The sequence below is a fragment of the Ligilactobacillus ubinensis genome (assembly GCF_024160875.1).
Classification (GTDB): domain Bacteria; phylum Bacillota; class Bacilli; order Lactobacillales; family Lactobacillaceae; genus Ligilactobacillus; species Ligilactobacillus ubinensis.
Window position 1 is genome coordinate 1 of sequence record NZ_JAIULA010000017.1, and the last position, 57,671, is coordinate 57,671.

General features: G+C 34.4%; 57 protein-coding genes (1 of these 57 running past the window's edge). 13 read left to right on the forward strand and 44 right to left on the reverse strand.

The window, feature by feature from the left end; genetic code table 11:
- Positions 1-437 precede the first annotated feature (437 nt).
- The 7 genes from LB941_RS08555 to LB941_RS08585 all read right to left on the reverse strand — a co-directional run bounded on the left by LB941_RS08555 (position 438) and on the right by LB941_RS08585 (position 9,333).
- Positions 438-818, reverse strand: a complete 381-nt coding sequence (locus tag LB941_RS08555) for a DUF956 family protein (RefSeq protein WP_253361188.1) — start codon at positions 816-818, stop codon at positions 438-440.
- Positions 819-967: 149 nt separating this feature from the next.
- Positions 968-1,879 carry a PTS system mannose/fructose/sorbose family transporter subunit IID gene (locus tag LB941_RS08560; RefSeq protein WP_253361190.1) on the reverse strand — a complete coding sequence of 304 codons (912 nt, stop codon included), beginning with the start codon at positions 1,877-1,879 and terminating at the stop codon, positions 968-970.
- A 21-nt stretch (positions 1,880-1,900) separates the two neighbouring features.
- Positions 1,901-2,707 carry a PTS mannose/fructose/sorbose transporter subunit IIC gene (locus LB941_RS08565; protein ID WP_253361192.1) on the reverse strand — a complete coding sequence of 269 codons (807 nt, stop codon included), beginning with the start codon at positions 2,705-2,707 and terminating at the stop codon, positions 1,901-1,903.
- A gap of 32 nt (positions 2,708-2,739) precedes the next feature.
- Complete coding sequence (locus LB941_RS08570; protein ID WP_253361194.1) at positions 2,740-3,723, reverse strand: PTS sugar transporter subunit IIB; 984 nt, start codon at positions 3,721-3,723, stop codon at positions 2,740-2,742.
- A 90-nt stretch (positions 3,724-3,813) separates the two neighbouring features.
- Positions 3,814-4,317: a PTS sugar transporter subunit IIB gene (locus LB941_RS08575; RefSeq protein WP_253361296.1), complete on the reverse strand. Its 504-nt coding sequence runs from the start codon at positions 4,315-4,317 to the stop codon at positions 3,814-3,816.
- 367 nt (positions 4,318-4,684) lie between these two features.
- Positions 4,685-7,498: a sigma-54-dependent transcriptional regulator gene (locus LB941_RS08580; protein WP_253361196.1), complete on the reverse strand. Its 2,814-nt coding sequence runs from the start codon at positions 7,496-7,498 to the stop codon at positions 4,685-4,687.
- Positions 7,499-7,695: 197 nt separating this feature from the next.
- Positions 7,696-9,333, reverse strand: a complete 1,638-nt coding sequence (locus tag LB941_RS08585; protein ID WP_253361198.1) for a peptide ABC transporter substrate-binding protein — start codon at positions 9,331-9,333, stop codon at positions 7,696-7,698.
- Positions 9,334-9,764: 431 nt separating this feature from the next.
- On the opposite strand from LB941_RS08585, the gene LB941_RS08590 reads away from it, so the two are divergent.
- From LB941_RS08590 to LB941_RS08600, 3 genes are all read left to right on the forward strand, one after another.
- Complete coding sequence (locus tag LB941_RS08590; RefSeq protein WP_253361200.1) at positions 9,765-11,528, forward strand: ABC1 kinase family protein; 1,764 nt, start codon at positions 9,765-9,767, stop codon at positions 11,526-11,528.
- Between the two features lie 244 nt (positions 11,529-11,772).
- Complete coding sequence (locus LB941_RS08595) at positions 11,773-12,204, forward strand: Hsp20/alpha crystallin family protein (protein ID WP_253361202.1); 432 nt, start codon at positions 11,773-11,775, stop codon at positions 12,202-12,204.
- 261 nt (positions 12,205-12,465) lie between these two features.
- Entirely contained in the window at positions 12,466-13,005 is a 540-nt protein-coding gene (locus LB941_RS08600; protein WP_253361204.1) for a hypothetical protein, read from the forward strand.
- 660 nt (positions 13,006-13,665) lie between these two features.
- Here the strand turns inward: LB941_RS08600 and LB941_RS08605 are convergent.
- The 10 genes from LB941_RS08605 to LB941_RS08650 form a co-directional block, all read right to left on the reverse strand.
- Positions 13,666-14,160, reverse strand: coding sequence for a hypothetical protein (locus tag LB941_RS08605; protein ID WP_253361206.1), 495 nt, complete (start codon positions 14,158-14,160; stop codon positions 13,666-13,668).
- Positions 14,161-14,365: 205 nt separating this feature from the next.
- Positions 14,366-14,665 (reverse strand): hypothetical protein, encoded by a 300-nt coding sequence (locus tag LB941_RS08610; protein WP_253361208.1) that lies wholly within the window; start codon positions 14,663-14,665, stop codon positions 14,366-14,368.
- A 54-nt stretch (positions 14,666-14,719) separates the two neighbouring features.
- A complete protein-coding gene (locus tag LB941_RS08615; protein ID WP_253361210.1) occupies positions 14,720-15,982 on the reverse strand; it encodes an NAD(P)H-dependent oxidoreductase in 1,263 nt (420 codons plus the stop codon).
- 6 nt (positions 15,983-15,988) lie between these two features.
- Positions 15,989-16,609 carry an NADPH-dependent FMN reductase gene (locus LB941_RS08620; protein ID WP_253361212.1) on the reverse strand — a complete coding sequence of 207 codons (621 nt, stop codon included), beginning with the start codon at positions 16,607-16,609 and terminating at the stop codon, positions 15,989-15,991.
- 251 nt (positions 16,610-16,860) lie between these two features.
- Positions 16,861-17,124 (reverse strand): PspC domain-containing protein, encoded by a 264-nt coding sequence (locus tag LB941_RS08625; protein WP_253361214.1) that lies wholly within the window; start codon positions 17,122-17,124, stop codon positions 16,861-16,863.
- Positions 17,125-17,142: 18 nt separating this feature from the next.
- The gene (locus LB941_RS08630) at positions 17,143-18,102 is read right to left on the reverse strand and encodes a DUF4097 family beta strand repeat-containing protein (RefSeq protein ID WP_253361216.1); all 960 of its coding nucleotides are present in this window, start codon (positions 18,100-18,102) and stop codon (positions 17,143-17,145) included.
- Positions 18,099-18,704, reverse strand: coding sequence for a DUF1700 domain-containing protein (locus tag LB941_RS08635; protein ID WP_253361218.1), 606 nt, complete (start codon positions 18,702-18,704; stop codon positions 18,099-18,101). Before LB941_RS08635 ends, LB941_RS08630 begins: the two co-directional genes overlap by 4 nt.
- Positions 18,697-19,026 carry a PadR family transcriptional regulator gene (locus LB941_RS08640; RefSeq protein ID WP_253361220.1) on the reverse strand — a complete coding sequence of 110 codons (330 nt, stop codon included), beginning with the start codon at positions 19,024-19,026 and terminating at the stop codon, positions 18,697-18,699. The genes LB941_RS08635 and LB941_RS08640 overlap by 8 nt, the downstream gene beginning before the upstream one ends.
- A 182-nt stretch (positions 19,027-19,208) precedes the next feature.
- Entirely contained in the window at positions 19,209-19,598 is a 390-nt protein-coding gene (gene gloA2 / locus LB941_RS08645) for an SMU1112c/YaeR family gloxylase I-like metalloprotein (protein ID WP_253361222.1), read from the reverse strand.
- Complete coding sequence (locus LB941_RS08650) at positions 19,598-20,035, reverse strand: MerR family transcriptional regulator (RefSeq protein ID WP_253361224.1); 438 nt, start codon at positions 20,033-20,035, stop codon at positions 19,598-19,600. The genes gloA2 and LB941_RS08650 overlap by 1 nt, the downstream gene beginning before the upstream one ends.
- A 178-nt stretch (positions 20,036-20,213) precedes the next feature.
- Between LB941_RS08650 and LB941_RS08655 the strand changes: the two genes are divergently transcribed.
- The 3 genes from LB941_RS08655 to LB941_RS08665 all read left to right on the forward strand — a co-directional run bounded on the left by LB941_RS08655 (position 20,214) and on the right by LB941_RS08665 (position 22,848).
- On the forward strand, positions 20,214-21,698 hold the full coding sequence (locus LB941_RS08655) for an MDR family MFS transporter (protein ID WP_253361226.1): 1,485 nt from the start codon (positions 20,214-20,216) through the stop codon (positions 21,696-21,698).
- Entirely contained in the window at positions 21,698-22,399 is a 702-nt protein-coding gene (locus LB941_RS08660) for a DUF4811 domain-containing protein (RefSeq protein ID WP_253361228.1), read from the forward strand. The genes LB941_RS08655 and LB941_RS08660 overlap by 1 nt, the downstream gene beginning before the upstream one ends.
- A gap of 194 nt (positions 22,400-22,593) precedes the next feature.
- Positions 22,594-22,848, forward strand: a complete 255-nt coding sequence (locus LB941_RS08665) for a hypothetical protein (RefSeq protein ID WP_253361230.1) — start codon at positions 22,594-22,596, stop codon at positions 22,846-22,848.
- Positions 22,849-22,963: 115 nt separating this feature from the next.
- Here LB941_RS08665 and LB941_RS08670 read toward each other — a convergent pair whose 3' ends face one another.
- Both LB941_RS08670 and jag read right to left on the reverse strand, forming a co-directional pair.
- Positions 22,964-23,446: a MarR family winged helix-turn-helix transcriptional regulator gene (locus LB941_RS08670; RefSeq protein WP_253361232.1), complete on the reverse strand. Its 483-nt coding sequence runs from the start codon at positions 23,444-23,446 to the stop codon at positions 22,964-22,966.
- A gap of 29 nt (positions 23,447-23,475) precedes the next feature.
- A complete protein-coding gene (jag, locus tag LB941_RS08675; protein WP_275980023.1) occupies positions 23,476-24,186 on the reverse strand; it encodes an RNA-binding cell elongation regulator Jag/EloR in 711 nt (236 codons plus the stop codon).
- Positions 24,187-24,390: 204 nt separating this feature from the next.
- Between jag and LB941_RS08680 the strand changes: the two genes are divergently transcribed.
- The 3 genes from LB941_RS08680 (at position 24,391) to LB941_RS08690 (ending at position 27,828) form a co-directional block, all read left to right on the forward strand.
- Entirely contained in the window at positions 24,391-25,242 is an 852-nt protein-coding gene (locus LB941_RS08680) for an aldo/keto reductase (protein ID WP_253361236.1), read from the forward strand.
- A 160-nt stretch (positions 25,243-25,402) separates the two neighbouring features.
- Entirely contained in the window at positions 25,403-27,316 is a 1,914-nt protein-coding gene (locus LB941_RS08685) for a M13 family metallopeptidase (RefSeq protein WP_253361238.1), read from the forward strand.
- Positions 27,317-27,351: 35 nt separating this feature from the next.
- Complete coding sequence (locus LB941_RS08690; protein ID WP_253361240.1) at positions 27,352-27,828, forward strand: RpiB/LacA/LacB family sugar-phosphate isomerase; 477 nt, start codon at positions 27,352-27,354, stop codon at positions 27,826-27,828.
- Positions 27,829-27,933: 105 nt separating this feature from the next.
- Here the strand turns inward: LB941_RS08690 and LB941_RS08695 are convergent, their stop codons facing one another.
- The 6 genes from LB941_RS08695 to LB941_RS08720 form a co-directional block, all read right to left on the reverse strand.
- A complete protein-coding gene (locus tag LB941_RS08695) occupies positions 27,934-29,052 on the reverse strand; it encodes an NAD(P)-dependent alcohol dehydrogenase (RefSeq protein WP_253361242.1) in 1,119 nt (372 codons plus the stop codon).
- Between the two features lie 408 nt (positions 29,053-29,460).
- Positions 29,461-30,279 carry a rhamnulose-1-phosphate aldolase gene (gene rhaD, locus LB941_RS08700; protein WP_253361244.1) on the reverse strand — a complete coding sequence of 273 codons (819 nt, stop codon included), beginning with the start codon at positions 30,277-30,279 and terminating at the stop codon, positions 29,461-29,463.
- Between the two features lie 27 nt (positions 30,280-30,306).
- A complete protein-coding gene (locus LB941_RS08705; protein WP_253361246.1) occupies positions 30,307-31,572 on the reverse strand; it encodes an L-rhamnose isomerase in 1,266 nt (421 codons plus the stop codon).
- A gap of 16 nt (positions 31,573-31,588) precedes the next feature.
- Positions 31,589-31,906: an L-rhamnose mutarotase gene (gene rhaM / locus LB941_RS08710; RefSeq protein ID WP_253361248.1), complete on the reverse strand. Its 318-nt coding sequence runs from the start codon at positions 31,904-31,906 to the stop codon at positions 31,589-31,591.
- Positions 31,907-31,919: 13 nt separating this feature from the next.
- A complete protein-coding gene (gene rhaB / locus LB941_RS08715) occupies positions 31,920-33,380 on the reverse strand; it encodes a rhamnulokinase (protein ID WP_253361250.1) in 1,461 nt (486 codons plus the stop codon).
- Positions 33,381-33,407: 27 nt separating this feature from the next.
- Positions 33,408-34,670: an MFS transporter gene (locus LB941_RS08720; RefSeq protein ID WP_253361252.1), complete on the reverse strand. Its 1,263-nt coding sequence runs from the start codon at positions 34,668-34,670 to the stop codon at positions 33,408-33,410.
- A 286-nt stretch (positions 34,671-34,956) separates the two neighbouring features.
- On the opposite strand from LB941_RS08720, the gene LB941_RS08725 reads away from it, so the two are divergent.
- Positions 34,957-35,961 (forward strand): AraC family transcriptional regulator, encoded by a 1,005-nt coding sequence (locus tag LB941_RS08725; RefSeq protein ID WP_341869234.1) that lies wholly within the window; start codon positions 34,957-34,959, stop codon positions 35,959-35,961.
- A gap of 94 nt (positions 35,962-36,055) precedes the next feature.
- Here LB941_RS08725 and mmuM read toward each other — a convergent pair whose 3' ends face one another.
- Positions 36,056-36,982, reverse strand: coding sequence for a homocysteine S-methyltransferase (mmuM, locus tag LB941_RS08730; protein WP_253361254.1), 927 nt, complete (start codon positions 36,980-36,982; stop codon positions 36,056-36,058).
- 91 nt (positions 36,983-37,073) lie between these two features.
- On the opposite strand from mmuM, the gene LB941_RS08735 reads away from it, so the two are divergent.
- Positions 37,074-38,456 (forward strand): amino acid permease, encoded by a 1,383-nt coding sequence (locus LB941_RS08735; RefSeq protein WP_253361256.1) that lies wholly within the window; start codon positions 37,074-37,076, stop codon positions 38,454-38,456.
- 121 nt (positions 38,457-38,577) lie between these two features.
- Positions 38,578-40,395: a DUF2207 domain-containing protein gene (locus LB941_RS08740; protein ID WP_253361258.1), complete on the forward strand. Its 1,818-nt coding sequence runs from the start codon at positions 38,578-38,580 to the stop codon at positions 40,393-40,395.
- A 112-nt stretch (positions 40,396-40,507) separates the two neighbouring features.
- Here LB941_RS08740 and LB941_RS08745 read toward each other — a convergent pair whose 3' ends face one another.
- The 16 genes from LB941_RS08745 to mnmE all read right to left on the reverse strand — a co-directional run bounded on the left by LB941_RS08745 (position 40,508) and on the right by mnmE (position 55,486).
- Positions 40,508-41,338, reverse strand: a complete 831-nt coding sequence (locus LB941_RS08745) for a PTS system mannose/fructose/sorbose family transporter subunit IID (protein ID WP_425270531.1) — start codon at positions 41,336-41,338, stop codon at positions 40,508-40,510.
- Positions 41,339-41,352: 14 nt separating this feature from the next.
- On the reverse strand, positions 41,353-42,141 hold the full coding sequence (locus tag LB941_RS08750) for a PTS mannose/fructose/sorbose transporter subunit IIC (RefSeq protein ID WP_253361260.1): 789 nt from the start codon (positions 42,139-42,141) through the stop codon (positions 41,353-41,355).
- 22 nt (positions 42,142-42,163) lie between these two features.
- Positions 42,164-42,649 (reverse strand): PTS sugar transporter subunit IIB, encoded by a 486-nt coding sequence (locus LB941_RS08755; protein WP_275980021.1) that lies wholly within the window; start codon positions 42,647-42,649, stop codon positions 42,164-42,166.
- On the reverse strand, positions 42,646-43,095 hold the full coding sequence (locus LB941_RS08760; RefSeq protein WP_253361262.1) for a PTS sugar transporter subunit IIA: 450 nt from the start codon (positions 43,093-43,095) through the stop codon (positions 42,646-42,648). The genes LB941_RS08755 and LB941_RS08760 overlap by 4 nt, the downstream gene beginning before the upstream one ends.
- Positions 43,096-43,118: 23 nt before the next feature.
- Positions 43,119-45,905, reverse strand: a complete 2,787-nt coding sequence (locus LB941_RS08765; RefSeq protein ID WP_253361265.1) for a sigma-54-dependent transcriptional regulator — start codon at positions 45,903-45,905, stop codon at positions 43,119-43,121.
- A gap of 103 nt (positions 45,906-46,008) precedes the next feature.
- Positions 46,009-46,716, reverse strand: a complete 708-nt coding sequence (gene deoC / locus LB941_RS08770; RefSeq protein WP_253361267.1) for a deoxyribose-phosphate aldolase — start codon at positions 46,714-46,716, stop codon at positions 46,009-46,011.
- Between the two features lie 213 nt (positions 46,717-46,929).
- Positions 46,930-47,592: a response regulator transcription factor gene (locus LB941_RS08775; protein WP_253361269.1), complete on the reverse strand. Its 663-nt coding sequence runs from the start codon at positions 47,590-47,592 to the stop codon at positions 46,930-46,932.
- 185 nt (positions 47,593-47,777) lie between these two features.
- Complete coding sequence (locus tag LB941_RS08780; RefSeq protein WP_253361271.1) at positions 47,778-48,575, reverse strand: Cof-type HAD-IIB family hydrolase; 798 nt, start codon at positions 48,573-48,575, stop codon at positions 47,778-47,780.
- Positions 48,575-48,886, reverse strand: a complete 312-nt coding sequence (locus LB941_RS08785) for a DUF202 domain-containing protein (RefSeq protein WP_253361273.1) — start codon at positions 48,884-48,886, stop codon at positions 48,575-48,577. The genes LB941_RS08780 and LB941_RS08785 overlap by 1 nt, the downstream gene beginning before the upstream one ends.
- Positions 48,887-48,903: 17 nt before the next feature.
- A complete protein-coding gene (locus LB941_RS08790; protein WP_253361275.1) occupies positions 48,904-49,740 on the reverse strand; it encodes a PTS system mannose/fructose/sorbose family transporter subunit IID in 837 nt (278 codons plus the stop codon).
- A gap of 1 nt (position 49,741) precedes the next feature.
- Positions 49,742-50,596, reverse strand: coding sequence for a PTS mannose/fructose/sorbose/N-acetylgalactosamine transporter subunit IIC (locus LB941_RS08795; RefSeq protein ID WP_253361277.1), 855 nt, complete (start codon positions 50,594-50,596; stop codon positions 49,742-49,744).
- Between the two features lie 30 nt (positions 50,597-50,626).
- On the reverse strand, positions 50,627-51,121 hold the full coding sequence (locus tag LB941_RS08800) for a PTS sugar transporter subunit IIB (protein WP_253361279.1): 495 nt from the start codon (positions 51,119-51,121) through the stop codon (positions 50,627-50,629).
- A 17-nt stretch (positions 51,122-51,138) separates the two neighbouring features.
- The gene (locus LB941_RS08805; RefSeq protein WP_253361282.1) at positions 51,139-51,573 is read right to left on the reverse strand and encodes a PTS sugar transporter subunit IIA; all 435 of its coding nucleotides are present in this window, start codon (positions 51,571-51,573) and stop codon (positions 51,139-51,141) included.
- A gap of 173 nt (positions 51,574-51,746) precedes the next feature.
- Positions 51,747-52,145, reverse strand: a complete 399-nt coding sequence (locus LB941_RS08810) for a hypothetical protein (protein ID WP_253361284.1) — start codon at positions 52,143-52,145, stop codon at positions 51,747-51,749.
- A gap of 21 nt (positions 52,146-52,166) precedes the next feature.
- Positions 52,167-54,074, reverse strand: coding sequence for a tRNA uridine-5-carboxymethylaminomethyl(34) synthesis enzyme MnmG (gene mnmG / locus LB941_RS08815; protein WP_253361286.1), 1,908 nt, complete (start codon positions 54,072-54,074; stop codon positions 52,167-52,169).
- 17 nt (positions 54,075-54,091) lie between these two features.
- Positions 54,092-55,486, reverse strand: coding sequence for a tRNA uridine-5-carboxymethylaminomethyl(34) synthesis GTPase MnmE (gene mnmE, locus LB941_RS08820; RefSeq protein ID WP_253361288.1), 1,395 nt, complete (start codon positions 55,484-55,486; stop codon positions 54,092-54,094).
- Between the two features lie 232 nt (positions 55,487-55,718).
- Here mnmE and LB941_RS08825 point away from each other — a divergent pair, with 232 nt between their 5' ends.
- Positions 55,719-56,171 carry a hypothetical protein gene (locus tag LB941_RS08825; RefSeq protein WP_253361290.1) on the forward strand — a complete coding sequence of 151 codons (453 nt, stop codon included), beginning with the start codon at positions 55,719-55,721 and terminating at the stop codon, positions 56,169-56,171.
- Positions 56,172-56,514: 343 nt separating this feature from the next.
- On the opposite strand, the gene LB941_RS08830 is transcribed toward LB941_RS08825, so the two are convergent.
- Both LB941_RS08830 and LB941_RS08835 read right to left on the reverse strand, forming a co-directional pair.
- Entirely contained in the window at positions 56,515-57,225 is a 711-nt protein-coding gene (locus LB941_RS08830; RefSeq protein ID WP_253361304.1) for a M57 family metalloprotease, read from the reverse strand.
- 113 nt (positions 57,226-57,338) lie between these two features.
- Positions 57,339-57,671: the final stretch of an ABC transporter ATP-binding protein gene (locus LB941_RS08835; protein ID WP_253361292.1), read on the reverse strand. 1,437 nt of this gene lie beyond the right edge of the window; the window shows 333 of its 1,770 coding nt (coding positions 1,438-1,770); its start codon lies off the right edge, out of view; it ends in the stop codon at positions 57,339-57,341.

The window sequence follows — 57,671 nt, forward strand, 5'->3', positions numbered from 1 at the left end:
ACCTATTCTTTCGAATAGATAGCCCTACACATTTGATTTGTCTAAAAACTTTGTTCAGTTTTCAAAGATCTACTTTTAGTTGCTTTTTAAACAACTTTTAAATCATATCAATTACTGCTTCAATTGTCAATATCTTTTTGAATAAAAATACATTTTTCATCTTTCGATGCGACAACTTTATAAGTATATCCCAGGATCAAAACAATGTCAATACCTTTTTCAAGCAATAAATTTAAATAAGCAACGTTATCAATAATAACTACTTTTTCAGTAAACGTCAATATCTTTTTTATGTTTCGACTTTCTAAACAAATTACGCAACTCTCCTCGTCTGGAAACGATTAAAAACTGAATATTTTTCATAAAACTGAAAAAATATTCGTTAATTACATGCATAAAAAAAACTGGGCTTGCTTCCCAGTTTAAATTATAGCAGCTTACTTCTTATTTTTTTTAAATCTTCGTGCAATTCCTCTTCTAATAATTTGAAAAAATGTCATCGAACGAACCATATGATCTGGACTAATATAGTTGCGAATTGCACGTAAAACTTTTTTGGGTTTCTTGGAAGAAAAAGTAAATATTCCATTGCGCTTTGTCTGAATAGCATAACGAGGTATCCATTTCCCTTTAAACATCACAGATGCAATTACTAAATCTACTTCCTCCCACGGAATTTGGATATACTTATTTGAATCCCGATCATCATAAAATTCAAAACCAGCATTTCCAACTAAAATTTTTCCATACTGAGCTATTCCCATATATGAAGTTGCATCAATCGTAAGATCAACTTTTGAATTAATTGATTCTATCATTTTTCCTCCTAGTTTCTAAAGGCAAAAGCAATAATATATACCGTCTCTTTAATTTTTTCCAAACTAATACAATACATATTGTAACATCTAATTATAAAACAAGCACGCCGATTAAAATCACGTGCTTGTAAATAGATATAAGTTAATTATTACATAAGACCAATTACGTGGAATACAATACCTACAACAAAAATCCCTAAAATAATAACAATTGGTGAAACTTTCTTCTTCAATAACCACATACATAAGAAAGTTAATCCTAACCCAGCTAATCCTGGTATTAATTGATCTAAGTTATTTTGCAATGTTGTTGTTTTAATCTTCGTCAATGCTAAACCTGAAGCTTGTTGTTCCAACGCAGATTGAATACCTTTAGCGCCTTTTGGAAGTTTACTCCAAACAATGTATGCACCTGAACTATATGTTGTCTTTGATACAACTGGTGTGAATTTAATCGATACCCAACGTTCAATTAAAGCACCTAAAACAAACATACCCATCATAGAAGCACCACGAGTAACTAATTGCAGCAAGCCACCTGACAAATCTTCTGTGATTTTATTACCTGCACGATATCCAAATTCCTGTGTATACCACATAAATGACCAACGAATAATGTTCCAAGCAACAAAGAAAATAATTGGGCCTAAAATACTTCCACCTAAAGCTAAAGAAGCACCTAAAGCGCCTAGCATTGGACGTACAGTATACCAGAACACAGGATCACCAACACCAGCTAGTGGTCCCATCATGCCGACTTTAACACCTGAAATAGCAACATCATCAACTTGCGCACCATTTGCACGATCCTCTTCCAACGCTAAGGTAACACCAATAATTGGTGAAGCTAAATATGGATGAGTATTAAAAAATTCCAAATGGCGTTGCAAAGCTGCAGAGCGATCTTCTTTTGTTTTATACAACTTCTTGATAGCTGGTATCATCGCATAGCACCAACCACCATTTTGCATACGTTCGTAATTCCATGAACCTTGAATGAAGGTAGAACGCCATGCAACGGCTAAACGATCCTTTTTTGTTAATGAGATCTTTCTTTCCATTATCATTTTCCTCCTTCAATTCTAGTAATCATCTAAAATATCGCCTAACGGATCACCCGTATTGGAGTTGCCCTCATTACCGCCTTTACCTGAGCCACCCTTATCTAATTCTAAGTACATTAAGGCCAATGCAACACCTAAAGCACCAATAGCAATCAATGTCAAATCACTAATAGCAGCAATCACAAAACCAATAATAAAGAATGGCCATACTTCACGAGTAGCCATCATATTAATGACCAAAGCGTAACCTACGGCAACAACCATGCCACCGCCTATTGACATACCATCAGTTAACCAAGATGGCATTGACTCCAAGAAGTTACGAACTAATGATGATGGAATAAATAATAGCGCTGTTGCAGGAATAGCAATTCGTAATCCTTGCATTGCAATACCAATAATTTGCCACATTTCAATTGCACGATAATTTCCCTTTTCAGCCGCTCTATCCATTGCATGAATAATTGGCACAGCAAGCGTACGCGCAATTATAGTTAAGAACAAACCTGCCACAGCAAGTGGAATAGCAATTGCTATCGCAGAAGAAACTCCTTTTGTACCTTGACCACCTAATACTAAAATAATTGTTGAAGCAACAGCTGCTAACGCTGCATCTGGCGCCACAGCAGCACCGATATTTGCCCAACCTAAAGCGATCATCTGTAATGAACCACCTAAAATAATTCCAGCTTGTAAATTACCTGTTACTAATCCAATTAGTGTACATGCTACCAATGGTTGATGGAACTGAAATTCATCTAAGATTCCTTCCATTCCAGCAAAGAAAGCAACAATAACAACTAATATCATTGATATAGCTGACATATGATAATCCTCTCTTCCTTTAAAATCTGATTTTACATTTCTAACTCTTTACGAGCTTTATTAACAATTTCGTCCATATCCGCTTGTGAATCCGTTGGTACTTTTCGTACGTCAAACTTAATTCCTAATTCCTTAAGTTCATCAAACGTTTTAACATCCTCAGCTCCTAATGAAAGCACTTTATTTACAGCGACTTTACCTTTAGAATGTGCCATTGAACCAATGTTTAATTCCTTAATATCAACACCACCGCTTATTGTACGCAATGCATCTTGCGGCGTTTCAAACAAAACTAATGCTTTTGTACCGCCAAAACGTGGGTCTTTTGCAATTTGAATCATTTTGTCAACTGGAATAACATTTGCATGTACTCCAGGAGGAGCTGCCTCAACAATCATACTCTTACGTAATTTATCTTTAGATACATTATCAGAAACAACAATAATTCTTGAAGGTTGCGTTGTCTTTGTCCATGCAGTTGCTACTTGTCCATGTAATAAACGTGTATCTACACGAGCTAAAACATATTTTATTTTACCATCTCCAACAACTGTTCCTTCTGGAATAGCTTGCTTAGGTTGATTGTCAACAACTTGACTGTTACTTTCCTTAGGTTGTAACCCTTCTGGTTTAACTTTAACTCCATCTTTTGCCGTCCCAATAATTTGTTCCGCAATTTCATGAGCAGAGTTCATAGATAGTCTAGATGCATAAGCTTCAATAACCATGGGCAAATTCATACCAGCAACAATTGCCCACTTATCCTTATGTTGTTCATATAAGTTATTAGCTTGATTAAAAGGTGTTCCGCCCCAAAGATCAACTAAAAATAACACTTCATCAGAATTGTCGAATTCTGAAATTGCTTTTTCCATTTTAGCGCGGATATCATCTGGTCCTTCACTCGGCTTTAAGATAACCGGAGTAACATTTTCTTGTTTACCGAAAATCATTTCACCAGATTGGAAAATACCTTCTGCAAAGCCACCATGACTCGCTAGGATAATACCTACCATTGTGTGTGCCTCCTATAATTAATTTTTACTAATTTGTACAAATGAATCAATGAAAATATATTTAACAAGTTAAAACAAATTACGAACTTTTTATACCGTCTTTTTAACAAGACCATTTTCTCGCAAGGCTTTCCACAAATCACGCTTAGAGTCAGTCGAAACTTTTCTTGTTTCTAATTGAATGCCCCTGTTGTGCAACCACGTGAAAGCTTCAACATCCGTTTGATTTACAGCTATTGTATCAGTCACCATTCTGCGACCCATACTAAAACTAAGTGATCCTATATTAATCGAATTTATCCTTATCCCACTTTCAATTAAACGTTGGGCATCTAAGGGACACTCAACTAACACCATCACTTTCAAACCAGCAAAACGTACATCCTGATAAACTCTAAGCATTTTGTTTATCGGAATCACATTTACCTTTGTACCAGGAGGAGTTGCTTGCCTAATCAATACCTTTCGCAACTCGTCTTTCGCAACACCATCAGAAACAACTAAAATGCGATCAACTTTAGCTGCTTTAACCCAATTAGTAGCTACTTGCCCATGTAATAAACGACTATCTATTCTTAGTAAACGTACATCCATTGCCATGAACAAAACCTCCAATTCACAAATGCCATATGCTAAATAACGAACAAAAACCCTGAGTAATAACTCGTCTAACACCATCTCCAATTCTTATAAAAATATATTTACTAAAACACATAATTAACAGTTGCAAATTCATTTTATATTAAAAACCAAAATTAAAATAATAATTTCTTGAATCAAAATTTCCACTTGAAAAATATGCTTTTATTTTCATATACTTCTAAAAATTCACTGTACACTTTATATATAGCAAATATCGTGCCAACTTTTGTGTATCGCTTACTTTTAGCTAATTTAAAGAGTTTACGAAAACTTAAAAAAGGCAGTGATACACTAATCATAGTGTATCACCGCCTTTGTATCAAGCGTTTGCAATTTGTGTATCAAATAATTTAATGATATAAAAGTTCTCAGCTTCTGATAATTTTATATTAAGTGTATTTTCTATTATTTCGTTAGCTTGTTTAATAAGTTTATAATTGCTATTCTTTTCAACCGTCGTACCCTCTTCATCTGATATTGACAAAGTCGAGCCTAATAGTTCACGTTCAATTGCACCACCCAAATGCATTATGACGCTAATTCGCATTGAATTAGTAAAATCAAAATCACTATGTCGATCAATGAAATTGCAATAATCCCATAATATCTTGATAATCTTATGCGGATTCAAAAACGTAAAATATTGATCTAAATACTGCTGTGCGGTTTCTTCAGTTAAAGTATCGGATTTTTCCAAGGCTTCTGCTTCTTTAAGCGCTGGGAAACCAACATTTTCAATCATCTGGATAAATTTCTCGCCTCCACCTTGTAATAAATCTTCAAGCGAAATAAAGGGGACTTTAATATTAGGTTTGGCAATCCCCGTTGCTGCAATAATTTGATACTGAGTATTTAATTTTCGCACTTCTTTTTCCATTCCTACAACAGAAAGCGGAACCACACCAATATCATCAATTAAGTTATCTACTAATATTTGATCCAGAATTCCTTTAATTCTTTCAGCCGTTCCTTTTCCAGTTGAACAAATAGCGATAATAATTTTTTTGCGTTTATCGCCTAAAACTATTTTATCAGGCTCTACCACCTTTTTTTCCGGAATTTGTATTTGGCGAGAATATCCATTAAATTCACGCAATTCTTTATAGATTGTTGTCAAATCACTGTCTATTAAAGAAGTTTTTCTTGCTGCTTCTAAAACCATTGCAGTCGTTACCATATCAAGTGATTTCACCTGTATGCCCGTACTAGCAGTCAGACGATCACTAAACGTACTTAGCGATCCCATATCTACCAATAATAAAACTCCATTTCCATGATCAATTTCTTTCACTTCTTGACAAATCCCCTGAAATGCTATTTGCGGACTCATATCTAAAGACATATCAAAAGCTTTTAAATTATCAACTGAAAGTAATTGTTCTACTACCTTCACCATTGACGAAGCCGTACTTTTCCCATGTGCTGCAACGACAATACCCACTTTTCCACTAGTTGGTGCTGTCTTTAATGAAACTAATAAAATTGCTAGATAATACATCTCTGATTCTGGAACTGGAAAATGATAATGTTCTTCTAACAACGCTTTTATATGCTCAGCAATTTTTTGTTCTAGCTGATACTCTTTTACCATTTCTACAATATCACTAGAAACGGCTCGTAACGGTTGTCCTGACTGCAATCTTTTTATAAAAGAACTAATATGCAAACTCATCGCGTAAATAAAATTACTACCTATAGAATACTCATATTTTGTTTCTAATTCCTGCATAATATTTCTTGTGATATCAATAATTTCTTGATCAACAATCTCATTTAAATTATTTTCTGTCTGAACCTTTTTTGCACCTTGATAAAAAGTTTTAAGGTGTACATTTATATCAGTAAGAATAAAGTTATTAATTGCAGACTGGTCTAATCCTTCACTTTTTAAAACAGCCGCCTTATCTCCAATAATTTCATACAAATTATATGGCAATTCATAGTCTCCTGATTCATCAATTACATGCATATCATTATCTGGTCGAACTATCATTGCAGGTTCTAACATTTTTGTAAGTTCGCCCAGTTCCTTACGATTGTTAGCTAAAAGAGATAATCCTTCTTTAATATTAGGTGGTAACTGCGCAAAGGTTATTAGAATTTCCGTTTTGTTTTGGATACTATTTAAAAATCCTTGGGCACACACTAACTGAATGTTTGACTTTAATTGGCCAACATTACCATATGTAACGCTTCCCAAAAGAGCTTGTACGACATCTTCATTCAACCGGATATTCTTTTTAATCCTATTGGCTTCAATCACTAATAAATGTTTTAATAATTGCAGCCTTTCTCGCATTGTTCTTTGCTTAAAACTAGGCATCTGAATTGTAATTGGTATCCGTCGCACAAAGGTTTGTAGTAATGCACTCTCTGGATCTTCAGTTGTTGCACATACTAACCGCACGTTAGCGTGATGTGTTTTAACCGTTTCGCCTAAACGGTTATATGTTCCATGATCCATAAAATAAAAAATCATTTCTTGTCCTTCTGGTGGCAAGCGATGAACTTCATCTAAAAAAAGCATCCCCCCATCAGCTTCTTGAATCAATCCATCTTTATCCTCTGCTGCACCTGTAAAGGAACCTCGAACATAGCCAAAAAGATGTGACATCAGTAGTTGCGGATTATGTGCATAATCGGCACAATTAAAGGTTGTAAATGGTTTATCAGCTGCTATTATTTGGTTATTACGTGCAAAATAATACATTGCATTAGCAAAATAGGTCTTGCCAGAACCGGTCGGTCCCGTAATTAAAGTATTCAAACCGTGTGGTGGGTACAAAAGAGCTGCTTTCGCTTGATCAACTTGATTTTTCAAGCTGCCTTTCCAGCCAATAATTTTTTCAAAAACATCAGCTTCACTCTGTTTTGATTCTCCTATTTCTGGGGCTAATTCTTTCATACTGCCTTTTTTCACCTGTATCGCCGAATTTTTTTCATCTAATAAATAGCGTACTGGCCGACCACTTGTTTTAACTAATAAATTTTCACGTACTAACTCATTTAACTCCTTACTAACATTTGATCGTACTAGCCCTAATACTTGTACTAATTCCGAAGTTGTAAATCCTTCTGGTTTATTCGAAGTGTTTTCTTGGATATATTCCCATATTTTCTGCTTCCGAGTCATATTTTTCCTCCTTTCTAAAAACTTATTCCTATTATTAGTTAGTGTATCATTGTACTTAGTGTATCGTCAATTTTCTAACTTTATTTCCAAACCAATCTCTAAAAAATAATGCCTTTTATGTTTACTTCATAAAACAAAAAACCGAAGTGAAAACTCACTTCGGAAAATTATTTTATTAATTCACTTTTATAACTCGTCTATTTAGAAATATACGTATCTTTCCAGTTATAAGTTACACCAGCTGTATTTTGGATAACACCCTTAACTGATGAGCGTAGCATATATGCTTGGTTCAATTGGAATAACGGTGCAACACCTTGTTCATTGCTCAAAATCTTAGATGCTTTAACCATATCACTCCAACGTTTTGTTGTATTACCTGCATCTGTTGTCTTAGATGCATTAATCAAGGAATCATATTCAGAATTTGACCATTTACCATCATTATATGAATTATCTGATGTAAATAGATCTAAGAATGAAATAGGATCTGAGAAATCAGCGCCCCATGAAGAAAGAACTACATCAAAATCACCACTTTGAGCACGTGATAAGCGCGTTTTAAACGGAACACTTTGAACTGACACTGTAACGTCTGGTAATGTTTCTTCAATCTGGCTTTGCAAGTATGCTGCAACTGACTTCGTTGTATCTGTATCATCACTTAATAAATTAAAGCTTAACTTAGTTTCGCCTAATTCCTTCAAACCTTCTTTAAGTAGCTTCTGTGCCTTAGCTTTATTGTATGTTACACCAGCTGTTGTTTCTGCTGCTGTAGCAAAATCTTTCCCATTATTAGAAGCTAAGCCCTTAGAAACAATACTTACTGAAGGTAATGTCCCTGAACCTAAAACTTTATTAGCTAGAGTCTTACGGTTAATAGCGTAAGACAACGCTTGCCGTATCTTCTTGTTAGCAAATTCTTTTTTCGTTTGATTAAATTCTAAGTAGCTTGTACGTGCTTGTTTCAAAATATTGTAACCAGTCGTTCCCTTAAGCTGTTTGGATTGTTCTGTACTCAACAATGTATAATCCAACTTCTTAGATTGATATAAGTTATATGATGTTGTTGTTGATTTGTTAACACTAAAGTTAATTGTCGTTAACTTAACATCTTTTTTATCCCAATAAGAATTATTTTTGACTAACTTCCAGCTTAAATTAGAACCGGTCCAGCCTTCCATCTTAAATGGGCCATTGTATACCATATATTTAGAAGCTGTACCATATTTTTTACCATATTTTTCAACAGCTTTTTGACTTTGTGGGAAGAACACTGGGAAGCCCATTAATAACTTGAAGTATGGTAATTTCTTTTCAAGTGTAACTACCAATTTATACTTTCCAACTGCTTTAATACCCAAAGTGTTTACATCTTTCTTACCAGCTACAATTGCATCTGCATTTTTAATACCATCAAATAAGTATGAATATTCAGATGCTGTTTTAGGATTAACCGTCCGCCGCCACGAGTAAACGAAATCTTTAGCAGTTACAGTATCACCATTTGACCATTTATCATTTTTGCGTAAAGTAAAGGTATATTTAAGACCATCCTTAGAAACCTTAGTCTTGGTAGCAATTCCTGGTTCAATCTTGCTATTCTTACCAATACGATAAAGACCTTCCATTGTATTGTTCAACTGATCAAAACTAATTGTATCCGTTGCTGTTGATAAATCCATTGTTGGTAATTCTGAAGAATAACTCCAATTTAAAACTTGTTTATCCGCAAGACTTGAAGACTTGCTGCTACTGCTTGAGCCACATGCCGTTAGGGCCAAAGCCACTGCAACAAGCGATGCCCCTGCGGCAATCACTTTTTTAAGTTTCATAACATATTTCCTCCCTTAGAAATATTAATCCAATAAAAAATTAACTAACAATGAGTAAATTATAGTTTGTTTTATTTCAAAAAGCAATAAAATAATTATACAAATTTTATTTTCTGCTCATTTTAAAAAAATAACACATTAAAAATATAGCTTTTTTTGCATCCATTCTCTTCGATGATTAGCGGTTACATTGCAATAAAGAAAGGTATATAGATGAAATTTGATATAGTTAAAATGAAAGATACACTATAAAAAATCGTCTTATTTTATTCTAATGTTATATACCGTGGCTATGTAATAAGTCTCATAAAATATTAATTATTAATTAGAAAAAAATATTTCTTACCTCTATATGTAGATAAGATGCTTATCAAGTAGCATCATGGTAAAATATACCCTAGAAACACTATATAGAAAGAGTGGTAGCTACTATGAAACGGGAGTCGTCCTATGAATATACCCATGGAAGTCGAAGAACACGTTTACTAGAAATAGTTCGTACCATGCGCAATCACAATGTATTGACTAACCTTATGAATCAACGCAACCCCAAAGAAGTTCGCCTAGCCTTTGAAGAGCTTGGTCCAACTTTTATTAAAGCAGGTCAACTACTATCAACACGTCCTGATTTAATTTCGCCAATTTTTATCGCTGAATTCCGCCAACTACAAGACAATGTTCAAATTGACGACTTCAGTACTGTCTCACAAACGTTTGAACAGCAAACCGGTAAAAAAATTACTTCTGTTTTTGAATCGTTTGAAAAAGAACCATTTGCTTCGGCATCTATTGGCCAAACACACCATGCCGTTTTATTAGATGGCACTAAAGTCGTTGTCAAAGTTCAACACCCCGATATTGCAACTACAATCGCTACTGATTTGGCTTTATTTAGGCTTGCATTACGTGTTTTCAAATTTGTCCCTGAAATTGGAGCAATTAATCCGCGAGAAATATTTAATGAAATTCGGATTTCTTTGTTAAATGAGTTAAATACAGAAATTGAAATAAAAAATGGTTTAGAATTCTACCAACTAAATAATGGTGACGGTATTATCGAGGTTCCATGCGTTTACAAGAAATTATCAACACAAAAAATTCTTGTCAATAGTGCAATGCAAGGACAAAGTATTAAGAAACTGGTCACACAGCCTCTAAGTGATAATCCTGATGAAGCTCAAAAGCAAAAAGACGAGCGTAAATATATTGCAAAATCATTAGTTGAAAACTTTATTAAACAAGTTTTCGTCGATAACTTTTTCCATGCTGATCCTCATCCTGGAAATATTTTATTCTATCGTCTAGATAAAAGTAGTTCCCAACATAAAACGAGCGTATCACGTGAGCACTTTACATATGAACTTCACGGTAACAAATTTGTCTGGTCCCAACGTGAAGCATTGCCTAACTTCCGTCTTGTATATTTAGACTTTGGCATGATGGGGCATTTAACACCTTCTTTAGTTGATGGAATTGCTAAAATTGTATGGGCTTTAAATACTAAAGACATTCGTGAAATTGGACAAGCTATTGTCTCTGTTTGCAACCAACTCGGTCCCGTTGATACAGAAGACTTTTATTCCGAATTAAACTTGTTTTTAACACCATTCATGAACATGGGGTTAGATCAAATTGATTTTCCTTCAATGCTTTACAGTATTATTGGCTTATGTCGCAAAAATAATCTTCAGATGAAATCAGAAGTTACTTTGTTGGTTAAAGCATTCGGATTACTAGAAGGTTTAGTCGCTCAATTGGATCCCAACTTATCCTTAATGGATGTTGCTCGTTCCTTTGGGAAAGCCTATTTACAACGTAAACTCAATTTTAAAACTATTCTAGAAGACACAAGCCTTGATACTATTCAATCTCTACGCACTCTACCCAAACTTCCGCTTAAATTCAGTCGTATGCTAGACGTCATTGCATCAGGACAAGCGAGATTTTCTATTCGCTACAAAGGGCAAGATAAGTTACTTGAACGCATTGACCACATTGTTAATAGAATTATTGTGGCAATCGTGCTATCAGCCATTATCCTGAGTTCCTCTTTATTAGTTGAAGGTAGCGCTAGACATCCTGCTATTTATAATGTTGGTGTTACTGGATACTTTATTGCCATCTTTCTAATTGTTTTATTAATCATAGATGATTTACACAAACGTTGGCGTAAATGGAAAGGAAAAGACAAATAAGCTAGTCTAAATTACATGCTCAAGAGTAACTGACTGTCTTTTAACACCCAATAGCTAAAACTAAAAAGAGTCTAGGGCAAAAACCCTAGACTCTTACACCGTATAATTAGAATCTTAAGTATAACAGTAATATAAAAATCTGTCAAACAAAAAATTAACCATTATTAGTTCGTTTCTTTGGCATTTTTTGCCAACTTGTACTACTATATAGTTGTACAAAAAGAAGAAAGGATGTCTTTATATTATGGCTAATGAACTAAACAATCGTTTTAATAATTTGATGCGAGGTAGCGATGAATTCTTCAGTAATCTAGGGCGCTCCTTTTTTAACGGCTTAGATGACTTCAAGCAAATGAAAACTGATGTCACCGAAAAAGATACATCTTATGTTGTTGCAGTTGATCTACCTGGAGTTGATAAGAAAGATATTGCTATCGATTTTAAAGATAATGAACTAATTATCTCAGCTAAACGAGACTCATTTAGCGATGAAAGTGATTCCGAAGGTAATATTCTTTCAAGTGAACGTAATTATGGTGAATTTTCTCGGCAGTATTCATTTCCTAACGTTGATGAAACTAAAATTAATGCTAAATATGAAAATGGTGTCTTGATTGTTACACTACCTAAAACAGCAGACGAAATTTCTAATAAGCACCATATTGAAATTGATTAAACCTTGATTTATCGCAATTTAAACTTAACTCATTACCAATCAGGATTATGTAGCTAGTTATTACAGTTACATGGTCCTGATTTTTTCTATATGTATTCATTTTTACAGACATTTGCTTTACAAACTTAAAAACCTCTTTAATTCCCCACATATTCAAGTTTCACATGAAACACAAGTTATTTCGATTGCTTTTTTAATCCTCTTATTGATATAATGCAATTAAAATTTAATCTTAAATTAATTTTAATTGGAGCTATTTATATGAAAAAAGATAAATCGATAATTCAGCTAGATTATTGGACATCCCGCTCATGGGCTGCCTTTGTTTTCGGATGCCTGTTAATCATGCAAACGGCCACAATTACACTTCATTCATTGTTTTCTATCAACACGAAGAATGAACAACAAATTTTACCATTAGATTTTATCCTTCTTATTACTATCCGAATTTCATGGTTTCTGATTTCTATTGTTATCTTACTTACTTTAGCGTACTTATTTATGCATCTACTTGATGTCCCACTAAAATTTAGTTCTATCTTTCGCCTCTACTTTATTTCACGCACCCCTGCTTTATTATTTACACTCTTAGACTTAGGCTACTTATTAATTACTCATTCTTCTTTACCCAAAGAACTTAGTATTTTTTTCGATGTACTTAACGTCTTATTGACTGCACTTATATTATATTTTGTTAATAAAAGCGAAAATGATCTTCTCCCTGGAGAAAACATTTTTTTAACTAGCACCATAGCACTCCTACAATTGTTAATCCTAATTCCAGGTTTTCTAAAATTTTGATTATCGTTCGTACCTAAAATGGAATAAAGTCTTTTTAAATCAACCGTTAGAAATTAATTTTTTTATTCGAGAAAACGCTTGCAAAAGATAGAATAATATGTTATAAAATAGGTGTAAGGAGTCCAAGGATTCCCGCAATTAAATGTTAGTATCATTCAGCTTTCTCCGTTGTCTAACGAACCCGCTTTTAGAAGTCAATAGTACTAACCAACAGTAAATCTTAAAATACCAAATAGATAATATTTTAAATTCAACTTATCTGCTGTTACTAATAATAAACCATCAGAAAACAGCATACCCAATTTATTTAAGATAAGTTAATACTGTATAAAGAAGGTGTCGGAGCCAACATAGAAATGCATTTTCTCAGAATTGTATCACAGTTTGTTTGTGCAACATTCAGAAGTGAATGACTAAACTTAATTGCAAAGAACCTAGGATAGTAAATTTAAAGGATGTGGGAAAAATCGTTACTCCTTATTATAATTCAATAATCTTGTGCTCATAAATATTTTGTGGAGTCCACATAAGAACCTCCAAAATGATATGTATGAATGAATGCGAGCACAAGGTTATTTTTTTGTTCAAAAAAAGCAACTGCCTATGCGCTCTGACAGTTACCTTATACAATACAAATAAGAAGATATTTTTATATACAGCTTATTTTATTCTTTCATACTCAGTTACTAAAGCACCTTTATTACCTTGATGTCCAAAGTTTTTTAACTCATTATCTTGAGTGTTACTCCAATCCAAAAAATCAGCTTCATCTTCCCATATATTTATCATTACGTGCTCAAAGTTTTTATTTTCCGAACGTAGTACAACCACTTCATTCAGTCCAAAAGGTCGGCGATCCTTTTTTTCCCATTTATCCATAATTGCTGTAAAAACCTTCTGTTCATCGTTATCTAAAGTTAGATAACGGAATTCAAAAAAACCATCCCAGTTTTCTTCAAATTCTATTTTTCGAACTAATGTATAGCTTAGTCCAGCTGTAAAAATGTTTTCCTGTCCTGAATAGTCAAATAGCATATACCGATTGCGATCTGTTACTGAACGAAATAAAACTAAATTTCTCTTGGGATACTTTTCTTGGAGTCCCTCTAAAACATCTTTTGGTCCAAATGTAAAATTAATTTCACGCACTGTCATAACAATCCCTCCATCTTCGGCATTTGTTTCTATGATAATTATATCACATTGTTTTTCCAAGCATACTCTTGAATAAAAATAAATTAATTTATCTGTCTTTACTTTACACTACTAAAAATTATGCTTAATTAATACCCTAAAAATACAAAAAAAGAGTGGCTAAACCCACTCTATAAAAATCCTTAGTGTTACTCCATTTTTATTTCTAACGTTTTTTATTTTTACATAATTCTTTAGCTTCAAGAGGCAACAATATTGACTTATGCTGTTGCAACTCAGCTTCTGGAAGGTTCAATACTTCTGTAACTAATACAGGAACAACTTTATTTCGATTATCCAAAACTTGTACTCGAGCATTAACTGCTAATTTTTCCGGATAATTTGTCGGTACTGTAAAAACATAAGCTTTTTTCAAAAAGCCTTTAAATTGATGGCTGACTACTTTTCCATTGGCATCTTTAACTTTTTTAAATTTAAAAAACTTTACCTTAACTGCATTGGCCATAAACGTTGCACCTCTTTTAATTTTTGCAAGACCCACGTTTATTATACCACATTCTTATTCAGATGCTCCCGTAACACTATCAATTCCTTCATCTAGCCTTGGCTCTTCAGAAGTATTTACTTTGGTTTCTATGTTTTCTTCTACCTTTGCTTCTTCATGTTTTGAAGCACTTGCGATTACATCTTGTGCATTTTCATCTTTAACTAGCTTCTGTCCTGTTTGTTCCAAATATGCCTTAACAATTGGCCACATATCCAAAACCCACTCATTTACACCACGGTAATTTCCTTCTTCATCATGCATCGCTTTATAATAATGCATCAAATATCTCTCATTAATTTGATTACCTGGAACTGGCATTTTTACTAAATCTGTTTCACCTGTTCTTAAGGCATGGATCGTTTTTTTCACACCGTCCCTAGCACGGTCTGGATGGACTTTTGAAATAGGACTTCCTGTTTGTTCAGGTTCACGTGGTGCTAACATCTCTTTACCCGGTTTTGTATGATTGTAGTAAATAAATTGGTTATTATCATCGGCATATGTCAATTCCATTGGCATCGAATTCAAAAACCAATTTAATTGATCTACTGTTAGTAGACCGCTATTTAATTTTACATATTCCTTTTTCTGTGCAGCTTTTGTTTTTTGTGCAGCTAATTCTACCCAATCATCCGCATCTGGATCAACTCCTCTAACGGTTGTGTCTACTGCACCTGCAGCTGTTAAATCTTCATCTTCCCACGATGTTTCTTCTTTTTCTTTAGTATTTAATGCTTTTAACACTTCTACCCACTTAGCAAATTTTTCTAATACACTGCCCAAAAAACCTGCCGTTCTTTCATCCTTCAATTCCCCATTATCATCAAATGCTTCTTTGACATTTCCTAACAGGAACTCATTTCCTGGCATAACAAGAGCATTAACCCCTGGCGAATCTAAGATTTGACGTAAACTTAATTGTGCTCGCGAAGAGCCTTGACTAAAGTACGATGCACCTACTATCAATACAGGTTTGTTTTCAAATGGATGTACATTAAATGATAACCATTCAAGAACACTCTTCATGGCTGCAGTCGTTGTATGGTTATGTTCTGGTGTTACCAAAATAACTCCATCTGCAGCTAAAATTTTATTGTTTAAGTTTTGAATAACCTCACTATTTGTTTGATCCTTACTTGCATTGAACATTGGAACATCTTTGATATCTAACATTTCGATTTCAGCAATCTCCGTATAATGTTTAACAATATATTCAAGTAATTTACGGTTATAAGATTTTTCTGCAATTGTACCAACAATTCCGACAAATTTCATCACTAATTACTTCCCTTCTTCGTCATCTTCCCATGTATAGTTTTCTGCCAGTTCTTTATTAGCCTTGATTGTATTATTCAAATTCTTTGAAATTTCAACAAACGTTTCAAAGTCCTTAAATAATTCATTTAACCGAGTTATTTTTTCATCATTATTTAGATTCCCATTTTCGTCAAATATCCCTAAAGAATGATCTACTAAAAATTCCGAACTTGGCATAATGCGTGCTTGTAATTCTGGCGAATCTAAGATTTGGCGTACATGCGCCTGTGCCCGTGAAGCTCCTAAAGTTCCATACGAAGCTCCCACAACCATTACAGGCTTTCCAACAAAAGGATGGCTGCCATATGATAACCATTCTAAAGCATTCATTAACACTGCTGGTGCCGAGTGATCATACTCTGGTGTTGAAATAATCACTCCGTCTGACTCCGCAATCTTTTTACTTATAACACTAACTCGTTCAGGCAAAACTCTCCCTGGAACTTTATAAAAAACAGGTAATTCCGCAATACTTATTATTTCAATTTCAGCTTCATTTGCAAAATGTCTTTGAATATATTCAACTAACTTTTTATTTGTTGAACTTGGAGAGTTTGTTCCTGCGATTCCAATATATTTATTCATAGTGTCAAAATCCTCTCTACCATATTAGTTTCATTATGTTATCGCTTTAATCTTAACATTTATACCTTATTAAATAAACAATCAAATTGCTATAACAAACTATTATCAGCTTGATTTCAATCTTTTTTTCATTCATAAAATTTACCATCGCATTGATAGATTCTGTTTATAAATAAAACCAATTTCAGTCTATATAGTCAAGTCCACTATATAAACTAAAATTGGTTAGCTAGTCTATTGCATTTTTGCTTTTACTTTTCATGAAACTCGCCTTCGATTACCGAATCATCATCTTCAGAATCATCACGCTTAGATGTGTGGCTGGGTTTTTCTGGGATTACTGCTGCCGCAATAAAATATATTATCACTCCGAGAAGTATTTGACCTGGGAAAATAATTAGGATCGCCCCTATTAAACGAACCCAACTTTTATCCCACTCAAAATACTCTGCTATTCCGCCTAATACACCTGAAATAACTTTTTCATTTGATTTATATAATGTTCTTTTTGCCATATTAATTACCCCTTTTCTTTATCTAATATGAATATCTCCATCTTCTGTTGTTGCAGTAAAAATATTATCCTGTTCACTATTTAACTTCAAAAGACGACCTGTACTACTTTTTTTGGTGTAAAGTCGATTATCTCCATCTGTCGACCTTGTTTTATACCCTGCAGCTTGCATCCCCGAAACCGTAATATCCCCATCTTCTGTTGTTGCTTGATATCCGTTGGTGATTTTTACTTTCTTAAAAGTCATATCACCGTCTGCGCTACGGCTCGAACTACTATTAAGCTCTGCTTTACTAATATCTATGTCGCCATCTTGATTTTTTAACTTAACATCGGTCAAAGTTGCATCACTAATCGTCGCATCACCATCACCCGATGCTATCGTACCTGCAACAATAGATGTATGCTTCACTGATATATCACCGTCTTCAGTCTTAATTTTTTGATTTACTGCAATCTTTGCATTGCTAATATTAATATCTGCATCTTCAGATTGCAATAATAATGATTCAATTTTTGTTTCCTGTAACTTTATACTATCTCCTTGCGCAACTATCTGTACATTTGTTAATGTTTTATTTCGCGGTACAGTAATTATCAGTTCATTGTTTTTCTGATTTCTACCAAAGTCAAACCCAACACTTACAGAGACAGCTGACGTTTCCGTTTTAGTACTTGTTATTTTCAAAACACCCTTAGTTACATTAACTTTAGGCTGAATTTCTTTTTTTCCAATATATTTTACTGCATATTCTTTTCCAGCAATCACCTTAACATTTATATCTTTTACATTAATCTGTATATTACTAAAATTACTAACTTGTTTGTTTTTTGTAATAACTTTCTTATTATTAACTATTTTAGGTAACATTCCGTCAAACCAAACTGTGCGCATCCCACCTTTTGAAATAGCAAAAACAAGCAATATACTGCCGATTCCTAATAGGATTAAGCCATATTTTATCAGCTTTTTCATCATGCTTGCACCTTCCTTTTGCGTGAAAACTTACCATATAAAAAGCGCGCAAGATTGGCTATTGCTTGCACAAACCAGCTTAAAATCAAAAATGACACTGCAAATAAAATAAATAAGCCACCTAGACACATAAACGCTACTGCAATATAGAATGCAGCTACAATAAGATTAGTAAATATTAAGCCAATTCCTATATATGCAGAACTTAAAAACAAAACAATCAAAGCAATAAAAAACGCAATTAGCACAGCTGCTGCCGAAAAAGTAATAGCAAACATTATCAATAAAATCATCCCTGCTATCCCCAACGTTAATGGAGACGTGATTAAAACTAAAATGATTAACCAAATCATCTTAATGTTCAAATGTGTTTTAGTTGCTACGTTTTTACCTAAACTTTCTTCAGTCTCTTTAATAGAAAAATCAGCTAAAATCTTGCGTCCTAATTGATGTGCAGTACCTAGACTTTTTTCAATTTCTTCGTGAGTTGTTAAATTAGCATCATCAATATATTCAGAGTAAAAGTTTAATACATCCGCTCGTTCACTATCTGTAAGTGCAGTAAGGTAGCCTTCTAACTCTACTAAATACTGTGATTTATCCACGTACATTCTCCCCCTTTTTACCGTAAAACAATTCATCTAACCCCGTTTTATAATCAGACCACATCTTGCGTACACGAGCTAATCGTTCTTCCCCATCTTCTGTTATCTGATAATAACGTCTATTTCTCCCTTGATAAGGTTTATCATATGTTGTCAAAAAGCCATTAGTTTTCAAGCGCCTTAATACAGGGTACATTGTCGACTCTGAGATAGAAATCACTTGCTGAATATCTTGTGTCAATGAATATCCATAATAATCTTTACGCTCTAATAGAGCTAAAACCAATCCGTCTAACAAATCGGCTGTTATTTGTATTTTCACAGCATCTGCTCCTTTTTTATTTTAAACAATATTATATAACATATAGTATCATTGTGCAAATAGCTTAGGAGTCCCTATCTCTTTTTAGCTCTATGTATTTGGGGCTAAAAACAGCTAATTACGCTTAGCCTCGTAATCCCAGCACCAGATTATCCAGTTAATGCTCTCTAACCAACTATTTTTTATGCTTCATGAATTTCTAAAGGCAGACCATCTGGATCAAAGAAAAATGCCATTTTTTTCTGATTAAAATCATCATACCGTAATGGTTCATGTTCAATATGTAAACGATCAAATTCTTCTAAACATAATTCCACATTTTTTACTGCAAAAGCAAGATGTCGTAATCCTTGATTTTCTCTTTGTGGTAATTTAGGCCTACTAGGTGACTTAGGTTTTATGAATATTTCTAATACTAGATTGCCCTGCCTTACATTGAATAAAATATCCTCTTTTTCTGGCCGAATATGCTTATCAAGTAGCTTAAATCCCAATTTATCAACATAAAATTCCTTTGTTTTTGCATAATTACTGCCAATTATAGCTATGTGGTGTATCTGACCTAGCTCCATTACCTATCACCTACTTCTCTGATTTCAAGATGTGCCCCATTTGCATCAATAACACCAACAACTTTTTTAGTCTGCTCCTCATCTAAATAGCCATAGTCTATCTGTCCCCATAGTTTATCTACATCCGAGATTTTCACATCTGTTATTGTTTCATGTTCAAATTTGCGAATAAGTGAAATTTTAGTTTTTAAAAATTCACTTTTTTCTACCGCTTTAGCTAACGTATACCCCTCATCTAAAAAAGACCGAATGGCTGCCACTCGGTAACAAGTTTCCAAACTAAACTTGCGTGGTACACCATTGTCATTCCCAATTGATTCAATATATCCTTTTTTCTCCCAATAACGTAATTGTCTAGTAGAAACGCCTACCATATCACTAAGATCCCCTATTCCTACTTGAAAATCTTTTATTACATGTAGTTTAAACATCGACATTATCTGAGTTGTCCCTTTCCATCTTTAAAAATTTAACATTTTATCACATCAATATTATATCATTTATTGTAACTTTTTTTACTTAGTTGTCAACAAGATTGACAAGTCAAAAGCTTAGGAGTATAGTTTTTATCGTTGACAAAATATAAGAAAAAATCTAATAAAGGAGGAAATATTTTTGACAGAAGAAATTAAACCCGTTGATATCAACGGTAAACCCTATAATAGGAGCTTGCTCGTCTTAGTCTTGATGGTTGGATCCTTTTGTACTGTTCTTAACGGTACCATCCTTGCCACCGCTTTACCTGCAATTATGAAAACTTTTGATATAAATACATCTACCGTTCAATGGCTAACTACTGGCTTTATGTTAGTCAATGGTGTAATGATTCCTGTCAGTGCTTGGATGATCAACAAATTTAGCACTCGCTTTATGTATATTGGCGCAATGTCTGTTTTCTTATTAGGAACAATTATTGCCTATATATCTCCTAATTTTCAATTTCTATTAGCCGGCCGCCTTATTCAAGGATTAGGTGTAGGTGTTACTATGCCTTTATTACAAACAATTATGCTATCAATTTTTCCTCCTGAAAAACGTGGCGCTGCCATGGGAACTGTTGGCCTCGTCATTGGTTTAGCTCCCGCATTAGGCCCCACTTTATCTGGTTGGATTGTTGATAATTATACGTGGCGTGATTTATTCGGCATGATTATCCCAATTGTTTTTGTTGTACTACTATTAGCTCTCTTTCTAATGCGTAATGTTATTCCTAATAAAAATCAAAAACTAGATATTATTTCAGCAATTACCTCTACTATTGGCTTTGGAAGCTTGTTATATGGATTCTCAAATGCCGGCACAGATGGATGGACTGACAAATTTGTTTTACTTGAACTTTTAATCGGAGTTATTTTTGTATTCCTATTTGCCCGTCGTCAATTGCATATGGATGATCCATTCTTAGATGTAGCCGTTTTTAAATATCGTGATTTTAGCATTGCTGCTATTTTAAGTGGTGTCTCTAATCTAGCTATGTTTGGGATTGAGATGTTGTTACCCTTATACATCCAAGATGTTCGAGGTGAATCTGCCTTTCATTCTGGTTTAATGCTACTTCCTGGGGCTCTTGCAATGGGGATTATGTCTCCTATCACTGGCCGGATCTTCGATCGTTTTGGTGCTAAGTACATGGCGATGACTGGTATGACACTACTAACCCTAGGCACAATTCCATTCTTCTTCATTACAGCACATACTTCTATTGTTTATATCATTGTTTTTTATGCTGTTAGAATGTTTGGTATTGCTATGACGATGATGCCAGTTACTACCTCTGGTATGAACGCCTTGCCTTTTAACTCTATCTCACATGGAACTGCCGTAAACAATACTTTCCGACAGGTCATGAGTTCTATAGGTACAGCTGTTTTAACCTCTGTATTAACTAATGTATCAACTAATGCAACGCCCGCTAAATCAGTTTTAAAAGCTACTCCTTTAAAATATAAAGATGAAGCCATTAACGCTGTTTTAAGTGGTTATCATGCTGCTTTTTTCGTAGCTGCTCTATTTTCAGCTGTTGCCTTAATTATGAGTTTCTTCTTAAAAAAGGGAAATTCTGTACGTCGTATTAAAGTTAAAGGAGGTGTCGCTAAATAATGATTATCTTAATATTAATCTTATTTGCTATCTTCCTTTTCGTCTTCAATGTACTACCTGTGGTTAAAAATAACCATTTTTGGGCAGTGCTTTGCTTGATTGGTTTCATTGCTTCTGGTTTTTTCATTGTTCTTAATGATGTAAATCATTTTGGAATGAGCATTGAGAAAAAAACAAAAACGTACACATTGACATCTAGTTCTAAAAAGATGAATGTTTTACTTTACCAAGGCCTTGGTAATGGTTCGGAAAAAATTTATATCTACAAAACTAATGCCAGTCAAAAAAAGCCACTTACAACCAAAACAACAAAGTACTCTACTAAATTAACAAAAACTAATAAAAATTCAACTTTAAAAGTTACTACTGAACGCTATATCTATAAAAATAGTTTAAACAAGCTGTTATTTGGCATCTTTGGTAATAATAATGATCTCAAACATCGTTACTACCACTTTAGAATCAATAAAAATTGGTATATTCTAAGCACTAGTCAAGCAAAACAGCTTGCCAAACTTATTAGCGCTAATAAAACGACTATGCAACAAGAAATCAGTACTAGTGTTAAAAGCTATCTTGCCAGAGAATTGGCTAAAAACCCAACATTATCACAATCTCAGCAAAAACTATTAATGCAACAGGCAGAAATAAAAGCAACTAAAAACATTTTGGACCGATATGTAGCAGAAATTAAAGAATAACTAACAGTTTTTAAAAAAATAGTTTATAAAGCATTGAATTAAAAAATTATTTAATCTTTTATATTACTTTTTCAAGATTATCGCTTTGTTTGTTAACAATATATTCATATTCTTCCGTTATAGTAATTAGTATAGAAAAGGTTCCATGTATCCTAATATTCGAACTAATGGTTTTAAAGAAAGAGTGACCTTTTATGAACACTACTAAAAATACAGATATTGTATCTGCTCAAATTGTACAACTAGGCAGTCAAATTATTACCTTAAAAACAGAAAATAATGAAGTTATTACTGTTAGTCGTCCTGCAAGTACTCGCAAAGACAAATTATTCATGAAAACAATGCATGATATTCTAAAAAGTGGTTTATGGATTCCCGTTAATAAAAAGCTGAAGCAAATTTTGCGCTATGACTGGTTTGACACTCCTGTTGAGAGCTATAGTTTTTAAACATCAACTAAATATCTATTAATAAATAGCACCCTACCAAAAATCTAATTTTAGTAGGGTGCTATTTATTATATAAACATATAATCTACAAATATTTTAATTAAGCATCAGTAACTCATAATTTGGGGAATCTATCAAACTTTTCTTCTAGGCGCTCATTATTTGTTGCTAAACGATTAGAAATACTCTTCAAGCGATTCACATTCATATCATATTCTTCTTTTGTCATATCCATATAAGAAAAGCATGACTGAACAGCATCTTTTACAGCTTTCTCGTTTTCAATCGCTTTTGTCGTCAACGTAATATATACTCTTCGTCCGTCTTCACGGATATGTTCACGCGTTACCCACTCATCTTTTTCCATACGTTTTAAAAGTGGAGTTAAAGTCCCTGTATCAAGGCCCAAGCGCTCACCTAGTTCCTTAATCATCATAGGCTTTTTTTCTTCCCACAATACTAATAACGTAATATATTGCGAATAAGTTAATTTGAATTTTTTTAACGATTCAGAGTAAAACTTATTATAATTTTTTTGTGCCGAGTAAATTGCAAAACACAGTTCATCTTCTAACCGATATGGTTTATGATCTATCATCTAGCACATACCTACTTTCTTAATCTCATTCACTTCTCTATTGGTTCAATAACCACATAACGTTTGGGCTCGCTGCCTTGTGAATAGGTTTTTATATTTTTTTCTTTTGCTAAAGCAGAATGAATGATTTTCCGTTCATATGCTGGCATAGGATCCAACCGCATAACTCTATGTTCCAGTAAAGCATCTTGCGCAACATTTTGGGCTAAATATTCCAATGTCTCTTGGCGACGTTGGCGGTAATCAGCAACGTCTAATACCACTCGTACTCTATGATGAGTTTTTTTGTCCAAATAATCTTGAGCTATTAATTGTAACGCATTAAGCGTTTTCCCTCTTCTGCCAATCAAAAGACCTTCTTGCTTCGTTTGAAACTCATAATACGCAACATGTTTACTAGGTGTTAAATCAATTGTAACTTGAATTCCCATTTTTTGAGTTATTGAAGCTAAATATTCTCCTAAATCAAGCAAGGCTTTTTCTAATTCTTGCTTTTTTTGAACACGTGTATCTTTTTTTTCAGCTGTTAAAACATCCTGTTGTTTCTGTGGTGTAGGTGTAGTAGTCGCTAATTTTTTGGGGGTTAAATTAACAACTGCCATTTTCTTACCAAAACCTAGAAAACCGCGCTTACCTTTTTCAACGATAGAAACTTCAACTTCATCTCGTTGAAGTCCCAAAGCCAAAAGACCAGCTTCGATTGCTGTTTCAACAGTATCTCCCTCATATTTCGTTTCAATTTCCTCCTAACTTACGCAGAATACCTAATTTTAATTAATTATATCACATGAAATTCATTATCGACAATAACCCTTTACCCTTACTCGAATAAAATTGCAAATACTTCTTAAATTTGTTTTTTTATAATCTTTTTCTTTTTTCATTTTAGAAAAACACTGATATAATGCAAGTATACAAATATTTAAAAAGCGAGGTCCTTTTACATGAGTCTCATCGATACGTACCAACTAAGTAATGATGTTACGATTCCGGTTGTAGGATTCGGCACGTGGCAAACACCTAATGGTGCCGTAGCTAACTTTGCCATTAAGGCTGCATTAGCTTCAGGTTACCGTCACATTGATACAGCTGAAATGTATGGCAATGAACAAAGCATTGGAAAAGCTATAAAAGAAACTGGCATTAGACGCAATTCATTGTTCATAACCAGTAAACTTAATAATCACGCGCATAACTATGCTGCTGCCACTGCTGCTATCGATCAATCTTTGCAAGACTTACAAACAGATTACTTGGATTTATTTTTAATTCACTGGCCTAACCCTAAACCAGCTCGTGATGAGAACTGGAAAAAATCTTTACAAGATACTTGGCGTGCTTTAGAAGATGCTTATAAAGCGGGTAAGTTGCGTGCAATTGGTGTTTCTAATTTTAAACCACATCATTTTGCAATACTTGAACAGACTCAAACAATTGTACCTATGGTTAACCAAATTCGCATTTGTCCAGGTGATTGGGATACAGAAACCATTGAATATTGTCGAAACCATAATATTTTATTAGAAGCATATAGCCCACTTGGAACAGGGAAAATTTTTACTGATCCTACAATGAAGGAAATAGCTGCTGCTAAAAAACGCACTGTCGCTCAAATTTGTATCAGATGGTCCTTGCAACATAATTTCTTGCCATTACCTAAATCAGTTCATGAAGACCGGATAGAAAATAATACTCATGTCTTTGATTTCGAACTAACAGATACTGAAATGGCAAAAATTGATGCTTTAGATGGCATTGTTGGTTACGCATCAGATCCTGATAAAGTTGATTTTTAACTAAATTTTCCAATGGAATAACAACTTTGTATGCTTTAAACATACTATCTTAGAAGAGGAGCCTAAAATTTATTTTCTAAGGCTGCTCTTTTTATTGCAACACTGTTCCAAGTCTATTTACTGACACGTACAATTAGTTAATATACCAAGGAGGCTCTTTATGACACAATATCCCGTAAATGAAAAAATACTAAAAGATGATTTATATATGGCTGTAAATGGCGAATGGTTAAAAACTGCCAAAATTCCAGCTGATAAACCTGCAACTGGTGGCTTTTTTGATTTAGCTGATAATATTGAAAAAACGTTAATGCATGATTTTGAAAAAATGGCTGCTACTGACACCAGTATTCCAGATCCTTACTTAACCGAAGCCGTTAAGTACTATCGTTTAGCTTCTGATTTTGAAAAAAGAAATGCCACTGGCTATGCTCCTGCACAACAATTTCTTAAAACCATTACAGATTTAAAAGATCTCGCAGATTGGCAAGCAAAATTAAAAGATTTGACGTTTGCTGGCTATCCAACTCCATTTCCTTTGAGTGTTGAACCTGATATGAAAAATACCAAAGTATATGCCCTTTATGCTGATGTTCCAAATCTGATTTTACCAGATAAAACATATTATGCACCTGAGAATAAACAAGCCCCGGCCTTACTTGATATTTATCGTAAAATGGTGAAAAAGCTCTTCAAATTAGCTAACTATCCAGATGATTTTGCTGAAAAAACGATTGAAATGGCGGTAGCTTTTGATGCTAGTTTAGCTCCTTATCAAAAAGACAGCACTGAACGAGCAGATTATACTAAACAATATAATCCATACTCATTTGCTGATTTTAAAGCTTTTAGTACAGAAGTCGACTTAGGTGCTTATGCAACAGCTATCACTGCTTCTAAAGTCGATAAAGTTATCGTAACTGAGCCTAAATACTATGCAGCATTAAATAAACTGATTAATAAAGAAACCTTTGCTAACTTTAAGAGTTGGTTACTAGTCAAGGGCTTGCTTGCCGTATCACACTACTTATCCGATGATGCCCGCGTTATTGCCGGTGAATACTCACGTGCACTTTCTGGCTCAAAAGAAGCTATGAAACCACAAAAAGCTGCATTCTATCTAGCTACAAGTCAATTTGATCAAGTAGTTGGTTTATATTATGCCCATAAATACTTTGGCGAAAAAGCCAAAAATGATGTCCATCACATGGTTGAAAAGATGGTCGCAGTTTATAAAAATCGTCTCAAGAATAATACTTGGTTAAGCCAACAAACTCGTGAGAAGGCTATCGTCAAGCTTGATACATTAGGTATCAACGTTGGCTATCCAGATGAATTAACTCCTATCTATAAAAAATTTAAAGTTGATGAGACTAAAGACTTGTTGACAAATGATTTAGCATTTACTAAAATTGCGTTGGCTGATCACTATGGGCGTTGGAATAAGGAAGTTGATCGTTCACGTTGGGAAATGCCTGCCCATATGGTGAATGCTTACTACAATCCTTCGTTTAATATTATTGTCTTCCCAGCCGCAATCTTACAAGCACCTTTTTATTCTTTAGATCAAAGTGCTAGTGAGAATTATGGTGGTATTGGGGCTGTAATTGCACATGAAATCTCTCATGCATTTGATAATAATGGTGCTAAGTTTGATGAATACGGGAATCTAAAAAACTGGTGGACTGATGCTGATTTGCAGCACTTTGAAAAATTAGCTCAAGCAATGATTGACCAATTTGATGGCTTAGATACTGAAGCCGGCAAGGTCAACGGTAAATTAGTTGTTTCCGAAAATATTGCTGATGCAGGTGGACTAAGTTGTGCTTTAGAAGCTGCTAAAGCAGATTCTGATGTCAATTTACGTGCTTTCTTCATTAACTGGGCTCGTATCTGGGGAGTAAAAGCATCAATCGAACGGCAACAATTATTATTATCCATCGATGTTCATGCACCACATGTCTTACGTGCCAATGTTCAACCGAAAAATTTGGACGACTTTTATACAACCTTTAACATCCAACCAGATGATAAAATGTGGCTTCCTGCTGCTAAACGTGTTAATATCTGGTAAAACTTTAAATATCGAAAAGAAAGAAGTAATTAACTGTGAAAATTGTCTTAGCTAGCGACCATGCTGGAGTAGCTTTAAAAGCTGAAATTATTGATTTACTAAAAGAAATGGGGCATGAAGTAAATGACCTAGGCCCTTATAACACAGATTCTGTCGATTTAAGCGACTATGTCTACCCAGCAACACTTGAAGTTGCTAAAAAACATGCTGATCGTGGTATTTTCATTGATGGTGTTGGGTATGGCTCAGCAATGATTGCTAATCGTGTCTATGGTATTGATGCTGTTGTCTGCCAAGATCCTTTCTGTGCAAAACTTGCTCGTCAACATAACGACAGTAATGTCTTATGTTTAGGTGGCAAGATTATTGGTTCTGCTATTGCACTTGAAATTGTTAGAACTTGGATGACTACTGAACCATTAACCGAAGAAAAGTATCAACGTAGAATCAAAAAAGTTAAGGCTATCTCTGAAAAACACTTACGCAAATTAGATGAAATTAAAGATATCTAGTTGTATCTGCTACTTTTAATTTTAATGCAATCAAAAAGCCAGCAATTTGAACTACCTGCATCCCCGCAAGTAGTACTAACTGCTGGCTTTTTAGTCACTTCCTATTTATTCTGGTTGATAGCTTTGATCAATTACTAGGACTGGTTTAATTGTTTTTCCTGTAACTGAGTCATTATTAGCTTGGTTAATTTCAGAAAAAGCATAAAACTTTTCTGTCTTATCAAATGGGAACAAACCTAGTTTATAAAATTCAATTAAACGAGGAACATCAATTTGCGGAATCGCATCACCCATGTTAACCCCGACCACTTTGCGGTCTGATGTACACAAATCATTCCATGAACTAAATGTAATATTTTGAGCAGTAACTGCAATTAAAGCTGCCGTCCCGCCTTGTGCTAGCGCGTTGATAGCTTGTAGCATAACTGGTTCAATTCCAGTTGTATCAACGGTATAATCGACACCGTACCCATTTGTTAAAGCTTTAATGGCTTCTACTGGATCTTCTGTCTTACTATTAATCGTCTGCGTTGCACCAAGTTCTTTAGCTAACGCAAGGCGTTTCTCAACCACATCAATTGCAATAACTTTTGTACAACCAGAAATTTTACCTGCCATCATTGCAGCTAACCCAACAGCACCAGTTCCAAAAACAGCTATTGTCTGCCCTGGTTTAGGTTGTAAAGTATTAAAAACAGTGCCACTGCCTGTAACATAACCACAACCTAATGGACCTAGTTTGCGTAAATCTAAGCTTTTATCCACTTTGACGGCATTTCGTTGATTCACAACAGTATGTGTTGTGAATGAAGATTGGTTGAACATGTCACTAACATGTTTCCCATTATCCTTAAAATGATCGGTACCATTAGCCCGAACACCACTTAAATTATATTTGGCATAACTGCGACATTGTGTTGGGACACCTTTTAGACAATTATCACAAGTTCCATCTGAATAAAATGACAAAACGACATGATCGCCAATTTTAAAATCAGTTACTTGAGGTCCGATTTTTTCGACAATACCTGAACCTTCATGGCCTAAGATTACTGGATAACCTAGTGAAGCATCTCCCTTACGAATCGCTTCATCAGAATGACAAATTCCACTAGCAACCATTTTTATTTGTAAATCCGCTGGGCCCATTTCAGCTAAATCTATATTATCTTTAATAACAAATGGATCACCCATTTTTTCTACAACTGCTGCGCTAATTTTCATAGTAAGTTCCTCCTCTAAGTTAGTGAATCTTTTAACAATTGCATTATCTCACTTATAAGTAAGCGTATACAATGACTTTTAGTTGTCTATAAAATATCATATTTACAGATTTTTAAATCATTTTTCTATCATTCTTTATATCTAATACCAACTCTCCCTTAAATAACAGCAATTTTTATATACTAATTAGCCTCTAACGCATATCATATTGAAAAAAATAAATGATTTACATACTAGTCATTAGTTATTGGCTTTTTATCTTAAATATAGGCTGTTTTCCCTGCTAAGTAACATAAATACTGTCTAGAAATCCCAATGAATTCCTAGACAGTATTTAAAAAATGTATTTAATTATTTTAACATTTCATCTCTACATAACTAAGTATCTTGTTTAGTGCTAGTTAGCCCTTATTTTAAAAACGCTGGATTGGCTTCAACCTTAAATGCTTTGGCTAAAGCTTTTAACTGTTCATCCGTAATTGCTTGCTTAATTTTTCCACCTTGTGCGCCAATTTGGGAATAAATTGTTGCAGCCTTTTCGACTGTTTCGATTAAACCAAACGTTTCGTCTAAATCTGACCCAACCCCAAAGATACCATGATGTGGCCACATTACAACTCGATAGTCTTTCATCTTTGCTGCTGTCGCTTTCCCAATATCATTTGTTCCTGGTGTCATATACGGAATCAATCCAATTCCTTCTGGGAAAACAACTAGCGATTCAGCTTGCATTTTCCATAATAAACGCGAAATATGCGCTTCATCTAAATCTTGCGTAAAGGAAAGAGCAATCACATTAGTTGGATGGCAATGCATCACAACGTGCTGAGTTTCATCAAATTTCAAACGTTCAATATGTGTCATCAGATGACTTGGAAATTCTGAGGTTGGTAACCCACCATCTTCGAATCCCCACAATAAATCTGCTTTTTGACCGTCACTTGTAATTTGAACTAGACCTAAGTCTAATGTAGGTTGATTAATCACATTCCGAAAATATCTGCCTGTTCCTGTTACCAAGAAATATTGTTTAGCTAATGGGGTTGCATCAAAGCCTAGATCAAGTGTTTTTTTAACTTCTGTAATATCTGAAAACCCTGCTAAATCTGCTTTATCAATGCGTAAGGAAACATTCCCACCATTTCTTTCATCCCAGCCATGTTCGTATGATTCTCGTGTAATTTCACTAATCTTCTTTACAAATTTTGAATCTAAAAATTTTGTCAATTCCATTTCCTCCTTATGTCTTGTTGATTAATTACGTTTAAATAAAACGTCTTTTTCATATTGATGAATATCATTTAACCAATCTGTACCTACCGGAACATCATTTTGCAAACAGAACTCATCCCAAACTGCACCAAATGGATATGATTTTAATTCTTCTGTAACTGCTAACCGAGTTGTAAAATCATAGTTAAGTTCTGCTTGTTTTAGTTGTTCGATTGGTGCTAACATTGCTTGCAATAATGCCTTTTGTGTTGCTCTTGCACCTATTACCCAAGCGGCTATTCGATTAATTGTTGCATCAAAAAAGTCTAAGCCAATATTAGTTCTGTCTAGTTGATTATCGCGAACTAATGAACGGGTAATTCTTAATAACGCATCATCCATGATAACAACATGATCACTATCCCAACGAACTGGACGCGAAACATGTAACATTAAGCCCTTGCCAAATGGCATGAAAGCTGAAAATTTATCTGATACATCTTCTGTTGGATGCCAGTGACCTGCATCAATTGTCCATAATTTGCCCCGGCTAATAGCATAATTGTTATAAAATAGATGCGAACCAACTGTATAAGATTCAATTCCCGTTCCAAATAGTTTACCTTCAACTGCTTCAATCGTATTTTTTTCATCATACTTTTTAGCAAATATTTCATCCAATGATTCAATCAATCGTTCACGTGGCCCCTGTTTATCAATTGGATTATCTTTAAAGCCATCTGGAATCCAAAAGTTATTAACTGCTTGCTGACCTAATTCTTTTCCAAAGTAATTAGCAATTTCACGTGATTTTTTACCGACCTCAATCCAATAGTCACGAATTTCTTTTTCTGGGCTGGCTAATGTAAAATTATGTTTTACGTTAGGATGTGAAAAGAAAGTCGTATTCATGTCTAGTCCAACACCTTGTTTTTTAGCCCAGTCTACCCAATACTCAAAGTCTTCTGGTCCAACTTCATTAAAATCCTTTTTTTGTTTTGTTACCGCATAAAGTGTATGCAACTGCACTTTATGTTTCCCTGGAATCAACGCCAATGCCTTATCTAAATCCGCCGTTAATTGCTCTGGTGTTTTGGCAATTCCTGGATAATCGCCACTAACACCTATCCCGCCAGTAAGTTCTTGTTCTGGATTTAAAAAACCATGAATATCATCACCTTGCCAACAATGCATTGACAATTTTATTTTCTTTAACTGTTCCATTGCAGCATCAGTATCAACGCCTAATTGTGCATAACGCTCTTTTGCTACTTGATATGCTTTTTCAATATTTTCTGTTTTTACCATTATTAAATCCTCCTCATTAATCTAAATGGAATACTTCATGTAAATCAAAAGACACTGGGCTTTTATCTGGATTCGTATCCATAATGGATTCCATATATGCCCACCATTTTTTACAAGCTTCCGAATTAGCAATATCATTGTATTTTTCTACATTATCAACTTCTAAGTAAGCAAATAAATTGCCTGTCTTTTTATCAAGAAAAATAGAGTAATTATGTGCTCCTGCTTCCTTCAAAGCCCTTTTCATTTCAGGAAAAAGGTTATTATGTCTACGTTCATATTCAGCATATTGGTCTGCGTAAACATGCATTAATTGTCCCATTCTAACTGTCATTTTTTTGCTCCTTTCATCCTTTGTGATCTTTTAAAAAACTCTGATATTTTTGTAGTACCTGCGGATATTTCCCATTTTCAGGTTTAAACTCTTTAATTTCAAATGAATTAGTAATTATTCTTCTTGCGAGATAAATATTTAAAATATCTCCTTTAGTAATCATCTGAACAATAATATTGCCAATTGCAGTAGCTTCACTTGGGCCTGCATAAACATTTACTCCACTTATAGTTGCTGTTAATTGATTCATTAATGCAACATTTGCCCCACCACCGACTATGTTTAAACTGTCAATATGATACTCTAAAATATCATCTAAAATAGCTAGTTCATTCGCATAGTATAATGATAGATTTGAATATACCGCCATAGCTAATTGGCCTGGCGTTTCAGGCACTTTTTGTTGTGTTTCACGGCAGTATGCTTGAATTTGTACAATCATATTATCTGGATTTTGAAAACGTTCATCGTTAACATCAATTAACTGTTGAAATGGTGGCTCTTTTTTTGCCAATTCTGCTAATTGCGCAAAACTATATTTGTCATCAAGATTATGTTTAATATTTTGGATAATCCATAATCCCATAATGTTTTTCAAAAAGCGATAGGTTCCATAAGCACCCCACTCATTCGTATAGTTTTGTTTGAAAGCTTTTGTTCCATTCTCAGGTGTATTTAACTCTGTTCCGATTAGCGACCAAGTACCTGAACTTAAATATGCCCACCTTTGACCAATACCTGGTGTTCCAACAACAGCAGATGCAGTATCATGTGTGGTCACTGTAATAACCTCTGTTTTAGGAAGATTATATTTTTTAATTAATTTTTGTTTCAAGTCTCCTAAAACCGTTCCAGCTTCAACTAACTTAGGAAATTGCGATTGCTTTACATTGACCTTTTCTAATAAATGGTTATCAAACAATCCTTCACGCAAACTCAACATTTGTGTAGTCGAAGCATTTGTAACTTCTGTAACAGAATTTCCTGTTAAAACGTAGCCAATATAATCTGGAATCATCATTATTTTATCTGTTTTAGCTAATAAATCACGATCCTCTTCAAATAGTTGATATAATGTATTAAAATCAAGAAATTGTATTCCAGTCTTTTTATAAATATATTCTTTAGAAAGATCAGATGTTAATTTTTCTATGCTTCCTTGAGTTCTAGTATCACGATATGCAATTGGATCCTGCAGTTTTTTACCTTTACCATCCACTAATACATAATCAACCGCCCAAGTATCAATTCCAAGAGAAACAGAATGGTATCCTGCTTCCTTAATTTTATTTAATCCAATTAATATTTCTTCAATCAATTTATCAATATTCCAACGATCATGTCCTTGATAATGAACAAATCCATTCTTAAATCGGTGAACTTCCTCTATTACTAATCTGTTATCTACTAGCTTTGATAACATTAAGCGACCACTTGAAGCACCTATATCAACAGCTACATAAACGTCAGCCATATAAACTCAACCCCTTCAATTTCGTTTCTAATTTTGGTCATTACCATATCTTTCCTTAGTAATTTGAGATAATGTCTTGCCTCGAGTTTTAGGTGTCCATGTAATTCCGACAAGTAACGATATAATCAATAGAATAATCATCACTGTTCCGGCAGTCTTAAATCCTAATCCAGACAAAATCATTGGGAAAATAATGGACCAAACACCAGCTGTACCACGAACTATAAAGAACATAAAGCCTTGCGAACCAGCTCTATACTTTGTTGGAAAAAGTTCAACTGCCCACAATGCATACCAAGCTTGCGCTCCAATACCTGCTGAAATCCCCCAAATAGTTACAAAGACCAATAATGCAGCCCAACCAAATCCAATAAATGTTAAAATAATCCATGAAATAACAGCCATAGCTGCACCCACAAAAAAGAATAATCGATGATTAACTTTGTCACCTAACAAAGCAAAGCCAAAGTAGCCTGCTAAAGCCGTAAAAATCCATAAAACTGCTTGCAACATATTTGCTTGTGAATTGCTTAATCCACCTACTGTTTCATATACAAACGGCATAAAGAACCCCATTGCTCCTGCTACTAAATTCCAAAACACGTAAACTCCACAAAGAAATAAAATACTTTTAACTGAAATTGCATTTGAAAAAAGTTCTCTATATGGATGTGATTTAATCGGTGACGCTTTTTCTTTTTCCTTTTGATCAAGCCAGTCTTGTGATTCTGGTAATTTTCTTTGCAAATTCCATGCAATAAATGCAACAATTGTTAAAAATCCAAATAAAATGCGACTGCCATTCAGTCCTAAAGGAGCTAACAATGTTCCTGCAATAAAAATAATAACTGGTCCCATTGACCATGCAAACTGCGAAATTCCAATATTATGAGCCCGATTAGTATCACCTGATGTTTCTCCAATATATGTCCATGATGCGGGGACTCCTGCTCCAACAGCTATCCCCGTGATCAAAAAGCCTAGTAATAATGTAATAAAATTAGCTGAAAACACTACAATTAAAGTACCTAACATATAAACCAACATATCATACGTATAAATTGCTTTGCGTCCAAATTTGTCTGAAAGTCTCCCACCAATAATTGCTCCCAATGCTGATCCAAAAGCATTAGCACTTAATGCACCTAACAATCCCACATCAAAATCAGATAATCCAAAAGACTTTTGCCATAATGTTAAACCTGAAGCGCCCGCAACAATTGATCCAGAATCTAAAAAATTCGTTAGTGAAACTGCCCATGTCGAACTATTTGAGTTCTTACTTGACATTTTGCTACCTCTTTTCATTTCTCGGATATCCTTTTTGTATACGCTTATATTACACTATAAATTGTATGCGTTTTCAATATCTAGTTGTTATATTTTTTGTATCATATGTACATATTTTGTTTTAACCTTACTACTTCTATTTGTTGGTTTTATAAAACACTCTCTACGTTAGAATATCAATATATAAGAATTTTAATATTATATTCCATATTTATTTGAAATAAAAAATATCTATCAAGTGTGTTATGCTATCTCTAGATATTATTTTAATTAGGAGGTTTTTAAATTGTTGAATCCTCGTGTTTTGAATATGTTAAGTACGTTAAACTCTTTAGAAATAGAACAACAACAAAATCATAACTATATTGAAGAGATGCCTGATAATGCTATTAATAAAAAGCTTTCTAAAGAAAATCGAATAAAGGTTTTAAACAATTACTTTTTCAGAAATAAGGACATTTATATTAGTCGCCATAATCGCTTTGCTCCTTATCCTAATCACTCACACACATTTTTAGAATTTAATTATATGCTTCAAGGAAGTGCACAACAAATTGTTGATGGACAAACTATTACCCTTACCCAAGGAGATCTCTTATTACTTGATATAGGAGCAACACACTCAATTGCTGCATTAGGTAAAAATGACTTGCTAATAAATATTCTTTTCAGAAATAACAATATAAATATTGAGTTCCTAAAAGATCTGCGTAGAAGTCGAAGTGTTTTGTATGATTTCTTATTAAAAAGTTCTATTAACTTACAACAAAAAAGTAGACAACAGACTCATTTATTATTCAAAACTGCTAATAACGTCAAGATTTCACAAATAATAGATTCCATAATAGAAGAATATTTCCTAAAAAGAGAGTATTCCAATACAATTATTAAAGCATACTTACAAATTCTCATTACTAATTTAGTCCGTGACTATCATCTACCTGAAAATAAACAGAAAAGCAAAAAGGATAAATTAATTATAGCAATGCTAAGTGAGGTAGATAAGAATTATCAATCAATTTCTTTAAAAGATTTAGCCAAAAAATATAGTTATAATCGAAATTATTTAAGTAATCTTTTTAAAAAAGAGGTTGGAAAATCATTTACTGATGTTGTTATGCAAAAAAAAATAACTCAAGCACATATCTTAATCACTTCAACAACTCTACCAGTAAATAATATAATTGAAACCGTGGGCTTCTCTAACAAAAACTCATTCTACAAAAAGTACTATGCTTTTTATAAAGAAAAACCTTTGGCCAGTCGACAAAATCAAAACGAATTATTTTAATCGAATAACTTTTTCTTGTACATAGACAAAAAGGCGTTACTTATTACAACTAATGAGATGCAATAAGTAACGCCTTTTATGTTAGACATATATATCATTTTTCAATACTTCCTAAATAATCCGCTATTTCCTGAATATCTTTGGCAACTGTAGTACAACAACCACCAATTAAACGAGCCCCTGCTGCATACCAAGTCGCCGCACATTGCCCAAAACTAGGCACTTTTTCGGGTGCTTGCCATGTTTTAGTCACTGGATTATAAACTGCACCTGAATTGGGATATACAACAATCGGCTTATCCGTCACACGAGCAACTACTGTAATTGCAGTTTGTGCTAACGAAATATCGATACAGTTTATTCCAACCGCAATTACTTGTGAGTATTTTTCTATAGCTTTAACTGCTGTTTCTAATGAAGTTCCATCACTAATTGTATGTGCATCCTTTAACGAAAAAGAAACATATGCTTTTTGATTAGAAAACTCTGTCTGAAATAAATCCAACAACGCTAATACTTCACTAAGTTTAGGCTGCGTTTCAATTGCTAAAACATCTACTCCAGCAGCAACTAATTCTTCTAAACGGGGTAAATGAAATTCTTGAAACTCAGCCTTACTAAGTTCATAATCTCCGCGATACTCACTGCCATTAGCCAAATATGCACCATAAGGTCCAATACTACCTGCGATATAGTTATGTATCCCTGTCTTTTCTTCAAAATCATCTCGAGCTTTTTTAGCAATCTCTGCTGCTTGACGAATAATAGCTCGCGCTTCTTGCTTAGAATAGCCATGCTTTTCAAAAGCTGCTACATTTGTCTGATAGGTATCTGTTATCGTTACACGAGCTCCAGCCTTAAAATAGTCATAATGGACCCGATAGACATCTGCTTGATTAGTTACTAAGGCCGCTGCTGTCCATAGATCCGTATTAGTTTTAACACCTAAAGCCTCCAAAGCTGTTGACATAGAGCCATCTAGTGTTAAAGCATGTTGTTTAAGTTCATTTTCTAAATTCATTGTCTACACCTACCTTAAATATGTTATTATAAATATATTATTTTTTAATATTATCTTAATGTTTACATAAGTGCAAGAAAGGATGTTTCTTATGTCTCAAAAAACCAAGGTTGAACATTTAGAACGCAAAATGGAAGCCCGCCACATTCGCATGATTTCACTGGGTGGAGTTATTGGAACTGGTTTGTTTCTTAGTTCAGGTTATACCATTCATGAAGCTGGACCTATTGGAACCATTTTAGCTTACTTCATTGGAGCTATTTTAGTCTATGCAGTTATGCTTTGTCTAGGTGAACTTTCTGTTGCAATGCCATATACAGGTGCTTTTCATGTTTATGCTAAAAAATTCATTGGTCCTGCAACTGGTTTTACTGTCGCTATTCTCTATTGGCTGACCTGGACAATCGCGCTTGGTTCCGAATTTACTGCTGCTGGTTTGATTATGAAAAATTGGTTCCCGCAGACTCCCGTTTGGATATGGAGTCTTGCTTTTATGATTTTGATTTTTCTTTCAAATGCCTTTTCAGTCCGTGTTTTTGCCGAAAGTGAATTTTGGTTCGCTGCGATTAAAGTTTTTGCTATTATTGCTTTTATTATTTTAGGCGGGTTAGCTATCTTGGGTATCTTACCCATGAGTGGCTACTCACATGCACCTTTACTAACCAATCTCTTCAAAAATGGAGCATTTCCTAATGGACTTGGCGGTGTCTTTACCACTATGCTAACTGTTAACTTTGCCTTTTCTGGCACTGAATTAATCGGAATTACTGCCGGTGAAGCTAAAGATCCTGAAAAAACAATTCCTAAAGCTATCCACACTACTTTGTGGCGCTTAGTTATCTTCTTTATTGGGAGTATCTTTGTCATGGCCTGCTTGATTCCATATAAACAAGCTGGTGTTACACAAAGTCCTTTTGTTTACGTCTTTAAATTAATGGGAATTCCTTTTGCTGCTAATATTATGAACTTTGTCGTTCTTACAGCAATCATGTCAGCTGCTAATTCTGGCTTATATGCTTCAACTCGGATGTTATGGTCTTTAGGTAACGAAGGTACAATTCCTGCTTGGTTTTCTAAAACCACTAAAAAAGGTGTTCCTTTTATTGCTTTATGCTTCAGTATGTTAGGCGGTATCTTAGCCTTGTTGTCAAGCGTGATTGCTGCTGGAACTGTTTATCTTGTCTTAGTCTCTGTTTCTGGCTTAGCTGTTGTTATTGTTTGGATGGCAATTGCTTTTTCAGAAATAAAGTTTAGACAACATTTTATCGCTAGTGGTCATGATATTAGCGAATTAAAATTCAAAACACCGTGGTTTCCAGTTGTTCCATGGTTTGCTTTTATAGCTAGCTTACTGTCATGCTTACTTATCTGGTTTGATCCCAATCAACGAATTGCACTTTATTGTACAATTCCCTTTGTCATTGTGTGCTATATTCTACATTATTTTTATGCTAAAAAAACACATCATAGTTAATTACTTAAAATCACCTATTAAAGTTTCTCCCTAGTAACCTTTAAATCAATTTTACTTTCGTATATACTTGGTTAAATGGAAGCCATTACTTACAGGAAAACTCTAAAGGGGATTTTTTATTATGAAAAAATTGGTACGCTCGCTATTATTAATCATTGCAATGGTTCTTTGTTATCTATTTATAGGAGAGACTTCTGCCCATGCTGTCAGTTATGATATCACTAACTATAGCGTTAATATTAATGTACATTCAGATGGATCTGCCAATATAGTTCAAGCCATTACTTATGATTTTGACGGCACAGCTCATGGTGTTTTTTATACTCAAGCTTTACGCAATAATCAACAAACCTTAACAGATCCCAAAGTTTATTTAAATTCAAAAAACAGTTTAGTTGAAGCTGTTCCTTCCACTAGTCAGGCTAAAAATACATATACTTTAAACAAAAAGAATAATGACTATACTTTTAAAGTCTACCATCCCGTTAATTCGTCTACTTTAACTGTTACTTACTCTTACAAACTATCACAAGTTGTTAAAAACTATGCTGATACTGCCGATCTTAACTGGAAAATCATCGGCTCTAATTGGGATACAGCGCTGCACAATGTTCATATTGCAATTCAACTACCTGAAAAAAATGTTTCTTCTCTGCAAGCATGGAGTCATGGTTCTTTGAATGGTACCACAAAAGTTAATCGTAAATCGGGGCAAGTTATTTTAAAGTTGAAGCGAAATCCTGCAAATACTTATGTTGAAGCCCACTTACTATTTGCTAAAAGTGTTACCTCTCAAAATACCTATGTCAGTTCAAAAAAACATAAAGTTCAAGCACAAAAAAAAGAAGCAGCCTTAGCTAAAAAAGCAATTGCAGAAAAAAATGAAAATAAACTGCTCTCTAAAATCATCGGAACTATTCTCTTTATTAGTGGTCTCTTCCTTGCTTTATTAGTTTTATTTAGGAATGCTCGTAAACCTTACAATACGCTTTTCCCGTTTTCTTTGCATAAGGCACCGCATTCGTTTGAAATGCCGCCTTTCTCAGCACCAATTGCACAAGTCTTATGTTTTAATAGATATCCAGATAATCAGGCTTTCAGTGCTTATCTTCTAGAATTAGCTGCACAAAAAAGGATAGCTATCACGCAACTTGAACCTAAAAAGAGTATCAGAAAGCCTAATCATCCTGATTATCAAATCACTTTGCTTGATAAGTCATTACTTGTTGGTAAGGATAATCAATTTTTAAAACTACTATTTTCAACCGGAACCAACGATAGTTTTACTTTTTCAAAACTAAAAAAGGTAAGTAACAGGACTAGCGAAAAACTCGAAGCAGCATTTTCTTCATGGACCAAAGCACAATATGATGCAGCCCAAAAGTTACATTACCTTAATTCGAGTGTCTCTTCTATCAAAGGTTCTTTAATCGCAAGCTTTATTTTTGCAACAATCTTTATGCTTGGTGGTGCCTTTTTAGTTAAACTATTATGGCTGAACATACTAAGTGGTCTTTTTATCCTAGGTTTTCTAATTGCATATTTTTATCTCTGGCGGACACGCTCACCTTTTACAGTTGGTGGTGTAACAAAAATTAATGACATCCGTGGCTTTTACACTATGCTAGATGATATTGGTCGGTTTAATCTACGTGAACTTAATGACCGTATCTTATGGGAAGATATCATGCCATATGCTGTTGCGTTTGGCTTAGCTTCAAAAGTTGTTAAAGCATTGGCCACTACTTTTTCAAAAGATGAACTTCAAACAAATTTTGGCTTCTACTATCTACTCACCTACAACCAAGCTTTTTACTTCGACAGTAGTTTTACAACTAATTTTCAAGGCAGTATTGCCAGCGTTTCTGGTGGCTCTGGTGGGTTTAGCGGGGGTTCTTCTGGTGGTTTTGGCGGTGGCTCCGGTGGTGGAGCGTTCTAACTTATTAGAAAGCCGCTACTAACAAACTTTAAAAATTTTTTCAACAAAATAAAAGCGAATTGCTTCAGAAAATAAATCTGGACAATTCGCTTTTTTATTACAAAAAAGGCAATTACTTTAAAAAACCCCACCACTTGCCTAAAATACCAATTCCAAAAATAAAAATAATAATAAGTAATGGGTTAACTCCCTTTTTCAATAGCCATGAAACAAATAATGTCAAAACCAAAGCTAACATGCCTGGCATCACTGAATCCAAAATATTTTGTACCGTCGTTGTTTTCCCTTTAATTTTTGTGACAACGATTGGGACATCAATTGTCGTCCATTTAGAAACTAAAGCTCCCATTGTAAATAAACCTGTAATTGCAGCACCTCGAGTTAGTTTTTTAATCCGATCGCCAGCCATATCTTGGATAATTTCATTGCCCTTTAAATATCCATACCTAAGTAAATACCACTTACAGGCTAATCTAATTATGTTAATTGATATGAAGAATATTAATGGCCCTAAAACACTTCCTGTCATTGCAATTCCAGCACCCAATGCAGCTAACACAGGTCTAACCGTCCCCCAGAATAATGGGTCTCCAATTCCTGCTAAAGGTCCCATTAACCCAATTTTCATCGCTGCAATAGCTGTTCCATCCACATCGCCGCCATTGGCCTTCTCTTCTTCCATCGCCGTTGCAACTCCCAAAATAGGCGCTGTTAGCCACGGATGCGTATTAAACCACTCCATATGTCGTTCAAGAGCCTCGTTTCGCTCTTTTCCAGCTGCATAAAGCTTTCTTATTGCAGGAATCATCACAAAGCAAAAGCCCATATTTTGAACTCTTTCAAAATTAAATGAGCCCAATAAAAACCAAGAACGAATATACATATTAGTTAGTTCTTTATTTGTTATGGTCTTTTTTCGCTTATTAATTTCTTGCTTACTCAACACCAAACACCTCCTCAATCGTCTAAATCATCATCATCTAGGTCATCTGAGTTTGATATTTTAATTTTTTTCTTTGGTTCACGATACTCTAATTGTAAATACAGAATTGCAAAAATTAATCCCAAACCACCTATACCAACTAAATTGAATTTTGTAAAAGCAGCAAATAAAAAACCTAAGTAGAAGAAAGGTTTTAGCTCAGGTACATCCATAATATTAATGACCATTGCATAACCCACAACCACAATGATGCCACCACCAATCTGCAATCCATCACTAATAACTTTGGGAATTTCACTTAACAGCTGCTCTACTACTTTTGTATTTAAAAACATTACCCCTGCAGTGGGTATCATTACTCGTAATGCTTGAAGAAACATTGCAAAAATGTGCATCGACTCTAACACTCTATATTGTCCCTTTTTTGCAAAAATATCTCCTCGATGAATTAAAAAAACAACTATTGTTCTGACAAAAATTGTTAAAACTTGACCTGCTGCCGCTAATGGCACAGCAAGAGCAATACCGTCACCAATAGATGAATGTGTATTAATCACCACGATTGTTGAAATTACAGCAGCTAACGCCGTATCTGGCGCCATCGCTAAGCCAACATTCATCCAGCCTAATGCCATCATTTCTAAATTTCCACCTAAAATAATACCCATTTTTAAGTTACCCAGCACTAATCCAATTAGAGGACAAACAACTAGAGGTCGATGCATTTGACCTTCATCAAGAACTGAACCAATTCCAGCTACCCCAGCAATTAGCAATATCAAAAACATTTGTCCTGTATTCATTATCATCCCTCCATCACTAGAGTTATTGCTTGCTATGTAATATTTTGATAAAATCATGCCGTGTATCACTAGGCAATTGACGTAATTCTAATTTGATTCCTAGTGTATGCAGTTTTTCAAATGCTACAATATCTTCTTGTGTTACACTAACAGATTCAGTTAAGTGTAATTTATCCTTATCAAAACGCATCCCACCTACATTTATCTCTTTAATTGGAATTCCGTTTTCAATTAATTCTAATACTTCACTAGGTTTACCAAATAATAACATTGCCGTTGTTTTATTATATTTGGGATTATTAAATACTTTACTCATCTTATTTGGTGTAACGACACTTGTCTTAATATTTGCTGGTGCAACTGATAAAGTTAAAATTTTACGCATTGGATCATTAGCAATTTCCTCACTAACCACGATTAACCGCTCAGCAGGAAAGGCCTTAACCCATTTAGTTAAAACCTGACCATGAATAAAGCGATCATCAATTCTTGCAATTGTTATTCTCATGATAAATCATCCTCTGTTTGACTTAGTCTCTTTATCTCTGTTTTTTTTACCTCTTCTGAAAAAATTTTAAAACTTTTTTGACTGTATATTTTTAGATGCTCTGCTAATTGCTTTACTTTCAATGCTGGATTACTTTGCATACTTAATGCCTCCAATAAAAGTGGCAAATTAACCCCCGTCAACACTTCAATATTAGGTTTTCCATAAGCCAATTGAATTGCCGCATTATAGGGGCTTCCGCCAAAGATATCAATTAAAAATAAAACTTCTGTCCCTGGTTTAAGTTCATCAAGTACAACATAATAATGTTTTTTTAAATCCTCAATTCCTTCTTTATTCTCAAAGGTAATGGCTGTTAACTTAAGATTACCGCCATAAATCATTTTTGCAGCTTCCACCATTCCTTCTGCAATATGACCATGACCAGCAACAATAATTGCAATCATTTCTTTTCACCCTCATTTTCAACTTAATAATTCAATACACATTCAGAGATAAAATAAAGTTCATCATCTGTAATTTCAACTTCTATTGAAGTTATACTGGCCAATAATGACTCCTTGACTGTTGGCATAATCTGTTGCACTTTGGCTGAAGGCTCCTCTGTATACGCCATTGGATTGTTACGCAAACAACGCTCGATTGCAAAAGCTGTATGTATGATACATTTTATTTGCTGACTATTAGAGAAATCACTATTTAGCTGTAACTGCAACTGTTGTATCCAATTTTGCAGTAAGCTACAAATAACATCAGGGTTCAAATAAACTAGGTGCTTACGTAAAACATCTTCACACATACTAGTTACAACTATGTTTTGCTCTTGCGTTAGTTGTTTGGGCTCTGGTTGCTGCGTAATAATTGAAATTAGTCTCTTTTCCCCGCTATCTGCAATCAACTCTTCTAATGACACATAAGGAACTGCTATGCTTGGCCGCTTAGTCCCAACAGCAGCAATAATCTCGTATTCTTTAGCAATTTTAGGTATTATCTCCGTCATTTTCAAAATAGACACTGTTTTAACTTCAATTACTTCTTCACTAACTATTTGTGCAATAATTTTCTGAATTATTTTTTTCAATCGTTGTGCAGTCCCACTACCACTCATACAAATTGACAATATCACTTTTGTACCCTTAGCTGTCCTAACCTGATTATTAACTAATTGGGCTAAATCTTGTTGCACTGAATTATATATAGAATCTAAGTCCATATCGACATAACTAATTTTCCTTAGTACATCTAACACAACTGCTGTCGTAACGTTAGCTAATGTTTTTAATTTAACGCCTGTTAATTTCCGTAGTTGCTGCGTCATCATGCCTAACGAACCCATGTCAACTAGCAACAATACCCCTTTACCTTGATTTAGCTTTGCAATCATCTCTGCCATTTGCCGTAAAATTTCATTAGGCGAAACGGTAAGAGGCATGTCTAACGCACCTATGTTGGCATTTCCCAGTAAATCAGTAGCTACCTTAACCATCGAACTAGCGGTAGAATTTCCGTGAGCAACTACCAAAACACCAACTTGCTTTTTTTCTGATAAGGTTCTAATTGAACTAAGCAGCATTGTCAAATAGATTACTTCAATATCTGGAACCTTTACTGAAAAAGTTGAAATTATTTGCTGCTGAAATATCAATGCAACTTGGTACTCAGCGTGATGTGTGTTCTTTATTTTTTCAACTTCATTTTTTAACAATATATCTGTATGATTTCCTCTTTTAAAGAACGCATCAATATGCATACTCAAATAATAAATAAAGCGTTGATCTAACTGGACTTTTAGCTCTTGCTCTGCTATTTTCTTTAAATGTTCGACAAATTTTGAAACTTTTCGATCAACAAACTTATTAAGATTCACATCAGGCAATGACTGCTTGAAAAAATTTTTAATATGTAAATGTATATCTGTCATAATATACTGATGAATATCTTCTACCGAAATACCTTGACGCTGCAAATGACGCACCTTATTTTCAATAAGCTCGTAAATATTGTCTTTATCATCATCTTGTGGTGTTTTTCCAACGTAGAAAAGCGTATTAGTATCTAAATAACGAGAAAACTCAGCTTCATGTCGTGTTCTAGCCGCATTGTTCAACCAAACTTGACGCAAATTTTCGGGCAAGTCATTCAAAATAACAGTAACTTTTTTTGAACTTATATTATTTAAAAAAGCTTGGGCGCATGTTAATTGGATTTGTGACTTCAATTCACCTACATTTCCATAGCTTTCGTCAATTAGCAAAGCCGTAAAAACATCAATTCTAACACTCAAATCTTTTTTTATTCGTTGCGCCTCTTTTGTAAATAAAAATTTAGCCAATTCTATCTTTTCACTTAAAGGTCGTTCTGCCAAGGGCGGTATCTCAATTGTCATTGGTATCCGTCGTAAAAATGTTTTCAGCAACGTTGAAGATGGGTCTTCTGTTGTTGCACAAATTATCAGAACATTTGCTTTTCTTTGCTTTTTGCTTTCTCCCAATCGTTTAAAAATACCATTATCTATAAAATAAAAGAGCATCTCTTGTCCTTCAGGTGGTAACCGATGAACTTCATCTAATAACAATACACCTCCATCAGCTTGCTCTACTAAACCGGATTGATCACTCGTAGCTCCTGTAAATGCCCCTTTAGCATAACCAAAGAGAGTTGCTAATAACAATTGCGGGTTATTATAATAATCTGCACAATTAAATGATATAAAAGGGACTTGATTTGAAAAAACGCCACGATATTGTGCATATGCAAAAATCCGATTAGCAAAATATGTTTTCCCAACCCCTGTTTGTCCTACTAGCATCATATGTAACCCATGTGGTGGATACATAATGGCCGCCTTTGCTTGTGTCGTGGCCTTTTTTAAACTCCCACTATATCCAATCATCTCAGTTAACGGATCTATTTTTTCTTTGACACTTCTTATAGCATTTGTAGCAACTACTCTTTTTTCAGTCGAATCAGTAACTAACTCTTCTAAGTTAGCAACTTCAAAATATAGTAATTGCTGCACCTTAAGTTTTTTTAATACACACTCAACTGGTAAATATCTAATCGGAAAACTTTTAACTTTTAAAACTCTTTCCGTTCTAACTAATTTATTTAAATCACTCGAAACATTAGTTCTGGCTAATTTTAACGCACTTGCGATAGCCGTTGTTGTTGTTCCCTGAGTTTTTAGCATCTCAGCTTGACTTTTGTTCTTCCAAGTTTGAAATAGGTATTGATAAATTCTTTCAATTCTCTTCAAAATTAACCTCCTCAGTAAATAGCAACTAACTATTAAAAAATTAAAGCAATCTCCTCTATAATAATAACATCTAGCCTCATATTTTGTGTATTTCTTAACAAAACTATATTTCTAACTCACTAATCGCAGCTAATCTCATTTTTTGCTGTAGTTCTTCAATAATTTTAATCCCTGAACTTGTTCCTATTCGCGTAGCTCCCGCCTGAATCATTTTTATAAAGGTCGCAGCATCACGAATCCCTCCAGCCGCTTTGACATTTACTTCATGCCCAACTACTTGTTTCATTAATTTAACATCCTCTATTGTTGCACCACTTATACCAAATCCAGTTGAAGTTTTAATAAAATCAGGTTTCACATTCTTCGCAATTTTAGCAAGAGTGCTAATCTCTTCTTTTTTTAAATAACAGTTTTCAAATATTACTTTACAAATCGCTTGTTGGTGGTGACAAAGCTTAACCATTTGCTGCATCTCATCAGCTACATATGCATAGTCCTTGTTTTTAACAGCTGACAAGTTAACCACGTAATCAATTTCATCAGCACCTGCATTAAGCGCTTGTTGCGCTGAAAAAAGCTTAGATTTCAAATCCGTTTGTCCTAATGGAAAACTAATAGCCGCCCCTACATGTACTTTGCTTTGTGCTAGTTTCATTGCACAAAGATGTGTCTGATATTCATTAATAGCTACCATCTTAAATTGATATTTTACAGCCTCATCACATAGCTTCTCGATGTCTTGTTTACTTGCAGCGGCATATAAATTTGTATGATCAATTAATTGCGCTAATTGTTGTATAGTATAATGCATTTTTTCTCCTTTGTAATCGCTTTCTATTTATTCTATAAATATCCATAGTGGGACAAAAGACTGTTAGCCAACGAGCATTAACTGTACCCCAAATAATCTAGGCTTGGATTATCTAATTTGCAAGGTTACCCGCAACTATTTGCCTTTTTGCACACATTTCGTCACCCAACATTTGAAAATCCATAGCGCTTAGGCCTGCCATTTCAAATGCTTTTAAGCATTGTTTTTCATCAAGTTTTGTTGATAATCACCTATTTGCAATGCCCAAATTGCTAATTGTGTCCGATCACGTAAATTCAACTTTGCTAAAACGTTTGAAAGGTAATTCCTGATTGTTCCTTCAGATAAAGATAGTTTTGTTGCTATTTCCTTGTTTGATAGTCCCAGCTTAATATTTTGAACAATTTGCCACTCAGATTCAGAAAGTGACTCTACTCCAGTTGTTTCCATAGACATCGCCGGTTTATTAATAACTACTCGAGAAAACAAATTGAAAGCTTTATTCGATAATGACTTATTTTGATCGATAAGTCCATGATAAACTTTTACGATTTCTTGATACAATTCATCTAATGAAACCTTCCTTGATTGCAGTAAATACCCCCAACACCCTGCCGCCGAAAAGTTATATAGCGTACAGCTACTACCAGTTAATTGAAGCATTATTAGTTTGTCTGTACGCTTAAGTGTTTCTTTGTATCCAGCACAATCCGTTTCTGAAAGATTCATATCCAACATAACAATATCATATTTATCAGTTGCTACTTGACAGTTGGTTGTTTTAAGATCAACATTTAATTCTTTGTGCGCTGACAATACTAATCGTAAAGCTTCCCCTATTAACTCTTGATTGGTTAAAATTAAAATTTTAATCATACTATCTTCCTCCTAACAAGATTTACCTAGTAGTCTTTACTTATATACAAGCAAATTCCATGCCAATTTTCTTTTTCCAGCTAGATTAAGCCACTAAAAAAGACCTGTCTTATTAAAATAAAACAGGTCTCTATCTTTTTAATACAGATTAACACTAAAACAAAACACGTTTAATACACATTTGATTACTCAAATTGGTTTAAAACAACAGCGACGCCATCATGATTATTATCCAAAGTTACATTAGCAAATTTTTCTTTTAATACAGTAGGTGCGTTTTCCATTATATAGCCCGTTCCTACGGTTTTCAGCATTCCTAAATCATTGAAATTATCTCCAAAAGCAATTGTTTCACTTGTCCTTGCTTGATAGTAGTCCATCAAATACTTTACCGCATTTTTCTTTTCGACATTACCATTAGTTATTTCAATCAGATTAGGTGATGATTGGACAATCGATAATGTTGGATACATCTTTTTCAACTGTACTTGTGCCTGTTCAATCTGATTTGAAGCCCCCATTAATAGCACCTTATGCACAAATGGAAATTCAGAAAATTCACTCCATGTTGCTATTCGTTTAGCTGAAACAGCCACTATTTCTTCTTCATGCGCTACCCAATAATTATCGTGTTGCGTTGCTGCCCATATATCGTTACTATAGATATTCCAAACCAATTCTGGTAAATTAGTACTGACATTTTGACAAATTGCCTGTGCTAACTCTGTTGCCATTGTGTCTGATTTTAGTACTTTCCCTTTTTCATCACAAATTAAAGCTCCATTATACGCAATCAGAGGAGAATTTATCTCTAAATCTTCCATTATCGGCTTAATTGCTGCTGGCATCCTTGCTGATACAGGAATAAATTTACTCCCGCTTGTTACTATCTGAGAAATAGCTTGTTTGGTTAAAAAAGTTATCTGATGCTTGTTGTTCAAAAGAGTTCCGTCAAGATCACTAAAAATTAATTTAGGAATCATTATGCTACCTCTTGTTTTTCACTTGGGCTAGGTGCTACTTTAGCTTCGAATTCATTGATAACCAACCGTAAATTTTTATTTCCACGATATATTCCATAACCGATAACTAACATTCCTAATCCACCAACAACAATCAAAACAACACCTAAAATAAGCAATAGGACATTAGTTAAATGGAAAAAATAAAGCATTATGATTCCAATACCAACAACGCCTAAGAAAAGAGAAAACCATCTCCCTAAATTTTCCAACATATGCTTTTGATACAATATCTCAGTTTCATAACCTTTAACAATTTCAGCTCTATTCAACTTTGTCCCTCCTATCACTAGTACTTCAAACCTGGGTTGAAGATTCCTAACACAACACCTGCAAAAGCAATAACTACTAATAAGAGCATTACTTTAACAGGTGAAATATTCTTTTTAGCCATCAACCACCAACAAAAAATGATAAATCCAGCGGTTAATAAACCTGGATATACAGCATCCAACTTATCTTGTAATACTAAATAAGCTTTGCCAGCTGAATTTTTCAATTCAAATGATGTTGTAACTGATACCCAAGTTGCAGCAACACTACCTACAACCATACCACCAACGATACCTACCGCTTTACGAATAGCTTTACCTTGGGCTCCAACCAAAAATTCAACGGCTTTATCACCCATCTCATAGCCTTTAAAATAAGCAAATTTCATACCAAAATACGCTAGTAAGTTCCATACAATAATATAGAAAATTGCCCCGATTGGAGAACCACCTGTAGATAAGCCTAAAGAAATACCCAAGATAATTGGAATCAATGTCCCAACAATCATTGAATCACCAATACCTGCTAACGGACCCATCAAACCAGCACGTAACCCATTAATTGTTTCGCTATCAATACCATTAGCACCATTAGCACGTGCTTCTTCTAAACTCGCTGTAATTCCGACAGCAACCGAACCAATTTGAGGTTCTGTATTAAAGAATGCTGTATAAGTCTGCATTGCTTCTTCTTGATCTTCTTTTTTATCATACAATTCTTCAACGATTGGCAACATCGAAGTTAAATAACCAAAAGTTTGCATATGTTCTTGTGAAAAACAAGTTAAATTTCCATAATACCAATGATGAAATGACTTCATCAAGGTTTTTTTACTAATTTTCTTTTCAGCCATATTAGATATCCTCCTCATCGTCATCATCATCAATTGAACTGCCACCCGCTGGCGCTGCTGCTCTAGCATTCTTAGCCATTTCAAGGTTGTAGAATAATAATGCAAAGATTAATGAAATAACAGCACATGATACTAAATTCAAAGAAAGTGAAGCTGCTAAAGTGAAACCTACGAAAAATGGCACAAAATCCATTGCTGATTCAACAATTTGTTTTAATAAAATAGCAATCCCGACACAAGGTAACATTGCACCAACCGTGAATAAAGTCTTCATTGGAATACCATCCATTGGCAAAGCAGTTTTCAAAGTTGTAACAGCCGTAGCACCTAATTTACACATGATTAATGTTGGAATAAATGAGAATAATAAATGAGAGACCCAAGGCCATCCCCAGTTAACACCATATAATTTCTTAAAATTGCCTTTTTCAACATCACGCCACCCCATATGTTGCCATACAAGGTTTAGTGTCGCTGTTCCATAGAATAAAACTGTACCAATTGTTCCAACTAAAGTACCCATTGATTTTGCTAAACTAGCAGCAGCCGTTGAAGTTGCTGATAATCCTTGTGATTGAATTGCAACCATAGCCAGTGGAATACCAATATATGAGATTGCACGAACATCGGCAGAAACAGTTCCACCTGGAGTAACAAGTGCAATATAAACAAGTTGCATCGCAACCCCACACATAATTCCTAATTTAATATCGCCTAAAACAATACCACATACTAAGCCACCAACTAATGGTCGACCTAAAGTATAATTCCCAATTGAAGTACCTGCCATCCCTGGCAACGATGATAAACAAGCAAATATTCCTAGAATAGCTGCTTGTATCCAGCTAATTGTCATAATCGATTTCTCCTTTGTTTAGAATAAAATTTAAAAACCAAATTGTCCTTTAAACTTGTCCCAATATCCAATCGAAACATCTGGCAATAATTGAAATTTTACTCGATAACCCGCTTTTTCAATTGCTTCAATTGCTGCTGCTTCTTCCTTAGTTATTGATTGATTGTTCCCTAACTTGACTGTGCCAGGACGATCATTACATGGTCCAACGATTATTTCTTTAACACCGCTTGGAACAAAGCCTTGATCAACCAATATCGCTTTCATATCAATTGGATCTTTAGTAATTAAAAAATAATTATCTTTAGAATCCAATACACGTTGCGATTTACGTTGCCAAGCCTCTTTGGACCATACAAATGTCTTCTTATCAGATGCTGCTTTATAGGCATCCTTTAAAACTGCATTTTTTGATACTAAATCATTAACAGCTACTAAACCATCACATGGGAATTCTTTAGCCCACCGTGTAACTGTCTGTCCATGAATCATACGATCGTCAATTCTTACAAAAGAAACTGTCATTCGTGATTCCTCCCTTACTAAATATCTTCATCTTCGTCTTCATCATCTGTTGAACTTGGTTTAAATTGACGTAATGAAGACTGTGCCTCAGCTAAAACGGTTGTAACAAATTCTTCACCGGTTAAAATATCCTTCATCATCAATGCATTTAATGCCATTGGCAAATTCATTCCTCCAAGTACAATAGAACTATCTAATAATTCCTTTTGCGCTAATACATTACATACTGTTGTAAGTGGGCTACCACCAATAATATCGCCAAGAACAACAAACGTATTATCTGATAAATCTGCTATTTGGTGCGAAAACCGTGTTGCTAAACTATCGACTGCCTCACCATTCTTAAGACCTACAGCTATAACTTCATCAACTTTGTCAGCTGCAAACATTGCTAAAGAACTTTTTAACCCTTGTGAAAAATCACCATGACTAACAAGTAATAGGTATTTCATCTTCAACCTCCTTTCTATATTTCTTAAATAAAGATTAACATTTTGTAAAAACGCTTTATAGTGACCTAAATCACCATTTTTAGATGACATTTGTCAAAAATTACGCAAAAAAATATGAATCCCATCTTTTTATAGATCTTGGAATTCATATTATTAATTATTCTTTTTATACTTTACTTTTGCAACGGTAACCTTTGCCGTAATAATTTTAAATTATGCACATGCCAAGGTGTTCGGTTTAATTTAGGTAAATTCATCTTCAAAACGAGTTTATCGCCAGTTTTTAACATTATATTAGTTTCAATAACTAAATTAGTTGATAACCACTTATCTATCAAATACATTTTAACAATTTCCGTTTGTTTTAAACTAAGGCCATCAGAAAAAAAGGCCATCGCACTATGATATCGCGCAGCAAAGAAAAAATTATCAGTTACATATAAACAGTTAATGATTGGATTAGCTTTAACTGTACTAATAGCCACTAAAACTCTACTGGCATCATAATCAAGCTCTGGATATTGGTGCAGTAAATATTCCTTAAAATCTGTTTGATTAATAAAAAGGCCCACTTAATTCACCTACTTTGTCAACTACTTAACTTTAGCAATTCTTCCTTGTTCAATATAAACAGCCAAAATGGAAATATCTGCTGGATTTACACCACTAATACGACTTGCTTGAGCCAATGTTTCTGGTTGAATCTTAGTTAATTTTTGCCGTGCTTCCGTTGCTAAACCTTCGATTGCGTTATAATTAATTCTTTCTGGAATTTGTTTAGCTTCCATTCGCTTTAATTTTTCAACTTTTTCAGACTCTTTTTTAATATAGCCTTCATACTTGAATTGAATTTCTACCTGTTCAATTACGCGCCTATCCAACGGTTCTTCAGGTGCTGGAATAAAGTTTAACAAATCATTATACTTCACATAAGGCCGACGTAAGAACTCACTTGCTAATACGCCATCTTTTAAAGGTCTATCTCCATGTTCTTTTAAGTAAGCATCTACTTGAGCATTTGGTTTAATTCTGATTGTTGCTAATCTTTGTTTTTCTGCTTCAATCGTTGCCTTCTTGGCTTCAAATTGTGCATATCTTTCATCTGAAATCAAACCAATTTCATGTCCAATTTCTGTTAATCGCAAATCTGCGTTATCATGTCTTAGTAATAAACGGTATTCAGCTCGTGAAGTCAGTAAGCGATAAGGTTCATTTGTTCCTTTAGTTACTAAATCATCTACCATTACTCCAATATAAGCATCAGATCGTTTCAAAACAACAGGTTCTTTATCTAATGCTCTAAGTCCAGCATTTATTCCTGCGAGCATTCCTTGACCTGCCGCTTCCTCATAACCTGATGTTCCGTTTGTTTGACCAGCGGTATATAGATTTTTAATTAACTTGGTTTCTAGTGTCGGGCGTAATTGATATGGTGAAACTACATCATACTCAATTGCATAACCCGGTCGCATAATGTGTGCATTCTCTAATCCTGGAACCGAGTGTACCATTTTTTGCTGAACTTCTTCGGGCATTGAAGTAGAAAAACCTTGCACATAGTATTCATCCGTATTGCGACCTTCCGGTTCAATAAACAATTGGTGCCGATCCTTGTCTGCAAAGCGCACAATCTTATCTTCAATTGATGGACAATAACGTGGGCCGACACCTTTGATTACACCTGAAAACATTGGTGCTCGCTCAAGGTTTTTACGAATTATCTCATGTGTTTTTTCTCGCGTGTAAGTCAACCAACAAGACATCTGGTCTTCTACAGGTAAATAATCTTCATCTTTAGATTCAAAGCTAAAATGATTGGGATCTGCATCACCAAGTTGTTCTTCGGTAACAGAATAATCAATCGTATTACCATCAACACGTGGTGGTGTTCCCGTTTTAAAACGTTCTAACACAAACCCTAGTTTTTCTAGATTACCGGATAATTTCATCGAAGGTTGTGAATTATTAGGGCCGGATGAATACATCAATTCACCGATAATAATCTTGCCACGAGCTGCTGTTCCTGTTGTCAAAACAACGGTTTTAGCTCCATAACGTGCACCTGTATTCGTAATTACACCGACAACTGTTTTATTTTCAATAACTAAATCATCTACAATACCTTGACGTAATGTAAGATTAGGTTCGCGTTCAATTGTATGTTTCATTTCTGCCGAATAAGCATGCTTGTCTGCTTGCGCCCGCAATGCTCGAACAGCTGGTCCTTTACCGGTATTTAGCATCCGCATCTGAACATAGGTTTTATCAATGTTGCGCCCCATCTCACCGCCTAAAGCATCCAATTCACGCACAACAATTCCCTTTGCGGGTCCACCAACTGAAGGGTTACATGGCATAAATGCAACCATATCTAAGTTAATTGTCATTAACAGTGTCTTATTGCCCATTCGTGCTGCCGCTAAAGCTGCTTCACACCCTGCATGACCGGCACCAACGACGATTACATCATAGTCTTCAGCTTGATATTGCTTTACTTCCATTAATCAAATTGCCTCCTTTATTTTCCTAAACAAAACTGACTGAATAATTGCGTTAATAGTTCATCTTGATAGCTATCTCCGGTAATTTCACCTAATAACTCCCATGCATTTGTCATATCAATTTGCACTAAGTCAACTGGCATTCCTGCTGAAATTCCTGAAAGAACTGCATCTAGTGAATCTTCAGCTTGATTTAACAACCCAATATGACGAGCGTTAGTCACCATAACTGTTGTTTGTGAGTTTTCAATTCCGCCAAAGAATAAAATTGCTATTTTTTCTTCTAATTCATCCATTCCGGAATTCTTTAAAACGGAAGTTGCTAAAATTTCATCTTGCGAAACATACTTCTGTAGTTCTGTTTCATCTAACTTACGCGCCAAATCCGTCTTGTTTAAAATAACAATTCTTTTTTTATCCTGAGTAGCTGCAATTAATTTTTGATCTTCAGTAGTTAAAGCTTCGCTAGAATTAAGAACTAGCATAACTAAATCAGCTTGATCAATTGCTTTTCTTGAACGTTCAACTCCAATAGCTTCTACTTTATCTGTTGTTTCTCTAATTCCTGCTGTATCAACCAGTTTTAAAGGCACTCCGCGAACATTAACGTATTCTTCAATTACATCTCGTGTTGTCCCTGCAATCTCTGTGACAATAGCTTTGTCTTCATGCAAAAGATGATTTAATAAACTGGATTTACCCACGTTAGGTCGGCCGACAATCGCAGTTGCGAGTCCTTCTCGTAACACTTTGCCTTGCTGAGCTGTCTTTAGCAGTTGCTGAATGCGTGCTTTAACTTCTTGCGCTTTTTCTTTTAGTAACTTAGTTGTCATGGTTTCAACATCATCATATTCAGGATAATCAATGTTTACTTCAACTTGGGCTAAGACATCTAAGATATCTTGACGTAAATTTCTGATTAAATGTGACAGGTTCCCATCTAATTGATTCAAAGCTACTTTCATCGAACGATCCGTTTTAGCTCTAATCAAGTCCATCACTGACTCTGCTTGTGTTAAATCAATCCTACCGTGCAAAAAGGCACGCTTCGTAAATTCACCAGGTTCCGCTAACCGCGCTCCATTGGACAAAAGTAATTGCAAAATTTTATTAGTGGCCACAATACCACCATGGCAGTTGATTTCAATCACATCTTCTCGCGTGAATGTTTTAGGTGCACGCATAACTGAAATCATAACTTCATCTATTTCAATATTTGTTTTAGGATCAATTATATGACCATAGTTTATAGTATGTGTCGCCACAGCTGTCAAATCTTTGCCTTTAAAAACTCGTTGTGCAATCGCAATCGCATCTTCTCCACTTAGACGAACAATTGAAATAGCTCCTTCTCCAGGCGGCGTAGAGATTGCAGCAATCGTGTCATATTCCGTTACTGTCATTGTAGTCATTAATTTTTCCTCCTTTATTGCATAAAAAAAGCGCCACTCCACGCCTTTCCTCTCGTAAAAGAGTACTTACACGTGGACAAAGCACTTTGACTACTTTATCTTTATAAGATAAGAATGATTAACACTAATATACGTTTAAATAAGAAAAATGTCAATTGAAGATGCCTAGTTGTGTAAAAATAAGACTATAATTAAATTAAACATTCATTACCTAAAAACGGAGGTGTATCTAATGCATATTTCTACTATTAAAAAGGATTATTTTCTAGTTCTTGCTATTTTTGTAAGCTTTATTATTCAAAGCATTTTCCTATTTTTATTTAAATCTCGCCTGGGTCATACTCTGCCCACACGCTTTAATCTTAATGGCACAGTTTCTGCGGTCTTTCAGTACAAAACATCTATCTTACTTCCTGGAATACTGTTTCTACTCCTTCTTCACATAGGCAGTTTTATTATATATCGCTTTTTGCCTGCCGTTTTGAATCGAATTCCACTAATTACTAACTATGTCAAAAATGCAAAATACATTGCCACTCTTTTATGTTGGTACATTGAGTCTCTTTCATGGGTTATTTTACTATATTTCTTTACGCATACTACACTACCCATGCTTTGGGTTAATATCTTATTTTTATTATTACTATTTATTTTGACAATTCATAAAGTAAAAAAAGCAATGTGAATGGTTTGGATAATAAAAAGGATTGCCATAAATCCAAAATAAAAAACCTCTTGCTGCAGCTGTAAGCAAGAGGTCATTTACTATTGGTGTAGATATCATAGTTAATGGAGAAAGCCCCATGATATGGAGTTTTCAAGGCTTGAAATGAAATGCATGTATTAGTGGTCTACAATTAACCTTACATACAAGAATAAGTATAGTCCGTTAAATCATTAAATACAAGTTTTGAAAGTGCTTAATTTAAGTAAATTAAAAATATAACGTTTACAACGTATTTTTATTCTTTCAAATTACAACTAATAGCTAAATTATACTCCATTAGCTATCAATAAGTATGCTCCAATTATTCAGCATACAATTTTTTTACATTATTTATATCTAATTGTTGAATTGAATAATTTGAGCCACTTGGTTGCATTACCGAAATTTGATTAGTGTGCTTTAACCCCATCGCATGTCCTAATTCATGTTCAGCTGTGTTAATAATTCTTTGCGTTGAATACCCATACTCACTGCTAGATAAATAATATTTATTTAATTTAACAGTTGCATGGGCCAGCTTCTTAGTTGCTGCATCAATGCTGACCTTTGTTTCACCTGCAGCTTGTGTATTTGCATCCGTCATCGTCTTACAAACAATATCTGCTTTGTCTTTATCTGTTACAATCTTAAACGTAAATGCACCGGTATTATTCCAAGCAGAAATCGCACTCAGATAGGCACTTTTCAACGTAGCATCTTCGGTTGCAATATACACAGTTGCCGTGGCTGATGCCCAACGTGCTTTAGTATATTTTTTCTCACTGGTTGTATCACTTAATTGCGCAACTGTCACTTTTCTTAACTTAAATTCGGGAATATTAACCCCATGATCTTTTAGAAAATACTTACAGCTATTAAAACCACTATTAGCGATAGTAGCAAAACTGTTATATGCATTCCCTAAAAGATCTGGCCTCGCCATACTAGCATAGTAAAAACCGCAAAGCACGACAATTCCCAAAATGGCAGTACAGATAATACTCCAAATAAATCGAAAAAAACGATAGATCATCAATAGCTGCCCCCTTTTTAGTTTTTATTAACTATACAATACCTATTTAAAAGATGTGTAAGGTAAACGTTAAGAATTCGTTAGCTCTGCAACTAGTTTTATATGCTATTCATTTAATCAAATGCCATTTGACTCTTATATAAGTCATAATAAAATCCCTTTTGCGCCAACAGCGCCTGATGATTTCCTGTTTCGATAATTTTCCCATCTTTCAACACAATGATTTCATCTGCCTCAACAATCGTTTTTAATCGGTGTGCAATGATAAAGCTTGTCCGTCCAGTAATCACATTATTCATCGCTGTTTGAATTTTTTCTTCCGTAACTGTATCAACATTTGAAGTCGCTTCATCTAAAATTAAAAGATCTGGATTTGTCAGCAATGTCCGTGCAATACTGATTAGTTGCTTTTGACCTGTTGAAAATACTGAATTTTCATTAGAAAC

Excerpts from the sequence above, each read along its gene's own strand:
- LB941_RS08555 (WP_253361188.1), bottom strand. The coding sequence starts at position 818 with ATGATAGAATCAATTAATTCAAAAGTTGATCTTACGATTGATGCAACT.
- LB941_RS08560 (WP_253361190.1), bottom strand. The coding sequence starts at position 1,879 with ATGGAAAGAAAGATCTCATTAACAAAAAAGGATCGTTTAGCCGTTGCA.
- LB941_RS08565 (WP_253361192.1), bottom strand. The coding sequence starts at position 2,707 with ATGTCAGCTATATCAATGATATTAGTTGTTATTGTTGCTTTCTTTGCT.
- LB941_RS08570 (WP_253361194.1), bottom strand. The coding sequence starts at position 3,723 with ATGGTAGGTATTATCCTAGCGAGTCATGGTGGCTTTGCAGAAGGTATT.
- LB941_RS08575 (WP_253361296.1), bottom strand. The coding sequence starts at position 4,317 with ATGGATGTACGTTTACTAAGAATAGATAGTCGTTTATTACATGGGCAA.
- LB941_RS08580 (WP_253361196.1), bottom strand. The coding sequence starts at position 7,498 with ATGACTCGGAAGCAGAAAATATGGGAATATATCCAAGAAAACACTTCG.
- LB941_RS08585 (WP_253361198.1), bottom strand. The coding sequence starts at position 9,333 with ATGAAACTTAAAAAAGTGATTGCCGCAGGGGCATCGCTTGTTGCAGTG.
- LB941_RS08590 (WP_253361200.1), top strand. The coding sequence starts at position 9,765 with ATGAAACGGGAGTCGTCCTATGAATATACCCATGGAAGTCGAAGAACA.
- LB941_RS08595 (WP_253361202.1), top strand. The coding sequence starts at position 11,773 with ATGGCTAATGAACTAAACAATCGTTTTAATAATTTGATGCGAGGTAGC.
- LB941_RS08600 (WP_253361204.1), top strand. The coding sequence starts at position 12,466 with ATGAAAAAAGATAAATCGATAATTCAGCTAGATTATTGGACATCCCGC.
- LB941_RS08605 (WP_253361206.1), bottom strand. The coding sequence starts at position 14,160 with ATGACAGTGCGTGAAATTAATTTTACATTTGGACCAAAAGATGTTTTA.
- LB941_RS08610 (WP_253361208.1), bottom strand. The coding sequence starts at position 14,665 with ATGGCCAATGCAGTTAAGGTAAAGTTTTTTAAATTTAAAAAAGTTAAA.
- LB941_RS08615 (WP_253361210.1), bottom strand. The coding sequence starts at position 15,982 with ATGAAATTTGTCGGAATTGTTGGTACAATTGCAGAAAAATCTTATAAC.
- LB941_RS08620 (WP_253361212.1), bottom strand. The coding sequence starts at position 16,609 with ATGAATAAATATATTGGAATCGCAGGAACAAACTCTCCAAGTTCAACA.
- LB941_RS08625 (WP_253361214.1), bottom strand. The coding sequence starts at position 17,124 with ATGGCAAAAAGAACATTATATAAATCAAATGAAAAAGTTATTTCAGGT.
- LB941_RS08630 (WP_253361216.1), bottom strand. The coding sequence starts at position 18,102 with ATGATGAAAAAGCTGATAAAATATGGCTTAATCCTATTAGGAATCGGC.
- gloA2 (WP_253361222.1), bottom strand. The coding sequence starts at position 19,598 with ATGGAGCTAGGTCAGATACACCACATAGCTATAATTGGCAGTAATTAT.
- LB941_RS08650 (WP_253361224.1), bottom strand. The coding sequence starts at position 20,035 with ATGTCGATGTTTAAACTACATGTAATAAAAGATTTTCAAGTAGGAATA.
- LB941_RS08660 (WP_253361228.1), top strand. The coding sequence starts at position 21,698 with ATGATTATCTTAATATTAATCTTATTTGCTATCTTCCTTTTCGTCTTC.
- LB941_RS08665 (WP_253361230.1), top strand. The coding sequence starts at position 22,594 with ATGAACACTACTAAAAATACAGATATTGTATCTGCTCAAATTGTACAA.
- LB941_RS08670 (WP_253361232.1), bottom strand. The coding sequence starts at position 23,446 with ATGATAGATCATAAACCATATCGGTTAGAAGATGAACTGTGTTTTGCA.
- LB941_RS08680 (WP_253361236.1), top strand. The coding sequence starts at position 24,391 with ATGAGTCTCATCGATACGTACCAACTAAGTAATGATGTTACGATTCCG.
- LB941_RS08685 (WP_253361238.1), top strand. The coding sequence starts at position 25,403 with ATGACACAATATCCCGTAAATGAAAAAATACTAAAAGATGATTTATAT.
- LB941_RS08695 (WP_253361242.1), bottom strand. The coding sequence starts at position 29,052 with ATGAAAATTAGCGCAGCAGTTGTAGAAAAAATGGGTGATCCATTTGTT.
- LB941_RS08705 (WP_253361246.1), bottom strand. The coding sequence starts at position 31,572 with ATGGTAAAAACAGAAAATATTGAAAAAGCATATCAAGTAGCAAAAGAG.
- rhaM (WP_253361248.1), bottom strand. The coding sequence starts at position 31,906 with ATGACAGTTAGAATGGGACAATTAATGCATGTTTACGCAGACCAATAT.
- rhaB (WP_253361250.1), bottom strand. The coding sequence starts at position 33,380 with ATGGCTGACGTTTATGTAGCTGTTGATATAGGTGCTTCAAGTGGTCGC.
- LB941_RS08720 (WP_253361252.1), bottom strand. The coding sequence starts at position 34,670 with ATGTCAAGTAAGAACTCAAATAGTTCGACATGGGCAGTTTCACTAACG.
- mmuM (WP_253361254.1), bottom strand. The coding sequence starts at position 36,982 with ATGAATTTAGAAAATGAACTTAAACAACATGCTTTAACACTAGATGGC.
- LB941_RS08735 (WP_253361256.1), top strand. The coding sequence starts at position 37,074 with ATGTCTCAAAAAACCAAGGTTGAACATTTAGAACGCAAAATGGAAGCC.
- LB941_RS08740 (WP_253361258.1), top strand. The coding sequence starts at position 38,578 with ATGAAAAAATTGGTACGCTCGCTATTATTAATCATTGCAATGGTTCTT.
- LB941_RS08750 (WP_253361260.1), bottom strand. The coding sequence starts at position 42,141 with ATGAATACAGGACAAATGTTTTTGATATTGCTAATTGCTGGGGTAGCT.
- LB941_RS08755 (WP_275980021.1), bottom strand. The coding sequence starts at position 42,649 with ATGAGAATAACAATTGCAAGAATTGATGATCGCTTTATTCATGGTCAG.
- LB941_RS08760 (WP_253361262.1), bottom strand. The coding sequence starts at position 43,095 with ATGATTGCAATTATTGTTGCTGGTCATGGTCATATTGCAGAAGGAATG.
- deoC (WP_253361267.1), bottom strand. The coding sequence starts at position 46,716 with ATGCATTATACTATACAACAATTAGCGCAATTAATTGATCATACAAAT.
- LB941_RS08775 (WP_253361269.1), bottom strand. The coding sequence starts at position 47,592 with ATGATTAAAATTTTAATTTTAACCAATCAAGAGTTAATAGGGGAAGCT.
- LB941_RS08780 (WP_253361271.1), bottom strand. The coding sequence starts at position 48,575 with ATGATTCCTAAATTAATTTTTAGTGATCTTGACGGAACTCTTTTGAAC.
- LB941_RS08790 (WP_253361275.1), bottom strand. The coding sequence starts at position 49,740 with ATGGCTGAAAAGAAAATTAGTAAAAAAACCTTGATGAAGTCATTTCAT.
- LB941_RS08795 (WP_253361277.1), bottom strand. The coding sequence starts at position 50,596 with ATGACAATTAGCTGGATACAAGCAGCTATTCTAGGAATATTTGCTTGT.
- LB941_RS08800 (WP_253361279.1), bottom strand. The coding sequence starts at position 51,121 with ATGACAGTTTCTTTTGTAAGAATTGACGATCGTATGATTCATGGACAG.
- LB941_RS08805 (WP_253361282.1), bottom strand. The coding sequence starts at position 51,573 with ATGAAATACCTATTACTTGTTAGTCATGGTGATTTTTCACAAGGGTTA.
- mnmG (WP_253361286.1), bottom strand. The coding sequence starts at position 54,074 with ATGGAAGTAAAGCAATATCAAGCTGAAGACTATGATGTAATCGTCGTT.
- mnmE (WP_253361288.1), bottom strand. The coding sequence starts at position 55,486 with ATGACTACAATGACAGTAACGGAATATGACACGATTGCTGCAATCTCT.
- LB941_RS08825 (WP_253361290.1), top strand. The coding sequence starts at position 55,719 with ATGCATATTTCTACTATTAAAAAGGATTATTTTCTAGTTCTTGCTATT.
- LB941_RS08830 (WP_253361304.1), bottom strand. The coding sequence starts at position 57,225 with ATGATCTATCGTTTTTTTCGATTTATTTGGAGTATTATCTGTACTGCC.